Origin of the sequence: Pseudomonas sp. AU11447 (assembly GCF_001672555.2) — a bacterium.
Classification (GTDB): Bacteria; Pseudomonadota; Gammaproteobacteria; order Pseudomonadales; family Pseudomonadaceae; genus Pseudomonas; species Pseudomonas nitroreducens.
This window is the reverse complement of record NZ_LZDG02000057.1, coordinates 57,672-114,756: the sequence shown is the minus strand read 5'-3', so window position 1 is coordinate 114,756 and position 57,085 is coordinate 57,672. Positions and strand designations below refer to the sequence as shown.

Annotated in this window: 49 protein-coding genes (2 of these 49 only partly in view); 30 read left to right on the top strand and 19 right to left on the bottom strand. The window is 66.1% G+C overall.

Annotation, left to right across the window (positions count from 1 at the left end):
• Window positions 1–615 carry the 3' portion of a helicase HerA-like domain-containing protein gene (locus A6723_RS21885; RefSeq protein ID WP_037018801.1) on the top strand. 864 nt of this gene lie to the left of the window's left edge, so 615 of the gene's 1,479 nt are visible here — the last part of the coding sequence; the start codon falls outside the window, past its left edge; it ends in the stop codon at window positions 613–615.
• A gap of 192 nt (window positions 616–807) precedes the next feature.
• Here A6723_RS21885 and A6723_RS21880 read toward each other — a convergent pair whose 3' ends face one another.
• The 3 genes from A6723_RS21880 to A6723_RS21870 all read right to left on the bottom strand — a co-directional run bounded on the left by A6723_RS21880 (window position 808) and on the right by A6723_RS21870 (window position 3,312).
• Complete coding sequence (locus A6723_RS21880) at window positions 808–2,703, bottom strand: methyl-accepting chemotaxis protein (RefSeq protein WP_054906565.1); 1,896 nt, start codon at window positions 2,701–2,703, stop codon at window positions 808–810.
• A gap of 124 nt (window positions 2,704–2,827) precedes the next feature.
• Window positions 2,828–3,025: a Flp family type IVb pilin gene (locus A6723_RS21875; RefSeq protein ID WP_054906564.1), complete on the bottom strand. Its 198-nt coding sequence runs from the start codon at window positions 3,023–3,025 to the stop codon at window positions 2,828–2,830.
• 80 nt (window positions 3,026–3,105) lie between these two features.
• Window positions 3,106–3,312: a Flp family type IVb pilin gene (locus A6723_RS21870; protein ID WP_054906563.1), complete on the bottom strand. Its 207-nt coding sequence runs from the start codon at window positions 3,310–3,312 to the stop codon at window positions 3,106–3,108.
• A 358-nt stretch (window positions 3,313–3,670) separates the two neighbouring features.
• Between A6723_RS21870 and cpaB the strand changes: the two genes are divergently transcribed.
• From cpaB to A6723_RS21825, 9 genes are all read left to right on the top strand, one after another.
• The gene (gene cpaB, locus A6723_RS21865; protein ID WP_054906562.1) at window positions 3,671–4,591 is read left to right on the top strand and encodes a Flp pilus assembly protein CpaB; all 921 of its coding nucleotides are present in this window, start codon (window positions 3,671–3,673) and stop codon (window positions 4,589–4,591) included.
• Window positions 4,592–4,606: 15 nt separating this feature from the next.
• Window positions 4,607–5,839, top strand: a complete 1,233-nt coding sequence (locus tag A6723_RS21860; protein WP_054906561.1) for a type II and III secretion system protein family protein — start codon at window positions 4,607–4,609, stop codon at window positions 5,837–5,839.
• 65 nt (window positions 5,840–5,904) lie between these two features.
• Window positions 5,905–7,089, top strand: coding sequence for a type 4b pilus Flp biogenesis protein TadZ (tadZ, locus tag A6723_RS21855; protein WP_054906690.1), 1,185 nt, complete (start codon window positions 5,905–5,907; stop codon window positions 7,087–7,089).
• Complete coding sequence (gene tadA, locus A6723_RS21850; RefSeq protein ID WP_054906560.1) at window positions 7,086–8,339, top strand: type 4b pilus Flp biogenesis ATPase TadA; 1,254 nt, start codon at window positions 7,086–7,088, stop codon at window positions 8,337–8,339. The genes tadZ and tadA overlap by 4 nt, the downstream gene beginning before the upstream one ends.
• The gene (locus A6723_RS21845) at window positions 8,336–9,220 is read left to right on the top strand and encodes a type II secretion system F family protein (RefSeq protein WP_054906559.1); all 885 of its coding nucleotides are present in this window, start codon (window positions 8,336–8,338) and stop codon (window positions 9,218–9,220) included. The genes tadA and A6723_RS21845 overlap by 4 nt, the downstream gene beginning before the upstream one ends.
• Before the next feature lie 10 nt (window positions 9,221–9,230).
• Window positions 9,231–10,136: a type II secretion system F family protein gene (locus A6723_RS21840; protein ID WP_054906558.1), complete on the top strand. Its 906-nt coding sequence runs from the start codon at window positions 9,231–9,233 to the stop codon at window positions 10,134–10,136.
• Window positions 10,133–10,921, top strand: coding sequence for a tetratricopeptide repeat protein (locus A6723_RS21835; RefSeq protein ID WP_054906557.1), 789 nt, complete (start codon window positions 10,133–10,135; stop codon window positions 10,919–10,921). Before A6723_RS21840 ends, A6723_RS21835 begins: the two co-directional genes overlap by 4 nt.
• Before the next feature lie 19 nt (window positions 10,922–10,940).
• Window positions 10,941–11,225: a DUF3613 domain-containing protein gene (locus A6723_RS21830; protein WP_054906556.1), complete on the top strand. Its 285-nt coding sequence runs from the start codon at window positions 10,941–10,943 to the stop codon at window positions 11,223–11,225.
• A 17-nt stretch (window positions 11,226–11,242) separates the two neighbouring features.
• Window positions 11,243–13,009, top strand: a complete 1,767-nt coding sequence (locus A6723_RS21825) for a pilus assembly protein TadG-related protein (protein ID WP_082450422.1) — start codon at window positions 11,243–11,245, stop codon at window positions 13,007–13,009.
• Between the two features lie 25 nt (window positions 13,010–13,034).
• Here A6723_RS21825 and A6723_RS21820 read toward each other — a convergent pair whose 3' ends face one another.
• Together A6723_RS21820 and A6723_RS21815 are read right to left on the bottom strand one after the other, a co-directional pair.
• A complete protein-coding gene (locus A6723_RS21820) occupies window positions 13,035–13,865 on the bottom strand; it encodes a response regulator transcription factor (protein WP_054906554.1) in 831 nt (276 codons plus the stop codon).
• A gap of 149 nt (window positions 13,866–14,014) precedes the next feature.
• Window positions 14,015–14,494 (bottom strand): prepilin peptidase, encoded by a 480-nt coding sequence (locus A6723_RS21815; RefSeq protein WP_082450421.1) that lies wholly within the window; start codon window positions 14,492–14,494, stop codon window positions 14,015–14,017.
• Between the two features lie 274 nt (window positions 14,495–14,768).
• Between A6723_RS21815 and A6723_RS21810 the strand changes: the two genes are divergently transcribed.
• A complete protein-coding gene (locus tag A6723_RS21810) occupies window positions 14,769–15,239 on the top strand; it encodes a TadE/TadG family type IV pilus assembly protein (protein WP_024764108.1) in 471 nt (156 codons plus the stop codon).
• Window positions 15,240–15,247: 8 nt separating this feature from the next.
• Entirely contained in the window at window positions 15,248–18,028 is a 2,781-nt protein-coding gene (locus A6723_RS21805) for a PAS domain-containing sensor histidine kinase (protein WP_082450420.1), read from the top strand.
• Window positions 18,029–18,088: 60 nt separating this feature from the next.
• On the opposite strand, the gene A6723_RS21800 is transcribed toward A6723_RS21805, so the two are convergent.
• The 3 genes from A6723_RS21800 to A6723_RS21790 form a co-directional block, all read right to left on the bottom strand.
• A complete protein-coding gene (locus A6723_RS21800) occupies window positions 18,089–19,561 on the bottom strand; it encodes an inorganic phosphate transporter (RefSeq protein ID WP_054906553.1) in 1,473 nt (490 codons plus the stop codon).
• Window positions 19,562–19,846: 285 nt separating this feature from the next.
• On the bottom strand, window positions 19,847–20,062 hold the full coding sequence (locus tag A6723_RS21795; RefSeq protein WP_024764111.1) for a hypothetical protein: 216 nt from the start codon (window positions 20,060–20,062) through the stop codon (window positions 19,847–19,849).
• 222 nt (window positions 20,063–20,284) lie between these two features.
• On the bottom strand, window positions 20,285–21,361 hold the full coding sequence (locus A6723_RS21790) for a sigma-54-dependent Fis family transcriptional regulator (RefSeq protein ID WP_024764112.1): 1,077 nt from the start codon (window positions 21,359–21,361) through the stop codon (window positions 20,285–20,287).
• A gap of 223 nt (window positions 21,362–21,584) precedes the next feature.
• Here A6723_RS21790 and A6723_RS21785 point away from each other — a divergent pair, with 223 nt between their 5' ends.
• A complete protein-coding gene (locus A6723_RS21785) occupies window positions 21,585–21,893 on the top strand; it encodes a PsiF family protein (protein WP_054906552.1) in 309 nt (102 codons plus the stop codon).
• A 265-nt stretch (window positions 21,894–22,158) separates the two neighbouring features.
• Here A6723_RS21785 and A6723_RS32480 read toward each other — a convergent pair whose 3' ends face one another.
• The 3 genes from A6723_RS32480 to dmeF all read right to left on the bottom strand — a co-directional run bounded on the left by A6723_RS32480 (window position 22,159) and on the right by dmeF (window position 24,355).
• Window positions 22,159–22,293 carry a hypothetical protein gene (locus A6723_RS32480; protein WP_017519380.1) on the bottom strand — a complete coding sequence of 45 codons (135 nt, stop codon included), beginning with the start codon at window positions 22,291–22,293 and terminating at the stop codon, window positions 22,159–22,161.
• A 78-nt stretch (window positions 22,294–22,371) separates the two neighbouring features.
• The gene (locus A6723_RS21780) at window positions 22,372–23,301 is read right to left on the bottom strand and encodes a pseudouridine synthase (protein ID WP_054906551.1); all 930 of its coding nucleotides are present in this window, start codon (window positions 23,299–23,301) and stop codon (window positions 22,372–22,374) included.
• An 85-nt stretch (window positions 23,302–23,386) separates the two neighbouring features.
• A complete protein-coding gene (gene dmeF / locus A6723_RS21775) occupies window positions 23,387–24,355 on the bottom strand; it encodes a CDF family Co(II)/Ni(II) efflux transporter DmeF (RefSeq protein ID WP_054906550.1) in 969 nt (322 codons plus the stop codon).
• A 61-nt stretch (window positions 24,356–24,416) separates the two neighbouring features.
• On the opposite strand from dmeF, the gene A6723_RS21770 reads away from it, so the two are divergent.
• Entirely contained in the window at window positions 24,417–24,692 is a 276-nt protein-coding gene (locus tag A6723_RS21770) for a metal/formaldehyde-sensitive transcriptional repressor (protein WP_024764116.1), read from the top strand.
• Between the two features lie 12 nt (window positions 24,693–24,704).
• Here A6723_RS21770 and A6723_RS21765 read toward each other — a convergent pair whose 3' ends face one another.
• Window positions 24,705–24,935: a DUF2789 domain-containing protein gene (locus A6723_RS21765; RefSeq protein ID WP_024764117.1), complete on the bottom strand. Its 231-nt coding sequence runs from the start codon at window positions 24,933–24,935 to the stop codon at window positions 24,705–24,707.
• 169 nt (window positions 24,936–25,104) lie between these two features.
• On the opposite strand from A6723_RS21765, the gene A6723_RS21760 reads away from it, so the two are divergent.
• A complete protein-coding gene (locus A6723_RS21760; protein ID WP_054906549.1) occupies window positions 25,105–26,307 on the top strand; it encodes an MFS transporter in 1,203 nt (400 codons plus the stop codon).
• A gap of 96 nt (window positions 26,308–26,403) precedes the next feature.
• Here A6723_RS21760 and A6723_RS21755 read toward each other — a convergent pair whose 3' ends face one another.
• Window positions 26,404–27,021, bottom strand: a complete 618-nt coding sequence (locus A6723_RS21755) for a glutathione S-transferase family protein (RefSeq protein ID WP_054906548.1) — start codon at window positions 27,019–27,021, stop codon at window positions 26,404–26,406.
• Between the two features lie 128 nt (window positions 27,022–27,149).
• Between A6723_RS21755 and A6723_RS21750 the strand changes: the two genes are divergently transcribed.
• The gene (locus tag A6723_RS21750) at window positions 27,150–28,040 is read left to right on the top strand and encodes a LysR substrate-binding domain-containing protein (protein ID WP_054906547.1); all 891 of its coding nucleotides are present in this window, start codon (window positions 27,150–27,152) and stop codon (window positions 28,038–28,040) included.
• A gap of 71 nt (window positions 28,041–28,111) precedes the next feature.
• Here A6723_RS21750 and ppk2 read toward each other — a convergent pair whose 3' ends face one another.
• On the bottom strand, window positions 28,112–28,933 hold the full coding sequence (gene ppk2 / locus A6723_RS21745; protein ID WP_054906546.1) for a polyphosphate kinase 2: 822 nt from the start codon (window positions 28,931–28,933) through the stop codon (window positions 28,112–28,114).
• A 277-nt stretch (window positions 28,934–29,210) separates the two neighbouring features.
• On the opposite strand from ppk2, the gene A6723_RS21740 reads away from it, so the two are divergent.
• The 8 genes from A6723_RS21740 (at window position 29,211) to A6723_RS21705 (ending at window position 47,518) form a co-directional block, all read left to right on the top strand.
• Window positions 29,211–30,002: a DUF535 family protein gene (locus A6723_RS21740; protein WP_175405572.1), complete on the top strand. Its 792-nt coding sequence runs from the start codon at window positions 29,211–29,213 to the stop codon at window positions 30,000–30,002.
• Window positions 30,003–30,106: 104 nt separating this feature from the next.
• Entirely contained in the window at window positions 30,107–33,574 is a 3,468-nt protein-coding gene (recC, locus tag A6723_RS21735) for an exodeoxyribonuclease V subunit gamma (RefSeq protein WP_082450419.1), read from the top strand.
• Entirely contained in the window at window positions 33,571–37,245 is a 3,675-nt protein-coding gene (gene recB, locus A6723_RS21730; RefSeq protein ID WP_054906544.1) for an exodeoxyribonuclease V subunit beta, read from the top strand. Before recC ends, recB begins: the two co-directional genes overlap by 4 nt.
• Window positions 37,242–39,281, top strand: coding sequence for an exodeoxyribonuclease V subunit alpha (recD, locus tag A6723_RS21725; protein WP_054906543.1), 2,040 nt, complete (start codon window positions 37,242–37,244; stop codon window positions 39,279–39,281). Before recB ends, recD begins: the two co-directional genes overlap by 4 nt.
• 97 nt (window positions 39,282–39,378) lie before the next feature.
• Window positions 39,379–42,225 carry an ATP-binding protein gene (locus tag A6723_RS21720; protein ID WP_054906542.1) on the top strand — a complete coding sequence of 949 codons (2,847 nt, stop codon included), beginning with the start codon at window positions 39,379–39,381 and terminating at the stop codon, window positions 42,223–42,225.
• On the top strand, window positions 42,204–43,400 hold the full coding sequence (locus A6723_RS21715) for an EAL domain-containing protein (RefSeq protein WP_054906541.1): 1,197 nt from the start codon (window positions 42,204–42,206) through the stop codon (window positions 43,398–43,400). The genes A6723_RS21720 and A6723_RS21715 overlap by 22 nt, the downstream gene beginning before the upstream one ends.
• Window positions 43,401–43,544: 144 nt before the next feature.
• Window positions 43,545–46,778 (top strand): hybrid sensor histidine kinase/response regulator, encoded by a 3,234-nt coding sequence (locus tag A6723_RS21710; RefSeq protein WP_054906540.1) that lies wholly within the window; start codon window positions 43,545–43,547, stop codon window positions 46,776–46,778.
• Between the two features lie 89 nt (window positions 46,779–46,867).
• Window positions 46,868–47,518: a response regulator gene (locus A6723_RS21705; RefSeq protein ID WP_054906539.1), complete on the top strand. Its 651-nt coding sequence runs from the start codon at window positions 46,868–46,870 to the stop codon at window positions 47,516–47,518.
• Window positions 47,519–47,728: 210 nt separating this feature from the next.
• Here the strand turns inward: A6723_RS21705 and A6723_RS21700 are convergent, their stop codons facing one another.
• The 5 genes from A6723_RS21700 to A6723_RS21680 form a co-directional block, all read right to left on the bottom strand.
• Window positions 47,729–48,448 carry a molecular chaperone gene (locus A6723_RS21700; RefSeq protein ID WP_054906538.1) on the bottom strand — a complete coding sequence of 240 codons (720 nt, stop codon included), beginning with the start codon at window positions 48,446–48,448 and terminating at the stop codon, window positions 47,729–47,731.
• Window positions 48,438–49,811, bottom strand: a complete 1,374-nt coding sequence (locus A6723_RS21695; RefSeq protein ID WP_054906537.1) for a fimbrial protein — start codon at window positions 49,809–49,811, stop codon at window positions 48,438–48,440. Before A6723_RS21695 ends, A6723_RS21700 begins: the two co-directional genes overlap by 11 nt.
• Window positions 49,808–52,399, bottom strand: a complete 2,592-nt coding sequence (locus A6723_RS21690; RefSeq protein ID WP_082450418.1) for a fimbria/pilus outer membrane usher protein — start codon at window positions 52,397–52,399, stop codon at window positions 49,808–49,810. The genes A6723_RS21695 and A6723_RS21690 overlap by 4 nt, the downstream gene beginning before the upstream one ends.
• The gene (locus A6723_RS21685) at window positions 52,383–53,135 is read right to left on the bottom strand and encodes a molecular chaperone (protein ID WP_054906536.1); all 753 of its coding nucleotides are present in this window, start codon (window positions 53,133–53,135) and stop codon (window positions 52,383–52,385) included. The genes A6723_RS21690 and A6723_RS21685 overlap by 17 nt, the downstream gene beginning before the upstream one ends.
• An 80-nt stretch (window positions 53,136–53,215) precedes the next feature.
• Complete coding sequence (locus A6723_RS21680; RefSeq protein ID WP_054906535.1) at window positions 53,216–53,761, bottom strand: fimbrial protein; 546 nt, start codon at window positions 53,759–53,761, stop codon at window positions 53,216–53,218.
• 264 nt (window positions 53,762–54,025) lie between these two features.
• Between A6723_RS21680 and A6723_RS21675 the strand changes: the two genes are divergently transcribed.
• The 6 genes from A6723_RS21675 to A6723_RS21655 form a co-directional block, all read left to right on the top strand.
• A complete protein-coding gene (locus A6723_RS21675) occupies window positions 54,026–54,394 on the top strand; it encodes a YciI family protein (protein WP_054906534.1) in 369 nt (122 codons plus the stop codon).
• Window positions 54,395–54,434: 40 nt separating this feature from the next.
• On the top strand, window positions 54,435–54,965 hold the full coding sequence (locus A6723_RS21670; RefSeq protein WP_054906533.1) for an SRPBCC family protein: 531 nt from the start codon (window positions 54,435–54,437) through the stop codon (window positions 54,963–54,965).
• 29 nt (window positions 54,966–54,994) lie between these two features.
• The gene (locus A6723_RS32190) at window positions 54,995–55,159 is read left to right on the top strand and encodes a hypothetical protein (protein ID WP_156356583.1); all 165 of its coding nucleotides are present in this window, start codon (window positions 54,995–54,997) and stop codon (window positions 55,157–55,159) included.
• Entirely contained in the window at window positions 55,156–55,938 is a 783-nt protein-coding gene (locus tag A6723_RS21665; protein WP_054906532.1) for a DUF899 domain-containing protein, read from the top strand. The genes A6723_RS32190 and A6723_RS21665 overlap by 4 nt, the downstream gene beginning before the upstream one ends.
• Window positions 55,939–55,959: 21 nt before the next feature.
• Window positions 55,960–56,400, top strand: a complete 441-nt coding sequence (locus A6723_RS21660; RefSeq protein ID WP_054906531.1) for a nuclear transport factor 2 family protein — start codon at window positions 55,960–55,962, stop codon at window positions 56,398–56,400.
• A 236-nt stretch (window positions 56,401–56,636) separates the two neighbouring features.
• Window positions 56,637–57,085: the 5' portion of an RNA polymerase sigma factor gene (locus A6723_RS21655; protein WP_082450417.1), read on the top strand. The gene runs 805 nt beyond the window's last position; only the first 449 of its 1,254 coding nucleotides appear in the window; its start codon is at window positions 56,637–56,639; the stop codon falls past the right edge of the window.

The following is a 57,085-nucleotide window of genomic DNA, read 5'->3' as shown; positions in this document are numbered from 1 at the left end:
CAGGTGGTGCGGCTGATCCGTTCCAAGGGCGTGGGCGTGTACTTTGTCACCCAGTCGCCCAGCGACCTGCCGGACGACGTGCTGGCGCAACTGGGCCTGCGCATCCAGCACGGCCTGCGTGCCTTCACGGCCAAGGAGCAGAAATCCCTGCGCGCGGTGGCCGATGGCTTCCGCCCGAACCCGGCGTTCGACACCCTGAAGGTGCTCACGGAACTTGGCATCGGCGAGGCGCTGGTTGGCACGCTGGAAGAGAAGGGCACTCCTGCAATGGTCGAGCGCGTGGCCGTGGCGCCGCCGCAGTCGCGCATCGGCCCGCTGACCGATGCCGAGCGTGCGGACGTCATCCGTCGCTCGCCGCTGGCCGGGCGTTATGACCAGCCGATCGACCGCGAGTCTGCCTACGAAAAGCTCACCGGCCGCGCCGACGACAAAATGGCGCCGACCCAGGGGAAGGAAGAGAAGGGCACCGACTTCGGCGGTATGGCCGGCGAGATCCTCGGTTCCCTGGCCAGCCAGGTCAGCAAGACTGTGGTGCGCCAGGCGGCGAACCAGATCGGCCGGCAACTGGTGCGAGGGCTGATGGGCGCGCTGTTGGGCGGTAGCAAGCGGCGGTAATTGCAGAGCCGTCTGTGGCGAATCAGATCGGTACCGGCGAAAGCGGATTCACCGGCGGGTTCGTCTCGGGGCGGTTCGCGAGCAAGGGCCAGGCGCCCCCTCGGTCCTGCACGGAGCGAGGTTTTTTGTAGGAGCGAGCTTGCGCGCGAACAAGAAAGGCGCCTGAAGGCGCCTTTTTCGTTTCCGCCGAAATCAGATGCGGAARCTGTCCACCAGGTGGCGCAGGCGRCCGGCCTGGTTCTCCAGGTCGGCRCAGGCGCGCAGGGTRGCCTGGAGGTTTTCCACGCCCTCCTGGTTGAGGGTGTTGATCTCGGTGATGTCCATGTTCARCGAGTCGACCACGGCGGTCTGTTCYTCGGTGGCGGTGGCGACCGACTGGTTCATCGAGTCGATCTCGCCGATGCGGTGGGTCACGCTGGCCAGRCGTTCGCCKGCRCGGTTGGCGATCTCCACGCTTTCCAGGCTGTAGCGCTGGCTCTCGGTCATGGTGTGCACGGCCTCGCGGGCGCCGATCTGCAACTCTTCGATCATCTTCTGGATTTCCTGCGCGGACTCCTGGGCGCGGTGCGCCAGGTTGCGTACCTCGTCCGCCACTACAGCGAAACCGCGCCCGGCTTCCCCGGCGCGGGCGGCCTCGATGGCGGCGTTCAGTGCCAGCAGGTTGGTTTGCTCGGAAATGCCTTTGATCACCTCCAGAATCTGCCCGATGTTCACCGTGCGGCTGTTCAGCGCCTCGATGTTGGCGCAGGCSGARCTGATCTTGTCMGACAGCTGRTTCATCGCGCTGATGGTCTGCTCSACCACCTGGCGCCCGTCGCCGGCCTGGTGCGAGGCATCGGTGGCGTGGTGCGAGGCRTCGGCGGCGTTGCGGGCGATTTCCTGGGCGGCGGCGCCCAGTTCGTTGATCGCYGCGGCGACGCTGTTGGTCCGGTTGGACTGCTCRTCGGAGTTGCTCATSGAYGAGTTGGAGGCGTTCACCACCAAYTGCGAGACGTCRTGCAGGCTGCGTGCGGTGGAAGCCACTTCGCGGATCGATTCGTGGATTCGCTCGACGAAACGGTTGAAGGCATTGGCCAGTACGCCGAACTCGTCGTTGCTGGCGACCTGGAGGCGCTTGGTCAGGTCGCCTTCGCCCTGGGCGATGTCCTGCATGGCGCGGCCCATGTCGGTCAACGGCGCCATCAGCACGCGGATGAGCATGCCCAGCAGGAAGAGGATGGCGACGATGGCGATCACGGTGGCGATGATCGCGGTGTTGCGGAAGTCGCTCAGCATTGCGTAGGCGGAGTCCTTGTTGAGCACCAGGGCGACGTACCAGGTGACTCCCGGCAGGCCTTTCACCGGCGTCATCGAGACCAGTTGCTCTTCACCGTTGATGCTGACTTCCTGCACGCCCGGCTGCACTTTCGGCGCGCCTTGCTGGTAGACCTCGCCGAGGGATTTGAAGATCAGGCTGCTGTCCGGGTGCAGGAGGATCTTGCCGGCATCGCTGACGAGGAAGGCATAGCCGTCGCCGTCGAATTTCAGCGAGTTGATGATCGCGGTGATGGTCTCCAGCTTCATGTCGCCGGCGGCCACACCGACCAGTTGGCCGTTGCGCATGACCGGCATCGACATGGCGAGGATCTGCTCGTTGGTGCCAGCATCCAGGAAGGGCTCGGTGACGATCAGCCGGCCGGCGGCCACGGCGTCCTTGTACCAGCCGCGGGTACGCGGGTCGTAGCCATCGGGCATCGGCGCATAGGGGCGCATGGTGAACACGCCGCTGGCGGCTTCACCCAGGTAGACCGACTCGAAGTTCTTCTGGAACACCGCCTGCTCCAGCACATGCTGGATGCGCTCGGGCGTTGGTTCGCCATCGGCCAGCTGCGCGGCTTCGGCCTCGACCAGCTGGATGCGACCGTCCAGCCAGCTCTGGATGTTGCTGGCGGTCAGGCTGCCCACCTCGGTGAGATAGGACTCGGTGTCGGAGTGGATCGCCTCGCGCTGGCGGAAGTCGTTGAAGAGAATGAAACAGGCGAAGGCGAAGGTGACGACGAGGGAGGCTGCCAGGAGGATCTTCCTGGAGAAGGACAGCGAGCGAAGCATGGGGAAAGCATCCTGCAGGTGGAACAAGGGTTAGGCAGGATGTATCGGCTGTCTAGGACGGGACTTTAGAGACTGAATGCGAAAACGGGCGCGGTGTTGCACCGCGCCCATCGCCGCATGGACCTCAGGGGCCCAGCGCGTTCTGCACCAGCGTCATCAACGAGCTGATCTTGGTGCCGATGGGGGTAGCTGCGGCGACGATGGCAATGGAGATGAGACCGGCGATCACCGCGTACTCGATGGCCGTTGCCCCTTCTCGATCGGAAAGGAAAGTGCGCAGGCGGGAGTAGAGGCGTTTTACTGAGTCGATCGTGCGTTCCATGTACGAGCCCTCCGGGCAGGAGACAGCGGCGCCGGCGGAGCCGTTTCCGGCTCCGCGAACGCTTCGAATCAGGAAGTGGATCAGGCGCCGATGGCGGTCTTGATCGCCGTCATGAGTGCGCCGATTCGCGTACCGATCGGAGTTGCCGCCGTTAATACCGCAATGGAAATAAGCCCGGCAATGACCGCGTATTCAATCGCGGTGGCCCCTTCGCGGTCACGTATGAAGGACTTGGCTTTGCTGAGGATATTCTTCGAAAGTTGTTTTGCTGAGGTTTTGTTTTTCATGGCCGTCGCTCCGTGCACGCCCGACTGCAAACAGGGCGGTTGCCCTGACTTCACCGTCAGGCTAGGCGCAGTGTGGCCGAATGCAATTGATCAAATAGCGCTAATACCAAAGTTATAGTCACGGGGAAGTATAACTAACTGGAGATTGGAAATTTGCAGTTAGCATTTGACGCTATTACCGCAGCTACTAAATTCTGCTTTGGAACAAGTAGAGTCTGATTATCAGGAAAGGTTCTTATCGAACTTTCCTGTTCAGCCGAAATAACAATAAAGGTCTGAAGGACGTACTCCGGCAGGCATTTGTTTCGCGGAGTCGGGCCAGCGGCACGACTTCCCACTTGTGCACAAGGATGGGTTCATGAATAGCAAGGTGCTGATGGTATTCGCCGGGCTGTTGTTGGTGTGCGCAGGGGTAGTGGGTTACCTCGGGCTTCAGATCGGCAAGCCGGCTCAGCCGGCAGTGGGTGTGGTCCAGGACATGGCGCCCGCGGCAGTGGCCGAGGCCGACAAGCTGCAACGCACGCCGGTGGTCGTCGCCGCACGGGATCTGCCGGCGCTGGCGGTGATCGGCAAGGAAGACCTGGCCGTCGAGCAGCTGCGCACCGCGCCCAGTGGAAGTTTCCCCAAGCCTGAAGCGCTGATCGGCCAGCGCGTCTGGGTCGCGGTGCCGGCCGGCAGCATCATTTCCTCTTCGATCACCGAACCGGGCGGGCCGCTGGCGCGGACTATCCGCCCTGACGAGCGTGCGATGGCCATCGCGGTGGATGAAGTCATCGGCGGCGGAGGTTTTGTCCTGCCCGGCGACTATGTCGATGTGATGCTCTTCGTCCAGGACCAGCAGACCGGCGAGCGCAGCGTCAGCGCCCAGGTGGTGCTGCCCGGCGTGCGCGTGCTCACCTACGGCGAGCAGATTGCCGTGGCGAAGGACGGCCAGGCGCGCAACGCCGGCGATCCCAAGGACCAGACTCCGCGCCCGCCGCGCACTGCCGTGCTGGCCGTGCCGGCCGAGGCCACCTCGCGATTGATGCTGGCCAGCCAGGCCGGGTCATTGCGCCTGGCAGTGCGCAGCAAGGATGAAAAGCTCTACGAGAAGGAGCAGGAGGGCCGCTACCTTGAGGCCTCCCTGGGGGCGGGCAGCAGCCAGCCGATCACCCTCGAACAACTGATCGGCAAGCCGCGGCCGACCACAGTGCCTGCCTCTCGCCAGGTTTCCGCGCCGGCGGTGAGCCAGGGCGTGGTGGTCTATCGCGGTACCGAAGTCACCCGTGAAGCACATTGAGCAAGGAGTGCATCGATGTCCAAGCGCTTCATTCTGTCCCTCGCCGCCCTGCTGGTCTGCGCCGCTCACTCCACTGCGCAGGCCGTACCCAGTGCCTGTGCCGGGCTTGCCGGCCAGCAGCTGAATCTCGATGTGGAGCAGGGCGCCCAGCGCGACCAGCAGCTTCCGGTGCCGATCAAGCGCCTGGCCATCGGCGACCCGAACATCGCCGACGTGCAGGTGCTGGACAAGCGTGACTTCCTCATCACCGGCAAGGCCGAAGGCCTGACCAGCCTGCTGATCTGGACTACCTGCGGCGATCAGCCGCTGCGCAGCGTGGTGTGCGTGGGCGGCCGTGCCGTCGGCGATGTCGCCGGTGCAGCGGGCATGGCCGCCGGCGGCCTGCCCAACCAGGTGCAGACCGACATCCGCTTCGTCGAAGTCAGCCGCAGCAAGCTCAAGCAGGCGAGCACGTCGCTGGTGCGGCGCGGTTCCAACACCTTTGTGCTCGGTGCTCCGGGCAGCCTGGGGAATCTTGAGGTCGGCGTCGACGGCGGCCTGGGCGGCAACTTCGGCACCAACCAGAGCGGCTTCAACATCATCTGGGGTGGTGGCAGCAGCAAGTGGCTGGGCTTCATCAATGCCCTGGAAGGCAGCGGCTTCGCCTACACCCTGGCGCGCCCCAGCCTGGTCGCCACCAGCGGACAGAGCGCATCGTTCCTGGCCGGTGGCGAGTTCCCGATCCCGGTGCCCAATGGCGATAACAACAACATCACCATCGAGTACAAGGAATTCGGCGTGCGCCTGACGCTGACGCCAACGGTGATGAACGACAAGCGCATCGCCCTGAAGGTCGCCCCCGAGGTCAGCGAGCTGGACTTCTCCAACGGCATCCGCACCGCCGACATCACCGTGCCGGCACTCAACGTCCGCCGCACCGACACCAGCGTGATGCTCGCCGACGGCGAGAGCTTCGTGATCAGCGGGCTGATCAGCAGCAACACCATCAGCAACATCGACAAGTTCCCGTTCCTGGGCAGCATCCCGGTGATCGGTGCGCTGTTCCGTTCCTCGAACCTGGACAAGGACGACCGCGAACTGCTGATGATCGTCACCCCGCACCTGGTCCAGCCGCTGGCCGCCAATGCTGCACTGCCGACCCTGCCAGGCGAGGGCCTGCGCAACTATGACCCGGGCTTCGCCGAGTTCTACTTCCTCGAAGACGGCCGGTTCGACCGGCGCAAGGCCAACAGCGGGATGTCGCGCTGATGGATACCTACGAAGCGCTGACCCGCCACAGAGCGGGAGGCAAGGCAAAGGAAGGGAGCATGGGCATGAGTCAGACTTTCGTGGCACTGATCCAGCATCCTGGGGAGCAGGAGTGGTTGCAGAGCAGCCTGGCCGGATGCGGGCAGGTGGTTCTGGCCAACAGTGGGACCCTGGAAGAGTTGTTGTCGCTGCTGGACGTCACCGGCGCGACGGTGCTCTTCACCAGCCTGAACAAGGCCAATCTGGTTGCCCAGGGTTCGTTGATCGAGGGGCTGGTTTCCGCGCGTCCGCTGCTCTCGGTCGTGGCCGTCGGCGATGGCCTGGACAACCAGTTGGTGCTCGCCGCCATGCGCGCTGGCGCAAGGGATTTCGTCACCTACGGTGCCCGCGCCAGCGAGCTGAGCGGGCTGGTCCGGCGTCTTGGCGGGCGGTTGCCCACGGTACCGGTGAGCGCTGCCCAGCAGGGTGAGCTGATCAGCCTGGTCAGCGCCCGGCCTGACGCCGACGGGGCCTTCGTCGCCCTGCACCTGGCCCTGGCGCTGCAACGTCAGCCCGAGCACCGCGTGCTGCTGGTGGATATCGGCCAGCCCAGCGGCGAAGCGCTTGCCATCCTCGGCATGGAGCCGGCCTTCACCTTCGCCGATGCCATGCGCAATCTGCGGCGCCTCGACCAGACGCTGATCGACAGCGCCTTCACCCGCCACGAATCCGGGCTGCGGGTGCTCAGCCTGTCCGACGAGCCCGGCGTGCTCGAGCGCGTCACCACGGCCGAGCTGTACCTGCTGCTGGGCAACTTGCGCAGCGCGTTCAGCCACATCCTGGTCAACCTGACGGGCGTTGCCGAAGGCGAGTTGAGCTCGCAGTTGCTTGGCCAGGCCAACCGCGTGCTGTGGTTGGTGGACCAGAGCGTGCCGTCCTGCAAGAAGGGGCTGGAGCGCCTGCGTCGCCTGCGTGAGCGCAGCCCGATGCTGCCGCGCATGGAACTGCTGATCGAACGCTATTGGCCATCGGTGCCGCCGGATGCGCCGGCCCTGGGCAAGATGTTCGGGCTGGAACTGTTTGGTGTGCTGCCGGCGTCCCCCGAAGCGCGGCTGCGTTCGAAGAATGTCGGCCAGAGCCTGTTCGAGCTGTCGCCGCGCGATCCGTTGACGGTCAAGCTGCGTGACCTCGCCGAGGGACTGGGCGCCGGCGTCGTGGAGAAACGCGGCCTGTTCGGCTGGATCGGTCGCGCCAGGGCCGTGCGCCCATGACCCAGCATTACGGCGGTAGCGGCCACGGCGCAAACCACGACCGGGATCTGCAGGCGCTGAAGATGCGCCTGCACCGTTACATCATCGACGAGATCGACGAAGACGGCATGAACCTGCTGGAGGGCGCGCGGCCGGCGGTGGCGCAGTACGTCTCCGAGAAGGTCAGCGAATATGCTGCGCGCCGCCAACTGGCGATCTCCCGCTATGAACTGGACCGCCTCGCCGAAGAGGTGGTGGACGAGTTGACCGGCTTCGGCCCGCTGGAAATCCTCCTGCGCGATCCGGGCATCTCGGAAATTCTGGTCAACGGCCCCGACCGCGTGTTCATCGAGCACGAAGGCCGGCTGTACCAGAGCGACCTGCGCTTCATCGACGACCACCACGTGCAGCGCGTGATCCAGCGCATCCTCGCGCCGCTGGGCCGGCGCCTGGACGAGTCCAGCCCGATGGTGGACGCGCGCCTGCCCGATGGCAGCCGGGTCAACGCCATCATCCCGCCGGTGGCGCTGGACGGGCCGTGCCTGTCGATCCGCAAGTTCAGCCAGGACCTGCTCAAGAGCGCTGACCTGCTGGGCTACCAGAGCGTCAACGAGGAGATGCTGGCGTTCCTCCGCCAGGCCGTGGCGAGCCGTTGCAACATCCTCATCAGCGGCGGTACCGGCACCGGCAAGACCACGCTGCTCAACGTCATGAGCAGCTTCATCGACGAGCGCGAACGCATCGTCACCATCGAAGACACCGCCGAGCTGCAACTGGGCCACGACCACGTGGTACGCCTGGAAACGCGCCCGCCGAATGCCGAGGGTTTCGGCGAAGTCACCGCCCGCGACCTCATCCGCAACGCCCTGCGGATGCGCCCGGACCGCATCATCCTCGGCGAAATCCGCGGCGTGGAAGTACTCGACGTGCTGCAGGCGATGAACACCGGTCACGACGGTTCGATGAGTACGGTGCACGCCAACTCGGCCATGGATTCGCTGCTGCGCCTGGAAATGCTCGTCGGCCTCACTGGCCAGCGCGTGCCGGAGCAGACCCTGCGGCAGATGCTCTGCTCGGCGCTGGATGTCGTCGTGCAGATCACCCGCCTGTCCAACGGCCGTCGCTGCATCAGCGAGATACTCGAAGTGCTGGAGGTGCGCGACGGCGTCTACGTCACCAACTCGCTGTTCAGCCTGGATCGGCGCGGCACCGGGCAGTTCGTCCGCACCGCCCAGCCGAGCGGGCTGAAATTCCGCCAGGTGCTGTTGTGAACGGCGCGCTCTGGCTGATTCTCGCCAGCCTGGCGCTGGCGGCGGTTGGCGTCGTGCTCAGCGGCATGAGCTGGCGCGCGCGGCATAACGAGCAGGTGATGCGCCGCCTGAGTGGCGAGCCCATCGTGCAGAGCGGTCGTGGCCGCAGCAGCCACTGGCTGGCGCGACGCATGCGCCGCGCGGGCATCGCCGACATGCGTATCTGGCTGCTGGGCACGGCCCTGGCGGCGTTCCTGCTGGGGTTGCTGTGCGAGCGCATCGTCGGGCCCGTCGGCTTCCTGTGCGGCGTCGGCCTGGCCCTGGCAGGTTTCCACATCCTGCTTAACGTGCTCTACCAGCGCCGGTTGCAGAAGATGATCCGGCAGATGCCCAATTTTCTCGACCAGGTGGTGCGCAGCCTGCACTCCGGCCGCACGCTGGGCGATGCCATCTCCCAGGCGGTCAGTGCCGCCGACGATCCGCTGCGGGAAATCTTCTCGCTGGTCACCCACCACGTTCAGTTGGGCATCAGCCTGCCCGAGGCGCTGCAGGAAGTCGCCGAGCTCTACGACGTGGAGGAGTTGCACGTGTTTTCCCTGGGCGTCGCGGTGAATCACCGCTACGGCGGCAACACCACCGACCTGCTGGAAAACATCATCAAGGTCATCCACGAGCGCGAAAAGCTCAGTCGTCAGCTGCGCGCCATGACCGGCGAGACGCGCCTGAGCGCGTTCGTGCTGGCGGTGCTGCCGATCAGTCTGGGGGGGTACATCCTGTTCACCAACCCGGGCTATCTGATGAACATGTGGCTCGACAGCGGCGGCCGCTGGATGCTGCTGACGTCCCTCGGGCTGCAGGTGCTGGGCGTCTACACGCTCTGGCGCATGCTCAAGAGCATATGAGGAGTTCGCCATGCCACTGATGTACGGCCTGATGGCGCTGATCCTGCTGCTGGCGGCGATCCTGCTGATGCTCTCGCAGAGCCGCGCGGCGGGGCGCGAACAACGACTGATCGAGCAACGCCTGGGCGGCCAGCCGCTGCCGCGCTCCGGCAATCGCGTGGCGGACCTGTTCGACCGCCTCGGCAGCAGCGGGCTGGGCAAGCGCCTGCACCTGCGCGACGACGAAGTCCGCGTGCTGCTGCACCAGGCCGGCTGGAGCGGCAACACGCCGCGCAGCGTCTACCTGATGACCCTGATCGCCTGCCCGTTCGTGCTGATGGGGATCACCATCGTCTACCTCGCCATGCAGGGCCACGCCGCTACCTCGCCGGTGGTGCCGCTGCTGTTCGCCGCGGGCATCGGCTTCCTGCTGCCCAAGCGAGTGCTGGCCTATCTTGCCGAGAAGCGCCGGACGCGCCTGGCTGGCGAAGTGATCCTGTTCATCCAGCTGATCCGCATCCTCTTCGACTCCGGCCTGACCGTCGAGCAGAGCCTGCGGGTGGTCTGCCGCGAGGGCAGGAACATCGTCCCGGTGCTGGCCTCGGAGCTGGAGACCGTGCTGGCTCACACCGACAGCGGTCTGGAGCTGGCCGAGGAGCTGGAGCAATTGAGCCGCCGCCTGATGGTCGGTGAGCTGACCGACTGCTGCAACGTGCTGCGGCAGATGGTGCGCCAGGGTGGCAGCGCGCGCAGCTCGTTGCTCACGCTCAAGCAATTGTTCGAGGACCGCCGTCTGACTGCCCTGCAGGAAAAGGTCAGCAAGCTGTCGGCGAAGATGAGCCTGGTGATGATGGTGCTGTTGTTCCCGGCACTGTTGATCATCCTCGCCGGGCCCGGGTTCCTCGCCATTACCAAGGCCATGGGGGGTATGGGATGAGAAACGCCTGCGCGATCGGACTGCTGAGCCTGGCGCTCGGCGGTTGCGCCAACTTCGACACGCTGGGCGGCCCGACCGTCGGCCAGCATTGCGACGAGAACCTGGGCCAGTCGGTGGAACTGCAGCTCAATCTGGCTCGCGAAATGCTCGACAACGGCCGCGCCCACGCTGCGCTGGCCAACCTCGAAACCCTGCCGCCGAACTCGCTGGAAGTGCGCGAAAGCAAGGCCCTGGCCCTGCGCCGTATCGGCGACCCCAAGGCGCGGATTGTCTACGAAGGCCTGCTCGGCACCTGCAAAACAGCCGAGGCCCACCATGGCCTGGGGCAGATCGCCATGCGTGCCGGCAATACCGTGGAGGCCGAACGCGAGTTGCGCGAAGCGGCACGCCTGCAGCCTACCGACAGCGCCCTGCGCAATGACCTGGGCTTCGTCCTGCTGCGCCGTGGTGAGCTGGAGAAGGCGCGTTTCGAATTCATCACCGCCATGGAACTGGACGAGCACGACAAGCTGCCGGCGACCAACCTGCTGAGCCTGATGTTCATGCAGGGCGAGACCCCCGAGGCTACTCGCCTGATCCAGAGCGTCGGTCTGTCGGCCGAGCAGGTGCGTGCAGCGCAGGATCAGGCGCACGACCTGGGACATGGCAGCCCGGCAAGCCAACCCAAGGTGGAGGCGGACACCGTCAGCTACGTGGACGAGCCCGTCGTCGATGCACATCCGGCGCTGGCCGATTCGACGCCCGCCGTGGCGCACGATGCGAAGTTGCTGTTCAAGGCTCGCTGAGGCGAGCAGGGAGGATGCGATGAAGGCATGGATTCTGGTCGGCGCCCTGCTGGCTGCGCCGATGATGACGCTGGCCGCCGAACGCGCGGCGGTGCCCACCAAGGCGGGCACCACGGCCCGCGATCAGCAGGAAGTTCTCAGCTGGCTGGAGTTGCAGTCCAGTGGGCGCGCTGCCTCGGCCAACCACCAGAGTGCGACGCCAGCCGAGCGTGACCGCGCCTACCAGCGCTACCTGAAGAGCTATACCCGCGAAATCCCCGAGTATCTGCTCGACGACAACAGCTTCAGCACCGACAAGAAGTAATCCTTCGGGAGCGTGCCATGGGACGCGAACGGCAGCGGGGTGCGATTGGAGTCATGGCGGCTGGCACGTTGTTGCTGGCGCTGATCTGCCTGGCGCTGGTGATCGACACCGGGCGTTTGTACTACGAACAGCGCAAGTTGCAGCGGGTCGTCGACATGGCGGCTCTGGAGGCGGCGTCCCTCAGCGGATTGTGTGGGCTGCCGTCGGGTGTGCAGGGTTACGTCACGACCAGCGCGGCCCGCAACGGGTTCGTCCCGGCCACCGGCGACTCCCTGCTGGCGACGCTGGGCAGTGTGACCTTCGATGGCGGATATGGCTCGGCGTCGTCGCGGCGGACGTTCACCGCCGGTGGCGACCCAGCGGACTCCGTCCGCGTGCAGGCGACCCACACGGTGCCTTCCAGCTTGCTGCTCAATGTTGCCAGCCTGTTCAGCGGCGCGAGCAGCAACACCATACTCAGCGCCCAGGCTGTAGCCCGGCGCACGGCGATGGCGGGGATTTCCGCCGGTAGCGGCGTACTGAGCCTGGACTCGACCAACTCGCCCTTGCTCAACGCGCTGCTCGGCGGTTTGCTGGGCACCAGCATCAACCTGGACCTGGTCACCTACCAGGGGATTGCGGGGGCGAACGTCTCGCTGCTCGCCCTCAGCCAGCAGCTCAAGGCGGCCGGTGTGAACCTGGAACTGGGCAAGGTCGACAGCCTGCTGGGCGCCAACGTCACCGCCGCGCAGTTGCTCCAGGCGATGGTCAATGCGGCGGATGCCTCGCAGTTGGCCAACGTGAATACCTCCCTGCTGCGCACCGCGCTGGCGACCATCAACGTGCCGACGGCCAACCTGACCCTCGGGCAGATCCTCAGCGTGGTGGCGCCTGACAGCGTGCGCGATACGGCGCTCAACGCGGGGGTCAATCTGCTGGACCTGCTGATGGCGACGGCACTGGTGGCGAACAAGAACAATGCCGTCGACCTCGATCTGAAGGGAAAGAACATTGCCGGCGTGGTGCCCACGGTCAAGCTGCAGGTCATCTCTCCGCCCACCATCGCAATCGGTTATCCGGGCAAGGACAGCGCCGGTAATTGGCGAACCGTGGCGAAGAATGCCCAAGTACAACTGGTCGTGGGCGCCAATGCCAATTTGCTGGGGTTGAATCTAGTGAAGCTGGCGTTGAGCCTGAAAGTCGGCGTGGCGGAAGGTTACGCCGCGCTGGACAGTATCCAGTGCGGCGGAGTGGGGCAGTCGGCGATCGTCAACGTGAAGGCGCGGCCGGGGGTGGCGAGCGCCAATATTGATGCCAACGTCAGCCTGCTGTCCGGCGCCAGTGGCAGTTTGCTGGGGGTGACGATCACCAATACCGCGACCGGGGCGAGCGGCAGCAGCGCCTCGGCCGGCACGCAGTTCGCCATTCCTGGCGAGCAGTCACTGAGCTTTACGGTGAACGGTCCGTCGGATCTGCCCAGCGCGGTGACGCGGGTGCAGAGTCCGTTGGGCTCTTCGCTTGGGGCGGGGCTGGCCAGTCTTGGAAACTCGCTGAGCATCAAGGTCACTGCGGGTGGTAATTGCAATGCCATTATTCTCGTCAGCTGGTTGCTCTGTGCGCTGAGCAGTATCGTCAACTCGCTCGCTGACCTGATGCTCAACCTGACATCGGGGTTGGGAACTCTCGTCAGTGCCCTCGGCCAGCAACTCATCGATCCACTTCTGTCGCTGCTCGGCATCCAGACTGGCATCCTCGATGTGCGCCTGATCGACCTCCAGACCGGCGGTGCCGAGCTGCTGATCTGAAGGTCGTCAGGAGGGAGCGCGGTGCTCAGTGCACCGCGCTGCTCTGGGAGGCGGTGGGGGAGATGGCGAGGGCGAGCTGCGTGCGGTTGTGCATGTGCATCAGCCGCAGCACCTGCGAGACGTAAAGCTTCACGGTGTTCTCGGTGATCCCCAGGTCGTAGGCGATCTGGTAGTTGGTCAGCCCCTTGCTCACCAGGCGCGCTACCGCCTGCTGGCGCGGCGAGAGCTTGTTGAACAGCGGGTTGTTGACCACCGGTGCGATCTGCTCGGCGTTGCTCGGCGTGGTGCTGGCCGGCGCTTCCTGCTCCTGTTTCAGGGCACTGTTGCTGACGGGCTGGCCACCGCCATGCACCTCGTACTTGATCTTGTGGATATCCCGCGAAATTGAATTGAGCGATTCGGCCAGGTATTCCAGGCGCTGGTTCACATGGCTCAGGCTGAGCTGGCTGCGAATGCGCTCGTGCAGGCGCGCTTCCAGGCGCTCCAGGCCCTTGAGCAGGTCCATCGGCGCGACCGGCTTCTGATAGTAGTCGGCAACGCCCACGCGCATGGCCTCGATTACTTCCTGGCTGCCCTGCTGGCCGGTGAGGATGATGGTTTCAAAGAACCGCGCCGTGCCGGCCGCCTCCTTCAGCGCCTCGACCACGCGAATGCCGTTGTCGCGCCCCAGGCCCAGGTCGCAGATCACCAGGCCGATCGAGGGATCGTCGCGGAATCTCTGCAAGGCGCTGTCCTTGCTGTCGCTGACCACGCAGTGGTAGCCGCTGTTTTCCAGCAACTCGGAAAGCTCGGAAGTGACCTGCGGCTCGTCGTCGATGACCAGCACGCTGAAACGGCGATTGGCCGTTTTGTCCATGACTGCACGCTCCTTGAAAATACATATCCATTATTTTTATCGTCCGGTTGTTCAATAACCGCAGCCGGATCGTTCCATCAGGCGATGGGTGGTATTAACCCTTAGCATATAGTCGTTAAGTTTGCATCGCGCCAATAAAATAAGCGGCATCAGTAAGGCAGAGAAAAGGCCGTCAGAAGACCGGCGAATAGCGTGAATATGAAAGGAAATGACTTGAACTTTGACGGTTGCAGTCTGGCTAATTTCTTTTTGCAATTAATCGCCACTCTGTCCGAATCAATCAAAAGTTTGCTGGCGAGCATCAGGAGTACGCAGAACAGGCTGGCCAGGGCCAGGGTGTAGAGCACCGTCAATGGGTCACTGGCCAGGCCCAGAGCGACCAGCAGCTTCACGTCGGCTGCGCCCAGCTTCCCCAGCCAGTAGCCCGGCACGGTGAGCGCTGCCGCCAGCAACGCCGCCAGTGCCGCGGCCTGCGGGGTATATCCGGTCAGCGTGTGACCGGTCGCCAGCAGGAACAGCAGGGCGAGCAGGGCGCCGCCCAGGGTCAGCCAGTTGCTGACCCGCAGCCGGGTGAGATCCTGGTAGGCACAGACCGCGAACCAGGCCAGAAGGCAGAGTTTGAACAGCATCGAGAATATCCTTATCCCGGTGGCGGCGATGTCGAAGCAGATGCGAGGATTCTTAAGGTATTTGCTATTGCAGCGCTATATTGCAATTCAAGCCAGATAAATTCGAATTTGGCTCGCAACGTTATTCCGACAGGACATCCGACGAATCCCGGAAGACCGCCTAGTATTGCTGGGTAGCGGTAATTATCCGACGGCGCGTATCTTCAGCAAAGTTTCGCCGTGCCGATAAGTTGAACGATCATTCAAGTTGCATGTTGGTCCGGGAGTATTGCGCATGAACGGAGTCGGCGGTCGCAGCACGCAGCGGGGCGCGGTAGCTATCGAGTTCGCCGCGGTCTTCGTTCTGTTCTTTGCGGTTCTTTACGGGCTGCTGGGTTATTGCGTACCCCTGCTGATGCTGCAGTCCTTCAACGATGCGGCGGCGGCCGGCGCGCGGGTGGCCGTTTCGGTGAATCCACAAGCGGCGGGCGGTTATAACGCCGCGCTCAAGGCTGCCGTGGACAGCGCCGTGACCCAGCGCCTGAGCTGGATGCCGACGAGCTGGCGCAATGGCTGTTACGGCGGGCAGTTCATGGATACCCCGGTGACGCAAACGGTGTCGGGCCGCCAGTACACCCGTGTGCAGGTTTGCATCAGCTATCCCTATGCCACCTCGCCCATCGTGCCGCTGCTGACCCTGCCAGGGATCGGCACCGTGCCGCGCTTGCCGGACGTGCTCAGCGGCACGGCCAGCGTCCTGCTCTGAGGCACTGGATGTTCGATTTCTGGCGCTCCAGGCCCCGTGGCCAGCATGAGATGAACGAAAACCCGCTGCCAAGCCGGCCCCTGGCCGCACGGCGGCGCCCGGCTCTGCCGGTGGAGGAGTTGGCCGAGCCCGTGGTGACCGGCCACTGCGACCTGTGGCTGGAGCTGGACAGTCGTGACCGCGTCATCGCCCGTGGCGGCAGCCAGGCCCACAGGTTGCTGCCGCCGCTGCCGGGCAATGGGGATCTGCCGGGGCTCGGCGATTATCTGGATCGCCGAATTCCCGGCGGCATGCAGGTGTCCAGCCTGCGCGGCGGCGAGCGCCTCGACCTGGTGCTGCGCAGCACCGGTGACCTGCCGCTGGTCTGCCGCTTCCGCGCCGTCCTGCAGCCCAACGAGCATTGCCTGTTGCTGGGCACGGACATCTCCGACCTGAACTGGCAATCCGACAACCAGCAGCACAAGTTGCAGTGCCTGAACCTCAGCAAACTCCTGCTGGCGCGCCTGCGCCATAGCTCCCAGCGCCGCCTCGGCGAGGCGGTAAGCGAAGTGCTGGAGGCCTTCTGCAGCAACTTCCACATGCGCAGCATGGCGCTCTTGCTGGAGGCTCCGGACCAGAGCCTGCGGGTTTTCGCCTGCTATGTGCAGCCCGGATTCGACAGCCTGCTGCGGGAAAACCTCGCGCTGCCCGGCGACGAGCTGCGCGCGGCCAGCGGTGCCTGCCTGCTGGGGGCGGATGACAGGCCGTCGGAGCTGCTGCGTACCCTGTGCTGCGCCCAGCTCTACCTGATTCCGGCGCCTGTGCGGGGCGGGCGCCTCGCCGGGCTGCTGGCCGAACCCATGGAGCACGGCGGCACCTGGCCAGGGCTGGCCCCGAGCGATTGGCAGTACCTAGCGGAAATCCTCACCAACCTCGTGCACGAGCGCACCGAACTGCACAGCCTGCGCGATAGCAGCCGGCGCCTGAGCCTGTTGCAGGACATGGTCGGCGGTGGCTGGTGGCGCTTGCGGGTCGACGAGAACCTGTTCGAACTGTCGCCGGCCGTCGCGGCCAGTCTCGGCCTGGCGGAAGGGCAATTGCAGTTGGCCCTGGCCGACCTGTTGGCCCTGTTGCACCCGGCTGATGCCGACGAGCTCGGCCTGCGCCTTCGCAACCTGCAACCGGGCGGGCGGCTGGTCCAGGACCTGCGCCTGCGCAGTGCAGCGTCGACCCAGACGCGCCGCTGGCTGCGCCTGCAGGGACGACGGCAGGCCCGCGCCGGCGACCAGTTGATGGACGGCGTGCTGCTGGATATCAGCGAGGGCAAGCTGCAGGAAGAGCAGGCGCTGGCCGCCCATGCCCGGCTGCGCAACCTGATCGACAGTGCGCCGGTGGTGATCTACGTGCAGCGCGTCGAAGAGGGACACCTGATCCCGGAGTTCTACAGCGAGAGCGCGGGCAATATTCTCGGCCTGGACCTGCAGGGGCAGAGTTGGCAGGCACTGGCCGAACGGGTGCATCCCGAGGATCTGGAGGCCTTCCTCGACCGTGGCCGCGAATTGCTGCGCGAGGGCCGCGTGCGCACCGAGTACCGCCTCTGCGACAGTAGCGGCGAATGGCACTGGCTGTATGACGAGGCCAAGCTGCTGCGGGATATCCAGGGCATTCCGCAGGAGGCTGTCGGCCTCTGGCTGGATGTCACCGAGCAGCGTCTTGCGGCATTGCAGATCGCTGAAAGCGAGGAGCGCTACCGCGTACTGGTGGAAGACTCGCCGGCGCTGATCTGCCGCTACGACCCGGACCTGAGGCTGACCTTCATCAACCGCACGTTCGCCCAGGTGCTGGGCGAACCGGTGGAGGCGCTGCTGGGTCGACGGTTGGACGAATGGCTGTCGCAACAGGATTGCAGTGCCTTGCGAGCGCGCCTGGTAGGCGGTGGCCAGGGCGCGGCGGATGACTCCTGGGAGCTGCGTTTCTGCCTGCCCGGCCAGCGCAACCTCTGGCTGATCTGGTCGGACAGACCGCTGCTGGATGCCGAGGGCCGGCTGGTGGAAGTCCAGGCGGTGGGCCGCGACAACACCGCCGTGCGCCATGCACAGCAGCAGTTGGCGCAGGGCGCGAAGATGGCCAGCCTGGGCGAGATGGTCAGCGGCATGGCCCACGAGATGAAGCAGCCGCTGCACGTCATGCGCATGTCCCTCTACAACGCCCGGCAGAAGCTGGGCGAACCGGAATACCTGAAGGAAAAGCTGGAGCGCGCCGACGCGCAGATCGATCGTCTATCACGGGTGATCAGCCACATGGGCGTGTTCAGCCGTAAATCGGAGCTGGAAGCTGCGCCCTTCGATCCTTACGACGCCTGCGAAGGCGCCATTGCGCTGCTGGGCGAAAGCCTGACGCAGCAGGGCATCAGCCTGGAGTGCCGGCCACCGGCGCAGCGGGTGGTGGTGCGCGGCTACTCCGACCAGCTCGAGCAGGTGCTGATCAATCTGCTGGCCAACGCGCGCGACGCGCTGCTCGGGCGGGGCGAGGAGGGCGCCCGCTGGGTCGGCGTGGCGCAGGAGCCGTGCACCGACACCGATTGGGTGGAGCTGCACGTGCGCGACAACGCCGGCGGTATCGACCCGGCTGTGATGGAGCGCATCTTCGAGGCCTTCTTCACCACCAAGCCCATCGGCAAGGGCACCGGGCTGGGGTTGTCGGTGAGCCACGATCTGATCCGCAACATGGGCGGCAGCCTGTCTGTGGATAACTACAAGGGCGGCGCGCGTTTCGTCATCCGCCTGCCGCGACAGGCCGTGAGTCTCTGAGGACTCGGAAATGAAAAACGCCTGCGGATGCAGGCGTTTTTCGTGGTGCGTGACGCGGGCTCAGCCGATGAAGCGCGAGGACAGCCAGAACAGGCCGGCAGCCAGCGCGATCGACACGGGCAGGGTCAGTACCCAGGCCATGAGGATGTTGCGGATCGTGCTGCCTTGCAGGCCACTGCGGTTCGCCACCATGGTGCCCGCCACGCCCGAGGACAGGACGTGCGTCGTTGAGACCGGCAGGCTGTAGATGTTGGCCATGCCGATGGCGGCGGTCGCGGTGAGCTGGGCGGCGATGCCCTGGGCATAGGTCATGCCCTGCTTGCCGATCTTCTCGCCGACGGTGAGCACCACGCGCTTCCAGCCGACCATGGTGCCAATGCCCAGGGCCAGGGCCACCGCGATGATCACCCAGAAGGGGGCGTATTCGGTGGTGCTGGTCAGGTCCTTGCGCAGCTTCTCCAGGTCCGCCTTCTCGCGCGACGGCAGCTCGGACAGCTTGCCGACCTTCTTCGCGGTGTCGTCCAGGCACAGCAGGTAGCGGCGTACCTGCACGCGCTCATCGTCGTTCAGCTCGGTGTAGCTGGAAACGCCGTGCAGGTCGCTCAGCAGGCCCTTGAGGGTCGCCTCGGTCTGTTTCGGCTCGCAGCGGTACAGGTCCGGCAGGTCCGCTTCGTTGGCCTTGCCCAGGGCGAGCATCTCGCCGAGGGTGTCGGAGTGGCGGTTGTAGAACTGCTGCAGGTGGATGGCGGCGTCGCGGGTGCGCTCGATCTGGTAGGTGGTGCTGTTCAGGTCGAGGACGAACTTCGCCGGGACGATGCCGATCAGCACCAGCATGATCAGGCCGATGCCCTTCTGGCCGTCGTTGGAGCCGTGCACGAAGCTCACGGTCATGGCCGAGATCACCAGCACCAGGCGGTTCCAGAACGGTGGGTGCTTCTTCTCGTCGACGTCGCGGCGGGTTTCCGGCGTCTTGTGCATCTTCGACAGCGGATACAGCCACTTCAGGCCGATCAGCAGGGCGCCGGCGACGAGGAAGCCGGCCAGCGGCGAGAAGATCAGCGACAGGCCGATGTCGATGGCCTTGCCCCAGTTGATCCCGTCGGCCACCGGCACGCCGTTGATCAGTGCATTCGCCAGGCCCACGCCGAGGATCGAGCCGATCAGGGTGTGCGAGCTGGAGGCCGGGATGCCGAAGTACCAGGTACCCAGGTTCCAGGTGATGGCGGCGGCGAGCAGCGAGAACACCATCGCCAGGCCGTGGCCGGTGTTCACGTTGATCAGCAGTTCCACCGGCAGCAGGTGGACGATTGCGTAGGCGACGCCAACGCCGCCAAGCAATACGCCGAGGAAGTTGAAGATGCCGGAGAGGATCACCGCGCGGTACGGCGACATGGCCTTGGTATAGATGACCGTGGCCACCGCGTTGGCGGTGTCGTGGAAGCCATTGATGAACTCGAAGGCAAGGACGAACGTGAGTGCCAGCACCAGGCTGATACCCACCCAGAGATCGAGTCCGCTGAAGAGATCGAACATGAAAATTCTATGACCGGTCGGAGACGGGGCGGCGATTATGCCAGAAGCTTGGAGCACCGTATTCAGCCTGAAACGGTTTCTCCAATTTGCGCGACGCCTCGTCGCACGGCGCTTTCAGGCAGGGTGGAAAAAGTTTGCAATGCTTCCACGCGGGCCGCCGGCCCATCGGATGAGTGTTTGCAGGCCAACTGGCGGGCTCCCCCACGGAGCACTGCTCGCCCATCGCCTCAAGATTTTCCCCGGCAGATTCCGGGGGAGTCTTTCGGCCTGGGGCCGTACCTGCGATTAAAGGGACGGGGCTTCCAGATCCTTTTTCAGTCGTTCTTCTTCGATTCTTTCCAGCTCCCGGTCGAAGGCCTTGTCCTGCACGCTGGGTCGCTTTCGCCAGGGCTTCTTGCCGGGTTCGGGCTGGGCGGCATAAAGGGTCACTTCGCCGCCCTGTTCATCCTTGAAACGTTGCTCCTGGCGCTCCAGTTCCGCGCGCAGTTCGTCTTTGGTCACGATCATTCCTGATGAATAGCTGATGACTTGAAGCTTTGAAGATGGGCCTCGCACGGGCAATCCACACCGCGCCGGGATGTCGTTCTGGCAGTGTAGACGTTCAGTGGGCGCTGGCGTGCCGGCCGGAAAAACGGCGCGGATTATAACCTTTGCCGGGGGGCGGCCGGGCGATGAGCGCCGACGGACGGTTTCAGCCCAGCGCTGACGGGGGCTGAAACCACCTCAGCCGGTGCGGCTGAGGTTCAGTTCGCCGATCTTCTCCAGGCGCGCCCGGACGATGTTGCGGCTGATGCCCAGCAGACGGCCAGTCTGTAGCTGGTTGCCGTGGCAGAAGTGGTAGGCGGTGCGGAACAGGACTTCCTCGACATGCTCGTAGAGGTCGGGCTTGTTGCTTTCGAACAACTCCAGCAGCGCCTGCTCCAGCGTCGCCTCGACTCGCGGGGCGAGGGCGTGGGGGAGGTGGTCCTGGCGCAGCAGGTCGTGGCGCGGAGCGGAGGGCAGCTCGGCCAGTTGCAGATCGCCCGGCTGCACCTGCTGGTTGCGGCACACCAGCAGGGCGTGGTGGATGGCATTCTCCAGCTCGCGGATGTTGCCCGGCCAGGTGTGGCCCAGCAGCTTGCGTTCGGCCTCCGGGCTCAGCGACGCACGGTTGTAGCCCAGGCGCTGGCAGTGTTCCTCGAGGAAGAACTCGGCCAGCGGCAGGATGTCGCCGGGGCGCTCGCGCAGTGGCGGCAGGCGAATGGTGGCGACGTGCAGGCGGTAGAACAGGTCTTCGCGGAAATGCCCGGCCACCACGGCGTCGGCCAGGTTGACGTTGGTCGCGGCAACCACCCGTACATTGATCGGTACCGGCGTGCGCGAACCCAGGCGCACGACTTCGCGCTCCTGCAGGACGCGCAGCAACTTCACCTGCATGTTCAGCGGCAGGTCGCCGATTTCGTCGAGGAACAGGGTGCCGCCGTTGGCCGACTCGAACCAGCCGGCCTTGCTGCTGGTAGCGCCGGTGTAGGCGCCTTTCTCGTGGCCGAACAGCTCGCTCTCCACCAGTGTCTCGGAAAAGGCCCCGCAGTTCACCGCCACGAAGGGGGCGGTGCTGCGTCGGCTGAGCTTGTGGATATGCCGGGCGACCAGTTCCTTGCCGGTGCCGGTCTCGCCGATGATCAGCGCGTTGGCCTCGCTGGGCGCCAGGCGCTCGATGCGGTTGAGCAGCTCCTGCGAGCGCGGGTCCTTGAACACCAGCACCGTGGCGCGGACCGACTTGGTTTGCTCGCGGGCATTGGGAAGGGTCAACAGCGACATGGCAGGTTCCTGGCGTACCGGATGGGTGGCAGCGCCATACTGCGGCATTTTTGTTATTTCAAAAAATTATCAATTAGAATTTATATATAACCAATTGTCTTCTTAGGCCGTGGAAACGATCACGGGGCTGGCGACGCCAACCGCTGCATCGCGTTGCAAGCCTCGCGAATGCTGGGCTGCGAGCTACGCTCAGAGTGGCAATTCCATCCTGGGAGACCACTCCATGACCACCGTTCGGATTCCGCTGCTCGTCCTGGCCCTGCTGTTTTCGGCGCAAGGCTTTGCTGCCACCGCCGCGCAGACCGCGCAGCAGGAGAAGATGAAGTCCTGTAACGCCGATGCCACCGCCAAGACGCTGAAAGGCGATGAGCGCAAGGCGTACATGAGCACTTGCCTGAAGGCTGGCGGCGGCGACGCCAAGAAAATGACCCCGCAGCAGGAGAAGATGAAGACCTGCAACGCCGATGCGACCACCAAGGCGCTCAAGGGCGACGAACGCAAGGCGTTCATGAGCACCTGTCTGAAGAAGTGAGGATGGGCGCGGCAGGGCCGCGTGGGATACGAAAAGGGCAGCCGTGGCTGCCCTTTTTCGTTTGTGACGGGTTCGCGAGCAAGCTCGCTCCTGCAGTCGGATTCCACTTCGGCGTGTTCTTCGCAGGATCGAGGGGGACGCCTGGTCCTCGCTCGCGAACCTGACCAGGCCTACAACCCGGAAAAAACCAGCCAGGCCGCAGCCAGTGCGTAGAGGACGATCACCGCATCCATGCGCAGCGCAGGCGGGAGTCGCCGCACCAGATTCATTTCTTCGCCACCGCGGACCAGAAGCCCTGGGCATTGCGGAAGGGCTGGCGGGCCATCTGTTCGGGACGGGTGATGCCGTCGGCACGCAGGGCGTTGACGAGGGCGGAAAAGGACTTGGCGCTGTAGCTCATGTTCGGCTCCCGATGCTTTCTCTCCTTGGGGTGGAGCTATGAAAACACCGGGGCCACTATCGACGGAAATGGATCGTCTTAAGGGTGACCATCGATGAAATTGATGGAAGGCCAGGAGAGTTCCAGCTGGCTCCTGAAATGCCGCGCCTCGCCGGTGACCGGGTCGATGAACTCCAGTTGCCGGGCCAGCAGCTTCAGCGGCTTGTCGAAGTCTTCCGGCGGACGTTCGCCGCGCGGTGGCAGCGTCGGGTAGAGCGGATCGAAGCACAGCGCCGCGCCCAGGCCCGACATGTGCACGCGCAGCTGGTGACGTTTGCCGGAGACCGGGTGCAATCCATAGCGCCACAGGGCGCCGCGCTGTTCGAGCACCTCGATGCGGGTTTCGCTGTTGGGCGTGCCGTCCACTTCCTGCATGCGGATGAAGGGATCGCCCTCGACCATTCGCGAACGGTGCACAAGGGGAAACTCCCGCTCCGGCAGCGCTGGCGCGATGGCTTCGTACATCTTGTGGATGCGCCGCTCGCGGAACAGCGCCTGGTAGGCATCGCGGTTGTCCGGGTTGGTAGAGAACAGCACCAGCCCGGCGGTGAGCCGGTCGATGCGGTGCAGCGGTACCAGCAGCGGGTTGTCCAGGCGCCTGGTGAGACGGGCGAGGAGGGTTTCCTCGACGTATTGACCGGCTGGCGTCACCGGCAGGAAGTGCGGCTTGTCCGCCACCACCAGGTGTTCGTCGGCATACAGGATGCTTTCCTGGAAGGGGATCGGCGTTTCCTGCGGCACCTCGCGGAAGTAGTGGATGCGCAGCGCTTCGCGGTAGGGATGCTCGGGGCCGATGGGCTGGCCGTCGTTGTCCAGCACCTTGCCGCGCGCCATGCGGTCCAGCCAGGTGTCGCGGCTTATCGCCGGGAAGCGCGCACACAGGCAATCCAGCACCGTCGTCCAGGGGCCGGCAGGCAGGTGCAGGATGCTGGCGCGTTGCTGGGCGGTGGAGAAGCGGGAGCTGGACATGCGGGCAGGCGACCGGGGTTCGACAGGCTGCGCATTAGGCCGTAGCGGCGTGGCGGTCGTCAAAGCCGCCACGACTTCCGGTCGTTCACGCGGGGAGAGGGTTGATCTCCACCGTGATGTGCGCCAGTTCCTCGTGGATCTGCAGGCGCTGGCGCACCAGCTCCGGCGTCAGGTTCCCGCTGCTGGCGAGGCTGAGGATGCAGGCATAGCGCGACTTGCCCACGCGCCACAGGTGCAGGTCGGTGATCCGCGCCGGTTGCGGCAAGCCGGCGACCACCACGCGGATTTCCTCCACTACCGGGTCGTTCATTTCGGCATCCAGCAGCACCCGGCCGCTCTGCTTGAGCAGGCCGATCGACCAGACGGCCACCAGTACGGCGCCGACCATGCCCATCAGCGGGTCGAGCCAGGCGGCGCCCCAGATCAGGCCGCCGATCAGCGCGATGATCGCCGCTACCGAGGTGGCGGCGTCGGCGAGCACGTGCAGGTAGGCGGCGCGCAGGTTCAGGTCGTGGTCATGGCCGTGATGATGGTCATGATCGTGCCCGTGCCCGTGCCCGTGCCCGTGCCCGTGCCCGTGATCATGGCCATGGTGATGGTCGCCGCGCAGCAGCCAGGCGCAGGCCAGGTTCACCAGCAGGCCAATGACCGCGATGGCGATGGCCTGCTGGTAATGGATCGGCGAAGGGGAGAGCAATCGGGCGACGGACTCGAACATCATCAGCGCCGCCACGCCCAGCAGCAGGATGGCGCTGGTATAGCTGGCGAGGATCTCGATCTTGAAGGTGCCGAAGGCGAAGCGTGCGTCGCCCTTGAAGCGCCGCGCCGCCACGTAGGCGAAGAACGCCAGGCCCAGCGCCAGGGCGTGGGAGCTCATGTGCCAGCCGTCGGCGAGCAGCGCCATGGAGTTGAACACCCAGCCGCCGGCGATCTCCACCACCATCATCACGACGGTCAGCAGTGCGGCACGCAGGGTGTTGCGCTCGGCCAGGGGATTGCCTTCGTGGAACTGGTGGTCGTGGCGACCGTCTTGCGAGGGGGCGGCATGCTGCATGATGATGGTCCGTAGGATCAGTCTGGATACTATACCCCAGTATACCTTTGGAGCTTTTGACGTGGGACATACCATCAAGGACCAGAAGAAGCTGTTGACCCGGGTGCGCCGCATCAAGGGCCAGAGCGAGGCGCTGGAACGGGCGCTGGAGGCGGGCAGCGAATGTGCGGCGATCCTGCAGCAGATCGCCGCCATCCGCGGCGCGGTGAATGGCCTGATGGCCGAGGTGCTCGAAGGCCACCTGCGCGACCATCTGGGCGCCGAGGACCGTACGGCGGCGCAGCGCCACGAAGACCTGGAACAGGTCATGGGCGTGCTGCGCTCCTATCTCAAATGAGGTAGCGGCGGATCAGTTGGACAGTCGAACCGCCAGCTCGTCGGCTTCCTCGGTCCAATCCGAATCCTGTTGCAGCGCCTCGCGCAGGAACTGCGACTGGGCCTCGTTCCAGAACGGCGCGTCCGGCAGTTTCTGGCCTTCGGCGAGGCGGTGGCTGCCGAGGAAGGCATCGATCTCCTTGCGCCCGTCGGGCAGGCCCAGTTGCTTGAACAGGGCGCCCAGGCTGTGCTGGCTGGTATCCATGACGATCTCCTTGCTGCAGGTGGAGCGCACCGCTGCGGCGCGCGGCAATGGAACAACTATAGGAGCATCGAACGGCGCGCGAGGTTCGGATTGGCAATCGGGGCGGAAATAGATAGCCTGCTTTCAATCGTCCCCGCACACGCTCCGCCACCCACCGTCAGGCCCGTCCATGAGCTCGTCCGAGCAGCGAACCGCCTCCGTCACCCTGCGCATCCTCGCGACCGTCGTCTTCACCTTCGTCCTGTTCCTGAGCATCGGACTGCTGCTGCCGGTGCTGCCCGGCTTCGTCCATGAAGGCCTGGGCTACTCGACGGTGATCGCCGGCGCGGTCATCGGCCTGCAGTACATCGCCACCCTGGTATCCCGGCCGTTGGCGGGCCACATCGCGGACACCCACGGTGCCAAGCGCGCCGTGCTCTATGGCCTGGGTGTGCTGGGCATCGGCGGGGCGCTGGTGCTGGCTTCCACCAGCCTCGAATCGGTGACCTGGCTGAGCCTGACGCTGCTGCTCGGTAGCCGCCTGCTGTTCGGCCTGGCGCAGGGGTTGCTGGGGATAGGGACGGCGAGCTGGGGCATTGCGCTGGTGGGGACGCAGAACACCGCCAAGGTGATTTCCTGGAACGGCATCGTCAGCTATGGCGGCATTGCCATCGGTGCGCCACTGGGGGTGACCATGTCGGCTTCGCTGGGCCTGTGGAGCCTGGGTGTGAGCATCCTGGTGCTCACCGCGCTGGGCTGGCTGGCGGCCCGCAACCGCGCGGAGGTGCCGACCATCCCCGGTACGCGCATGGCCTTCCACGCGGTGCTGGGCCGCGTGCTGCCCTATGGGATGTGCGTGATGCTCGGCTCCATTGGCTTTGGCACCCTGGCGACCTTCATTACCCTCTATTACGGCAGCCAGGGTTGGGCCAATCCGGCCTGGTGCCTGACCGCCTTTGGCGTCTGTTTCGTCGGCGCGCGGCTGATCTTCTCGGGCATGGTCAACCGCTTCGGCGGCTTTGCCGTCGCTGTGGTCTGCCTCGGCGTGGAAGTCTTCGGCCTGCTGCTGCTCTGGCAGGCGCCGGGGCCGGGCTTCGCGCTGCTGGGAGCAGCGCTCACCGGCTGTGGCCTGTCGCTGGTCTATCCGTCACTGGGTGTGGAGGCGGTGCTGCGCATCCCGGCCAGCAGCCGCAGCGCGGGGCTGGGCGCTTACGCACTGTTCTTCGACCTGGCGATGGGCGTCGCCGGCCCGCTGATGGGGCTGGTCGCCGCCCGTCACGGCTATGCGTCGATCTTCCTTGTCGCCGCCGGGCTGGCGCTCTGCGGCTTCTTCATCTGCTTCGTGCTGCTGCGCTTCACTCGCCAGCAGCATGAGGAACTGCCGAAGGACTAGGTCTCAGGGGCGCACGGGCGGACTCTGTCCGCGATAGATCACCGTCGCTCAGAGAACCCATTGCGGACGGAGCCCGCTCCTGCGCTCAGCGAGAGATCACACCGGCGGGAAGGCCTTGAACACGTCCAGTGCCTCGGCCTGTTGCGCCCAGTCACCTACCGCCGGATAGCTGTCCGCCGGGATGTCTTCCGAGTGCAGCAGCTGCACGAACGTCCAGGCCACCGCGATGCTCAGGCCGGCCTGGTCCAGCGGCGCGGCAGCATCCAGCGACATTTCGCGCAGCTCGCTCTCCAGTTGTGCCAGGGCGGCATGCAGTTGCTGGTCGACCCGCTCCTGCCAACTGGCCAGCTGCTTGTCATCCGGCCGCTGTTGCTCGTAGTAGCGTTGCACCGCCTTCTCCATGACTGCCAGCGCGAGGCCCAGCAGACGCGTGGCGCGCACCCGTGCGGCCGGTTCGGCGGGCATCAGGCTGCGCCCGGCCAGGTGTTCGAGGCAGTCGATGATCAGGGTCGAGTCCATCAGCACCTGGCCATCGCCCAGTACCAGGGTCGGTGCCTTGACTACCGGGTTGATGCCGCGGAATTCCTCGTAGGTGCGGAATACCGACAGCGACTGGTGGCTGAACTCGATGCCGAGCAGGCGCAGGGTGATGGCGACACGGCGCACGTAGGGCGAGTCGAGCATGCCGATCAGGTGCGGAAGCTTCTGTTGCATGGGCACATCCTGTTAGTGGAAATTGCATGGTGGCTGGCGCAGTCCTCCGCGCGCTGGCCATGAATCTAGCGGCTTTGACCCCTGGGTAATAGCGACGATTAGTGACCGATTCGGTTAGGAAAACTTACATGAGCGCATTGCCACCGCTCTCCGCCCTGCGCAGCTTCGAAGCCGTCGCCAGGCTTGGCAGCGTGACCCTCGCCGCCAGTGAGCTGCACGTCACCCACTCGGCCATCAGCCAGCAGGTGCGCCAGCTGGAGAGCCTGCTGGGCATCACCCTGCTGCAGCGCGAAGGCCGAGGGCTGCGGCTGAGCGAGGAGGGCCGCCTGTATGCCCTGCAGATTCGTGGCGCGCTACGCGATATAGCCGAGGCGACTCGGCTGGCGAAGGCCCGCCCGGGGGAGGACGAACTGGTGGTGGCGCTCACGCCGTCTTTTGGCCAGAAATGGCTGTTGCCACGTCTGCCCGGATTCCGTGCGGCTTATCCGCAGTACCGCCTGCGCCTGCTGGCCAGCCTGGAAGTGATGGACCTGCGCCAGGGGTTGGCCGATGTGGCAATTCGCATCGGCCAGGGACACTGGGAAGGGCTGGCCCGGCAGCGCCTGTTCGAGGACGAAGTGGTGGTTGTCGCTTCGCCGGAGTTCAACGGAGGGCACCTGCCGACAACGCCGGAAGCGATTCTTCGATGCCCGCGCGTCACGGGGTTCGAGTCCTGGCTGGGCTGGTGCCAGGCGGCGGGAGTGGCAGTGCCCCAGGAGCCTGCGGAGTTCGTGGTGAACGATTCCAACCTGAGCATCGAGGCGGTACGCATGGGCCAGGGCATCGGCCTCGAGCGTCGCAGCCTGGTGGCCGCTGCGCTGCAAAGCGGCGAGCTGGTGGCGCTGAGCGACCTGCGCGTGCCCTACGGCTTTCCGTACTGGCTGGTGTGGCCCGAGCGCGACGCGGCCCGGGCCAAGGTGGCGGCATTCGCCGGGTGGCTTTCCGGCGAAGTGGAGGCCTATCTCCAAAGCATTGCGTAAACCACTCCCGAGCAACTACAGCTTCCGTGGACAGATGATCCAGGGCCGGCGTGTGCCGACCCCGGTCGGCCTCAGAATTTCTCTTCGATGTAGTGGATCGGATAGTCGGGGCTCTTGTACTTGCCGATCTTGCCGCGCTTGGGCAGCTTCACTTCCTCACGCGGGATTTCCTTGTACGGCACGTGCTTGAGGACGTGGCTGATGACGTTCAGGCGCACGCGCTTCTTGTCCTCGGAAGGGGCCACGATCCAGGGCGCCCAGGGCGAGTCGGTAGCGGCGAACATCAGGTCGCGGGCGCGGGTGTATTCGTCCCAGCGGGTGAAGGACTTCACGTCCATGGGCGAGAGCTTCCAGATCTTGCGACCGTCGGTGATGCGGTCCTTGAGGCGGCGCTCCTGCTCCTCGGGGCTGACCTCCAGCCAGAACTTCAGCAGGATGATCCCCGACTCGGTGAGCATGCGCTCGAACAGCGGGGTCACGGCCAGGAACTTGTCCGCCTGTTCTTCAGTGCAGAAGCCCATCACCCGCTCGACGCCGGCGCGGTTGTACCAGCTGCGGTCGAAGATCACCACTTCACCGGCCGACGGCAGGTGGCGGATGTAGCGCTGGGCGTAGAGCTGGGATTTCTCCCTTTCAGTGGGCGTGGGCAGCGCCACCACGCGGAACACCCGCGGGCTGACGCGCTCGGTGAGCGCCTTGATGGTGCCGCCTTTGCCGGCGCCGTCGCGGCCCTCGAAAATGATGCAGACCTTCAGGCCCTTCTGCACCACCCATTGCTGCAGCTTGACCAGCTCCACCGACAGCTTGCGCAGGTGCTCTTCGTAATCCTTGTTCTTCATCTTTCCGGTTGTTTCGGGGATTGGGGTATTCGCCTTGCTCTTCTTCTTGCCCATCACGTCCTCCTTGGGGGGGAAACACACAGTGTGCGAATGAGCATAGCGGGTGGTGCGGCTCGAATCGGTGCGATTGAGCAAACGACACGATCGGATTGTTCGCCGGGTGCTTGTCGCCAGCTCCTACAGATTCGATCGGGGGTGATCGGCACAGTGCGCGGGCCCGAGTTTCTTAAGCGTTCCCAAAGCCGGTACGCATACCGTTGGTCCACCTTCCTGCTGATTTTCCTGTATGTCATTGCGCTCGCTTCGTAAATCCGGCCAGAACCTGCTGGCCATGATCGTTGCCCCCCACCTGCACTGGCGCTGGACTCGCCAGCGCCGGCAGCACCCGCAGCTGGACGTGTCCTACAACGATCAGCTGGTGGCCGCCCGGCGTTACCGCAAGAAGTATCTCTGCCGGTACTGGGGCATCCCTCGTCGTCTGCGTGCCCTGATCGAACACTACGCGTGCCTGGGGCGGTTGCCTGGTTCCTGGAAGGAGCGCTTGCTCGGCTATCAGCGCGTTGCCCTGTGCGAGATAGCGCTCAAGGGCGGCGAACGGCTTCATCTGTCCCTGGAGCCCTCGGTATTTGCCAAGGAAGGTGAGGTCGGCCTGTTCCTGCGCGATGCCACTGGCCAGCGGCTGTACTCCCTGAGTTTCTGCCTGGGCAGCCAGGCCATCATGATCGGCGGCCTGCAAGGCCCGCGTTCCGACCTGGGAGAAGGGCTGGTCAAGTGGCTGGGCAAGGAAATGCACGGGATGCGTCCGAAGAGCCTGCTGATCAGTGCCCTTTACGCGCTGGCGGACTGCATCGGCGGTCTGCCCATTCAGGGGATCGGCGACGCCGCGCATACCTGCTCGCACAAGCTGAGGTCCAGCTATGATGCCTTCTGGCTGGAGCTGCACGGCGTGCGCCACGAGCGCCACTGGTACCGCTTGCCCGAGCGTGAGCCAGCACGTGATATCGCCGAGGTGAAAAGCCACCATCGAAGCGAATTCCGCCGTCGCGAGGCGCTTCGCGCGGCGATGGTCAACGACGTGCGCCAGACCTGGGCGCTGGCCGCCGGGCCCGAAACTGGCAGCTGAGGCTTCGGGTCCACCCGTAAAAAGCTATCCCGTTGTGTTCGCTTTTGGTGAAATGCCTGTCGCAAGACGTGGGCAATGGCTGCCCGTCCGACCCAGGAGATCCGATGAGCGAGCAGCGACTGACCCCCGGCCTGATGGTGATCCACGGCAACCATCCGGAAGCGCTGCGCGACCTGCTGGTGCAGTGGATGAGCCTGCATCCGCTGGCGCCGCTGGAGAACGAAGTCATCCTGGTGCAGAGCAACGGCATCGCCCAGTGGCTGAAGCTGGCGCTGGGGCGTGATGTGGAGGAGGGCGGTTGTGGCGTCACCGCCGCGCTCGACGTGCAACTGCCGGCGCAGTTCCTCTGGCGCGCCTATCGCGGAGCGCTGGGCCGCGACGAAATCCCCGAGGTTTCGGTACTCGACAAGGGCCCGCTGACCTGGCGCCTGATGCGCCTGCTGCCGACGCTGCTGGAGCAGGGCGAGTTCGCCACCCTGCAGCGCTTCCTCGCCGACGATGCCGACCTGCGCAAGCGCCACCAGTTGGCCGAGCGCCTGGCCGACCTGTTCGACCAGTACCAGGTGTACCGCGCCGACTGGCTGGAGGACTGGAGCCGCGGTGTCGACCAGCTGCGCCTGGCCAACGGCACCGTGAAGGAACTGGACGCTGACAACCGCTGGCAGGCCGCCCTGTGGCGCGCGCTGCTCGACGACGTCGGCGCCGAGGGCCTGGCCACCAGCCGTGCGGGCGTGCATGGCCGCTTCATCCAGAAGCTCAAGTCCGCCGAGAACCCGCTGCCGGGATTGCCGCGCCGGGTGGTGGTGTTCGGTATCTCCGCGATGCCCGCGCAGACCGTCGAGGCGCTTGCCGTGCTGGCGCGCCACGCCCAGGTACTGCTCTGCGTGCACAACCCCTGCCGCCACCACTGGGCCGACATCGTCGCCGACAAGGACCTGCTGCGCCACGAGTACCGCCGCCAGCGCCGCCGCGCCGGCACCCCGGAACTGCTCTCCGACGACCAGCAGCACCAGTACGCCCAGCCGTTGCTGGCCGCCTGGGGCAAGCAGGGGCGCGACTACATCAACCTGCTCGACCAGTACGACGACCCGGAAACCTACCGCGCGCGCCTGGGCGCCGTGAGCAATGGGCGCATCGACCTGTTCAGCGAGGTCGAGCCGACGAACCTGCTCGGCCAGCTGCAGGACGACATCCTCGAACTGCGGCCGATCAACGAAACCCGCGAGCACTGGCCGGCGGTCGACCCGCAGGCCGACGACTCGGTGCGCTTCCACGTCGCCCACAGCGCCCAGCGCGAAGTGGAAATCCTCCACGACCAACTGCTCGCCCGCTTCGACGCCGACCCGACATTGCGCCCGCGCGACGTGATCGTCATGGTCCCGGACATCAACCCCTACGCGCCGCACATCGAAGCGGTGTTCGGCCAGTTGCCGCGCGACGACAGGCGCTTCATCCCCTACACCCTGGCTGACCAGGGCCAGCGCGGCCGCGAGCCGCTGCTGGTGGCGCTGGAGCATCTGCTGCGGCTGCCGGACAGCCGCTTTGCCGTGAGTGAAATCCTCGACCTGCTGGACGTCGCCGCCGTACGCGCGCGCTTCGGCCTGGCCGACGCCGACCTGCCGCTGCTGCGCCGCTGGATCGACGGCGCCGGGGTGCGCTGGGGCCTCGACGGCCAGCAGCGCGAACGCCTTGGCCTGCCCTCCGCCGCCGAGGCCAACAGCTGGCGTTTCGGCCTGCGGCGCATGCTGCTGGGCTTTGCGGTGGGCGAGGGCGAGGCCTTCCAGGGCATCCAGCCCTACGCGGAAATCGGCGGGCTCGACGCCGCCGCGCTCGGTCCCTTGGCCGGGTTGCTCGGCGCGCTGGAAAAGGCCTGCGACCTGCTCGCCGAGGAAGCGGCCCCCACTATCTGGGTACAGCGCCTGCGCACCCTGCTGGAAGACTTCTTCCAGGTCACCGATGACCACGATGAACTGCTGCGCCAGCAACTCCTGCAACTGCTTGAGGGCTGGCTGGAAACCTGCGGCCACGCTGGCTTCAGCGATCCGCTGCCGCTTTCGGTGGTGCGCGAGGCCTGGCTCGGTGGCCTGGACGCAGGCGGCCTGAACCAGCGCTTCCTCGCCGGTGCGGTGAGCTTCTGCACCCTGATGCCGATGCGCGCGATTCCCTTCCAGCTGGTCTGCCTGCTCGGCATGAACGACGGCGACTACCCGCGCCCGCAGTCGCCGCTGGATTTCGACCTGATGCGCAACGACTACCGCCCCGGCGACCGCTCGCGCCGCGAGGACGACCGTTACCTGCTGCTCGAAGCGCTGCTCTCGGCACGCCGCCAGCTCTACGTCAGCTGGGTCGGCCGAAGCATCCGTGACAACAGCGAACGGCCGCCGTCGGTGCTGGTCGGCCAGTTGCGCGACCACCTCGCCGCGGGCTGGCACAACGCCGACGGCGGCGACCTGCTGCACGGCCTGACCCTGGAGCATCCACTGCAGCCTTTCAGCCGCGCCTATTTCGATGCGCCATCCGCGCACGGTGTCGATGGCCTCTACACCTACGCCCGCGAGTGGCGTGACGTGCACCGCGAACATCACGGCGAAACCGATGCAGCGCCGCTGCCGCCGCTCGCGCTGGATGCGCCCATCGGCCTGCGTGTGCTTGCCGATTTCCTCGCCAACCCGGTCGGCGCCTTCTTCCTGCAGCGCCTCAAGGTGCGCTTTGCCGAGGAGCAACTGACCGGCCAGGACGAAGAGCCCTTCGAGCTGAACGGGCTGGACGTCTGGCAGCTGCAATTCGAACTCTGCGAGCGCCTGCGCCCGTGGGTCGAGCAGCACTGGCAGGCCGATCAACTGGCCGCGCAACTCAACGGCCAGGTCGAACGCCTGCGCCGCGAAGGACGGCTGCCGCTGGCGGCCTTCGGCGACTTCTCCGCCCAGGCGCTGGTGGCGCCGCTGCATGACCTGCTGGCCCGCTACCGCGAACAGCTGGAGCACTGGTCGCAGGTGGAAGAGGAACAGCGCGAGCTCAACCACGAGCATGCCGGCATCGAACTGGCCGACTGGCTCGGTGGCCTGCGTCGCAACACCGATGGCCAGCTCGCCAGCCTGCAACTGGTCAGCGGCAAGCTTCACGAGGGCAAAGGCTACAAATGGCACGGGCTGGTGCGCCCCTGGGTGCGCCATCTCGCGCTGCAGCTGTGCGGCGAGCCGGTGAGCAGCGTGCTGGTCGGCCTGACCGGCACCCTGGAGTTCCCGCCGCTGCCGGCGCAGGAAGCGCGCGCCGAGCTGGACGCGCTGCTGGACGCGTGGTTCCTGGGCATGAGCCGCCCGCTGCCGGTGGCATGCAAGGCCGCCTTCGCCTGGCTGGCCGCCGGAGAAGATGAGGAACGTGCCGCCCGCGAAGCCGCCAAACGCTATGACGGCGGCTTCAACCTGAGTGGCGAGGCTGCTTCGTCGGCGGCGCTGGCGCGGGTCTACCCGGATTTCGCCACGCTCAATGCGAGCGAGGAGTTCGCCGCCTGGGCCGAAGCCTTGTACGGGCCGTTGTTCGCGATTCTGCAGCGCAAGGAGGCGGAAGCATGAGCGCAGTCGAGCTCAACCCGCTCGAATTCCCGCTGCATGGCAGCCGGCTGATCGAGGCCAGCGCCGGCACCGGCAAGACCTTCACCATTGCGCTGCTCTATGTGCGCCTGGTCCTCGACCATGGCGGCGAACAGGCTGCCTTTGGCCGGCCATTGAGCCCACCGGAAATCCTCGTGGTGACCTTCACCGAAGCCGCGACCCAGGAATTGCGTGAACGCATCCGTGCGCGCCTGGGCGAGGCCGCACGCTGCTTCGCCGAGCCCGAGCAGAAGCATGACGGCCTGCTGGTGAAGCTGCGCGACAGCTATGCGCCTGAGCGCTGGCCCGGCTGCGCACGCCTGCTGCGCCTGGCTGCCGAATGGATGGACGAGGCTGCCGTTTCGACCATCCACAGCTGGTGCTACCGCATGCTGCGCGAGCACGCTTTCGACAGCGGCAGCCTGTTCACCCAGGACCTCGCTGCCGACCAGAGCGAACTGCTCGCCGAAGCGGTGCGTGACTATTGGCGGCGCAATTTCTACCCGCTGGATGTGGCGGCGGCCAACGCCGTGCGCCATTGCTACGCCGGCCCCGAAGCGCTGGCCCGTGCCCTGCAACCGCTGCTGGCGGCGCAGGAAGCCGGGTTCCGCTATGCCGATCAACCGTTGACCGCCCCGGCCTCCCTCAGCGAGCTGCTGGAGACCACCGGCCAGTTCTACGACGAACTCGATGCCGCCGAAACACGCGCCCGCGAAGCCTGGGCGGCGGACCGTGCCGGCGTCGCCGAACTGCTGCGCAACCTGCGTGGCGACCTCAACGGCAACAGTTATCGCGGCAAGGATGACGACAGCGTCTTTGCCGGCTGGATCGAAGCGCTCGATGCCTGGAGCGAGGGCGCCGATGCGCCGGACAATCTGGCCAAGTTCGGCCAGACGCGGATCAAGGTGAAGGCCAAGGCCGTGGTGCCGGAACACCCTGCGTTGCTGGCCATCGACGCCTGGGTCGAGCGCGCCGAGCAACGCCCGGAGATCGCCCCGCAACTGCTGCTGCATGCGCTGAATGAAGTGCGGCAGAACCTCGAAGCGGAAAAGCAGAAACGCGCCGAGCTGGGCTTCGACGACCTGCTGGTTCGCCTCGACCGTGCCCTCGCCGGCAGTGGCGGCGAGCGCCTGGCCGAGCGTATCCGCGAGCAGTTCCCGGTGGCGCTGATCGACGAATTCCAGGACACCGACCCGCTGCAGTATCGCATCTTCGAGCGCGTCTACCGCATCGCCGAGAACCCTCGGAACCTCGGTCTGTTCATGATCGGCGACCCCAAGCAGGCGATCTATGCCTTCCGTGGCGCCGATATCCACACCTACCTGCGCGCCCGCGCCGCTACCGCCGGGCGCCACTACACGCTGGGCACCAACTACCGCTCCACGCTGGCGATGGTCGAAGCGGCCAACCGCTGTTTCCTCTTCGCCGAAAGTCATCCGCGCGCGGCGTTCCGCTTCGCGGTGGAAGGGCAGGAAAACCCCGTGCCCTTCCTCGAAGTCGGCGCGCGCGGGCGTGACGAGACGCTGCTGCTCGAGGGGGCCGAAGCATCGGCCATGACCTTCTGGCAGTTGGACAACGACGGCCAGGTCTGTGGCTCCACGCTGTATCGCCAGGAGATGGCCGCGCGCAGCGCCAGCGCCATCCAGCGCTGGCTGAGCTCCGCACAGAGCGGCTTCCGCGATGCCGAGGGGCAATGGCGCGCGCTGCGCCCGGCGGACATCGCCATCCTCGTGCGCGGTCGCAGCGAGGCCGAGGCCATCCGCGGCGAACTGGCCAGGCGCCGGCTCGCCAGTGTCTACCTGTCCGACCGCGATTCGGTGTTCGACAGCCCCGAGGCCGTCGACCTGCTGCACTGGCTGCGCGCCTGCGCCGACCCCGGCGACGACGGTGCCCTGCGCATCGCCCTGGCCACCCGCAGCCTGGCGCTGGACTGGGCGACCCTGGAGCGGCTGAACCAGGACGAGCGCTTCTGGGAAGCCATGGTGCTGCGCTTCCGTGACTATCGCCTGCTCTGGCAACAGCAGGGCGTACTGCCGATGCTGCGCCGCCTGCTCGCCGATTTCGCCCTGCCGGCGCGACTGCTGCGCGAGACCGATGGCGAGCGCAGCCTGACCAACCTGCTGCACCTGGCCGAATGGCTGCAGCGCGAGGCCGTGGAAGTGGACGGCGAACATGCGCTGCTGCGGGTGCTCGCCGAACAGCTGGAGAGCCCGACGAGCGAAGAAATCCTGCGCCTGGAAAGCGACGCCGACCTGATCAAGGTGGTGACCATCCACAAGTCCAAGGGCCTGGAATACCCGCTGGTGCTGCTGCCCTTCATCTGCACCTGGCGCGAGCTGGACGGCAAGAGCGGCACGCCGCCGAGCTTCCAGTCCGGCGAATCGCGGGTTGTCGAGTTGTCCCGCGACAAGGAGCAGGCCAAGGCGGCCTTCCAGCAGGCCAACGACGAGCGCCTGAGCGAGGACATGCGCCTGCTCTACGTGGCACTGACCCGCGCACGCCACGCCGTATGGCTGGGCATGGCGCCGCTGGTGATGAGCAACAGCAAGAGCCCGGAGCTGCACAAGGGCGCCATGGGCTACCTGCTCGGTGGCGGCAACGCGCTGAGCGTCGAGGAGGTGACCGCGCGCCTGGCCGAGTTGCAGGCAGGAGCGCTGGAGATCGCCCTGGAGCCGGCGCCGGAGATCGGCACCGAGCTCTTCGTCGGCGTTCAGGCCGGTGAGCTGGGCGCCGCCCGTGAGCCGCGCCGCCGGGTGGCGGAGAAATGGTGGATCGCCAGCTACTCCGCCCTGGCGACGATGGCCACCGAGGACGACAGCGACATTGCACCCGCGCCGGCTGCCGATGAGCCGATCAGCGCCAGTGAAGACCTGTTGCGCGAAAGCAGCCTGGAAGACCTGCGCGAGGTGGAAGTCGTGCCGGCACCTTTCAGCCTGCACGCCTTCCCCCGCGGCGCGAACCCCGGCAGCTTCCTCCATGGCCTGCTGGAATGGGCCGCCGACGAAAACTTCGACGTCGATGAAGAACCGCTGCGTGACCAGATCGCCCGGCGCTGCGCCCTGCGCGGCTGGGAGGAGTGGATCGAACCGCTCACCGGCTGGCTCGGGCAATACCTGCGCACGGCTTTCCGGGTGCCCGATGCCACGCCGGTCAGCCTCGCCGGCCTGGCGACGTTCCAGAAGGAAATGGAGTTCTGGTTCGCCACCCGCAACGTCGACAGCCAGCGCCTGGATGCCGCTGTGATCCGCCATACCCTTGGCGGCGTGGCGCGGCCGACGCTGCAGGCGAACCTGCTCAACGGCATGCTCAAGGGCTTCATCGACCTGGTGTTCGAACACGAAGGCCGCTACTACGTGGCCGACTACAAATCCAACTGGCTGGGCGCCGACGATGAGGCCTACACGCAGGAGGCGTTGCGCGAAGCCTTGCTGGAGCATCGTTACGACCTGCAGTACGCGCTCTACCTGTTCGCCCTGCACCGACTGCTGCAGGCGCGCCTGCCCGACTACGACTACGACCGCCACATCGGAGGCGCGATGTACCTGTTCCTGCGCGGCAGTTCCTCGGCGACCCAGGGCATGTACCTGGAACGCCCGCCGAAGGCGCTGATGGATGAGCTGGACCGCCTGTTCCGCGCGGAGGTGCCGGCATGAAGAGCACCACTGAAATGCTCGAACTGATCGGCCGCTGGGCTGAGCGCGGCTGGCTGCGCGAGCTGGACCGTGCCTTCGCGACCTTCCTCGTCGAGCGCGCGCCGGATGCCCACCCGCTGCTGATTCTCGCCGCCGCCCTGGCCAGCCACCAGCTCGGCCGTGGGCACGTCTGCCTCGACCTGGATGCGACCCTGGCCGACAGCCGCTTCGCCCTGTCACTACCGCCCGAAGGCGACTCCGCCAAGGACGCGCCGGAGCTGCCCGGTGTGCTGCTCGATGGCTTCGATCTCGATGCCTGGCGCGCCGTATTGAACGATCCGCGCCTGGTCGGCGATGGCCCTGGTGAAACGCCGCTGGTGTTGTTCGGGCGCCGCTTGTATCTGCGCCGCTACTGGCAGTACGAACGGGAAGTGCGTGCTGGTATCGACCAGCGCCTGAAGCAGGGTGAGGCGCTGTGGGCCGCCTTGCCCGCCGCCCAGCTGCGCCGGGCGCTGGATGCGTTGTTCCCGAAGAAGCCCGGCAATGTTCAGACGAGCCAGGGGGCGGACTGGCAGAAACTTGCCTGCGCACTGGTTGCCGGCAACGCCTTCGGCATCGTCACCGGCGGCCCCGGCACCGGCAAGACGACCACCGTGGTGAAGCTGCTCGCCCTGCTGCAAAGCCTGGCGCTGGAGGAGGGCGGAAGAGCGCTGCGCATTCGCCTCGCCGCGCCCACCGGCAAGGCCGCTGCGCGCCTGAACGAATCCATCGCTGGCGCCGTGCAGCGCCTCGACCTCTCCGGCCTGGCCAATGGTGAAGCGGCGCGTGAGGCGATCCCCACCGAAGTCACCACGCTGCATCGCCTGCTCGGCAGCCGCCCGGACAGCCGCCAGTTCCGCCACCACGCCGGCAACCCGCTGGCGCTGGAGCTGCTGGTGGTGGACGAAGCGTCGATGGTCGACCTGGAAATGATGGCCTCGCTGCTTGCCGCTCTGCCGCCGCGCGCACGATTGATCCTGCTGGGCGACAAGGACCAGTTGGCCTCGGTGGAAGCCGGCGCGGTGCTGGGCGAGTTGTGCAGCCGCGCCCGTGAGGGCCATTACCGCCCGGCCACCCGCGACTGGCTGCAAGCCGTGACCGGCGAAGCCATCGACGACATGCTGATCGACAGCGCCGGCAGCGACCTCGACCAGGCCGTGGCCATGCTCCGTCACAGCCACCGCTTCAGCGCCGACAGTGGCATCGGCCAGTTGGCCGAAGCGGTCAATGCCGGCGATATCCCGGCGTTGCGCCAGGTGTGGAAAGCACAGCACGAAGACCTCGCCCGTATCGCCGTGGATGCCCAGGAAACCCGCAGCCTGCGCGATCTGGTGATCGACGGCGGGCGAGGCGGCGACCTCTTCGGCCCGGTCGGCTACGCCCACTACCTGCGCGTGGTCAGCGGCTCGCGCCCGGCGGACAACGCCACTCAGGACGCACTGGATGCCTGGGCAAGGAAGGTGCTGGAAGCCCACGGCCAGTTCCAGCTGCTCTGCGCATTGCGTCGCGGGCCCTGGGGCGTGGAAGGATTGAACACGCTGATCGGCGAGCTGCTGCAACGCGAAGGGCTGGTTCCTTCGGCGAACGGCTGGTTCGCCGGTCGGCCGGTGCTGGTTACTCGCAACGACTACGGCCTGGGCCTGATGAACGGCGATATCGGCATCACCCTGGCGTTGCCGCAGACGGCCGAGGATGGTTCGGTGCGCTGGGTGGCACGCGTGGCTTTCCCGGCGGGCGATGGCACCGACGCCATCCGCTGGATCCTGCCTAGCCGCCTGCAGGCGGTGGAAACGGTGTTCGCCATGACGGTGCACAAGTCCCAGGGCTCGGAATTCACCCACGCCGCGCTGCTGCTGCCCGACAGCCTCAACCCCATCCTCACCCGCGAGCTGGTCTACACCGGCATTACCCGCGCGCGGAAGTGGTTCACCCTGGCCAGCGCCGGGCGCGGCTGGCAGGTGCTGGAGGCGGCCACGGAGCGTCGGGTGCAGCGGGCCAGTGGGTTGCTGGGCGGCTGACGGGCGCAGACACGGGTTCTGAGTGGTCGCTCCCGATTCGATGCTTTTTAGATTTGTCTGATGTCCGCCTGGCCCGCTTTTCGCCAGGCTGGCGGGCATGAAACTCAAGCAGTTCCTTCGCCCCCAGGATTCGTCCTTTTCTACCCCGAAGGCGGCCCGAAAGCTCCTTCGTCTGTTGGCCTGGGTGGTGATCGCCTGCCTGTTCTTCACCCTCAGCCTGTTTATCGCGGCGAGCTTCAACACCGAGGTCTCGCAGCTGCGCCGGCAGATGAATGCGGCCATGTACGAGGCCCAGGACTACCTTGGCCAGCGCGAGTCGCTGCTGGAGCACATCAGTCGGGGGGTAACCTGGAAGGCCCGCGAGCCCGTGGTCCAGTGGCGCCAGCTGAACGTACCGGTGTCACCCCATGAGCAGGTGTTCGTTACGCTGGGCGAGCCGCGCTCCGACTGGAGCCTGGCACTGTCCGGCCGCGACTTGTCGGAGATGGAAGCCAAGCGGCTGAACCTGATCTATGTCTCTCCGGGGCCGGAGCGGGCCGTCACTCGCCTGTACGGTGCGCCTGCGCTCAATGCCGTGGTGCCGCCCTCGGTGCTGGAGGCGCTGGGCCAGTCCGGCACCCCGAAGGAGGAGCTGCAGGTGCGCTGGCTCGCCGATCCGACCGATCCGCAGTCCCGGCAGTACCTGTTCACCCGCGTGACCAGCGAAAGCGATAACGGCTGGCTGGGGCTGGAACTGTTCGGTGCTGACCTCGCCGCCGCGTTCGGTGTGCCCGAGGCCGGGCGCTTCCTGCTGCTGGACCGCGATCACCGGGCGATCCTCGGTAGCGCCGTGACGCCACAGCTCGGCCTGCAGTTCAGCGACCTCTGGGTTGGGGATAACTTCGCTTTCAGCGGGTCCGGGCTGATTCCCAGCCACCTGGCGCTGCTCAAGCACCTGGGCAGTTCCGACTGGTCGCTGGTCTACTACTTCAACCTCTCCGACCTGCTGATGCCGCTCTGGCCGCGCCTGTTCGGCGCGCTGGCTTTCCTGCTGGGTTGCTCGCTGCTGGTCTGGGGTATGTGCCGGCGTATCAACCGGCGCCTGATCGACCCGGCGCAGCACCGTCTCAATGCCCTGGTGGAGAACGAAGGCTTCTCCCGCGCGATGATCCAGACTGCGCCGGTGGCGCTCTGCGTGCTGCGCCGCAACGACGCCGAGGTGGTGCTGGAGAACCGTCTTGCCCAGCAATGGCTCGGCAGTGGCGACGAGCGCCGCTACTGGAGCCACGGCTGGCTGGAGCGGGGTTTCAACAGCGGTGAAAAGGGTGGTTCTGAGGAGGTGGAAACCCACACCGGGCGCCATCTCTACCTGAGCTACACGCCGACCCGCTACAAGGGCGAGGAAGTGCTGTGCTGCGCCTTCAGCGACATCAGCGCGCGCAAGCAGACCGAAGCCGCGCTGGCCGAGGCCAAGCGTTTGTCCGACGCCGCCAACGAGGCCAAGACGCTGTTCCTGGCGACCATGAGCCATGAAATCCGCACACCGCTGTACGGCGTGCTCGGTACCCTGGAGCTGCTCGGCCGCACGGCGCTGGATCATCAGCAGTCCGGCTACCTGCGCGCGATCCAGCGCTCGTCGTCGACCTTGCTGCAACTGATCAGCGACGTGCTCGACGTATCGAAGATCGAGGTCGGTCAACTGGGCCTGGAACCGGTGGAATTCTCGCCGCTGGAGCTGACCCTGGACACGGTCCAGTCCTATGCCGCCACCGCCCGCGCCAAGGGCCTGCAGATCTATGCCTGCTGCGATTCGCAGATGCCCGAGCGGGTTCTGGGCGACGCTACGCGCATCCGTCAGATCCTCAACAACCTGCTGAGCAACGCGGTGAAGTTCACCGATAGCGGGCGCATCGTCCTGCGGGTGCGTTCGGAGCCGGGCGAGGGCTGGCAAGACACCCTGCACTGGCAGGTGGCAGATACCGGAATCGGCATCCCCGAGGACCAGCAGGCGCACCTCTTCGACGCCTTCTACCAGGTCTCCGGCCATGCGCGCGTGGCCGGTGGCACGGGCCTTGGCCTGTCGATCTGCAAGCGCCTCACCGAGCTGATGGGCGGGCACCTGCGAGTCGTCAGCGACGTCGGCCTGGGCAGCAGCTTCTCCCTCAGCCTGCCCCTGCAATGTGTGGACCGGCAGGCCAGCAACGAACCCCGTCTGTGCAATTCGATGGTGTGGGTACATGCGCCGACCCGCGAGCTGGCCGAGAGCCTTTGCGGCTGGGTCACGCGCTGGGGAGCGCGGGCACAGGTGGTGGCCTGCGACCAGCCTGTCGAGGAAGACGCCACCAGCGTACTGCTGGACCTGCGCTTCAACCCCCACGACCGCACGCCGCTGCCCACCTGGCGCGGCTGCCGGGTGCTGGTGACCGACCTGGGCGGCGAGCAGCCGCGCCAGGAAGGCTGCGACTGGCATGTGGGCCGCTACAACCTCGAGGGACTGCGCCGCGCCCTGGCGGCGGCGCAGGGGTGTGTCAGCGCAGACGCGGCGCGGCTGGCCGAGGCCCTGCCCGACATCGGCCTTGGCCTGCGCGTACTGCTGGTGGAGGACAACCCGATCAACCAATTGATCCTGCGTGACCAACTGGAAACCCTCGGCTGCATGGTCGAGCTCGCCGTCGACGGCCGGCAGGCGCTCACGCGTTGGCAGCCGGATGCCTTCGACGTGGTGCTCACCGACGTCAACATGCCCCATCTCAATGGCTATGAGCTGGCTCGCGCGTTGCGCCAGCGCGGCTATCGCGGGCCGATCATCGGCGCTACCGCCAACGCCATGCACGAGGAAAACGAACGTTGCCTCGCCGCTGGCATGAACCTCTGCCTGCTCAAGCCGGTGGACCTGCGCACTTTGCGCCAATGCCTGACCAGCCTGCCCGCGGAGGTGCCGCCATGCGACATCAGCGAATCCTGATCGTCGAAGACCAACCCTTCCAGCGCGAATACCTGCTCAACCTGTTCCGCGAACAGGGCGCCCTGGAACTGCGCGCTGCCGAGGACGGCGCCGAAGCGCTGCGCTGGCTGGAGCAGGAGCGCTTCGACCTGGTGGTCAGCGACCTGATGATGCCGGGTCTGGACGGCGTACAGCTGATCCAGCGGCTGTCCGCACTGAGCCATCCGCCGTTGCTGGCGATCATGAGTTCAGCGTCGCGCCCGCTGGTGGGCAGTGCCTGCATGGTGGCCCGCGCCCATGGCATCACCGTGCTGGAACAGATCGCCAAGCCTGTTCGCGCGCCGGTGGTTCGCCGTCTGCTGGAGAAGCTGGTCTCACGCCTGGAGCGCGCAGAGCTGCATCGCGCACCAGCGATCCCCGTGCCGACCCGCGAAGAGCTGGAGCTCGCGCTGGAGCAGCGGCAGTTCTGCGCCTGGTTCCAGCCCAAGGCTTCGCTGATCGACGGGCGCATCGTCGCGGCAGAGGCGCTGGTGCGCTGGGCGCATCCGCGCCACGGCGTGCTGCAACCGGGCAGCTTCATGGCCGCGTTGACCGCTGCCGGGCTGGACGAGGCGCTGCTCTGGACGGTGCTCGAACAGGCGCTGCAGGCCCAGGCCGACTGGGGCCAGTTGGGCTTCCATCTGTCGGTGGCGGTGAACCTGCCGACCCACCTGCTCGACGCCGCCGACCTGCCGGATCGCCTCGCGGCCTTCGTCGCAGCCCGTGGCGGGGTTCCGGCGCATATCGTCTTCGAGCTGCTCGAATGCAGCAGCACGGCGACCCCGGCCAACTACTACGCCGGCACCTGCCGCCTGCGCATGAAGGGCTTCGGCCTTGCCCAGGACGATTTCGGCCAGGGCTACAGCTCGCTGTACAACCTGGTTTCCACACCGTTCACCGAACTGAAGATCGACCGCGCCCTGGTGCATGGCTGCGTGGACGACGAAGGGCTGGCGGCGGCGCTGGAGAGTATCGTCAAGCTCGGCCGGCAGTTGGGCCTGGAGGTGATCGCCGAAGGCGTCGAGCACCCGGAAGAGCTGGCCCTGCTGCGCCGGCTGCGCTGTGATTGCGCCCAGGGCTTCCTGTTTTCCGAGGCGGTTCCGCAGGACGTATTCACCCGCCAGCTGCTCCAGGAGCGCACCGCCATGGCTCATTGACCCACGGCAGGCACATGGCAGATGCAAGGGCGATCATCGGCCTGTCCAGGGCTGTCGGGTCGCCTAATTCCATACTCACATCTACAGTCTGCTGGTATCCGGCGGGCCCTCCGCCGCCATTTTTTGCGACACCGGATGCTTTGCATGAAGGACCACGACAACGGCTCGATTCGTAAACTGGCGAGCACCTCGCTGCGCCTGAACGTTGTGCTGCTGTGCGCCGTTTCCCTCACCCTGATGCTGGTGGGGGCATGTTACTGGGCACTCGGCCGGGTGGTGCAGGAAGAGCGCGACAAGGTGTATTTCCACTTCAGCCGGTTGGTGGGCGACATCCACGAGCACGAGGCCTTCCTCAACCGCGTCGCCCAGCAGAGCGACGAGTCCACCCAACGCCAGGACCTGGATGTGGTCCCGCTGCAGCGACGCATGCTGATCCGTGAAAACGGCATGGAGATCCACGAAGGCCGGGAGTTCTCCTTCGCCATGTCCTTCACCCTGGCACAACTGATGCGCCCCAGCCCGCAGGAGCGGCCCGGCACCTTCTCCTTTGGCGTGATGCTGACGAATTTCTACAGCAGCTACTGGAGCACTTCGTCCTTTCCTTCGCCACAGGTACTGGTCGTCGACCTGCACGGAGCCACCAGCCTGGCGGTGCCTTCGATCGGCAACTTCCGTGGACAGCGGCCACTGACACGGGGCAATTACCTGCGGGTCATCGAACGGGTGCATGAAGCATTGGAAGAGCGTGCGCCCAAGCGCAGCGACACGCAGGTGCACTGGGCGCCGGCGCAGGCCTACACAGGTGGCACGACTCGCGAGCTGTTGGCCTACGTCAGTCTCGACCTGCCCGATGCGCTGTGGTGGGAATCCGACCTGGATCGTCGCGTCGTCGCGGTGTCGCTGCTCGACCTGGGGCGTATCAACGACCTGGAGCAGGTGCTCGATCGCCCGGTGTTCGACGAACTGGAACTGATCTCACCCACCGGCCAGGTACTGATCGATTTTTCCGGCGGTGAGAAAGACTATCAGGAGGGCCTGAACTTCAGCGTCGACGGCCTGGTGTTCAAGGTCCGCAGCGAGTTCACGGGCGGCTGGACCGCCCTCTATCGTCTGAGCTACGCCAGTTTCTTCCGCTACGCCAAATGGCAGTTCCTCGGCGGACTGGCGCTGATCCTCGGCAGCCTCGCTGGAGGCTGGTTCGCCATCAGCTGGTACTCGCGGCGGGTGATCAAGCCGGCACGTCATGCCCACCTGGAGATCGTCGAGAGTGACGCTTTCAGCCGCGCAGTGATCCAGACCGCGCCGGTGGCGCTGTGCGTGCTGCGCCATGACAGCCACCAGGTGGTCATGCAGAACCGCCTGGCCGAACAGTGGCTGGGCGATGCCGAGGCAATCACCCGCATCAGCCGGGACTGGGACCTGAGCGACAGGATCGGCGAGGGCGAGGGGGAGCTGGTATTCGAAGTGGACGGCCGCGCATTGCACGCCAGCTTCGCGCCGACCCGCTATCGCGGCGAGAACGTGGTGCTCTGTGCTTTCAACGACATCAGTGCGCACAAGCAGGCGCAGCAGATGCTGGCCGACGCCAAGCTCTCGGCAGATGCCGCGAGCGAAGCGAAATCGGTGTTCCTCGCCACCATGAGCCATGAGATCCGCACGCCGCTCTACGGCGTGCTGGGCACGCTGGAGTTGCTCGGGCTGACCGAACTGACCCACCAGCAGCGCGACTACCTCGCTACTATCCAGCGTTCTTCCTCGACCCTGCTGCAACTGATCAGCGACATTCTCGATGTGTCCAAGATCGAGGCCGGGCAGATGGCCCTGGAGGTCGTGGAGTTCAACCCGCTGGAGCTGGCCGAGGATGTGGTCGCCGGGTACGCCGGGGTGGCCGAGGGCAAGCAATTGCAGCTCTACGCCTGCATTGACGCGAACGTCCCCGGCCTGACGCGGGGCGATGCAGCGCGAATCCGGCAGATTCTCGCCAACCTGCTGAGCAATGCGCTGAAGTTCACCGACATCGGCCGCGTGGTATTGCGCTTGCGCACCGTGGTCGGCGAGACCGGCGAGGTTGCCCTGCAGTGGCAGGTGACGGATACCGGCATCGGCATGTCCGACGCCCAGCAGCAACGTCTTTTCGAGCCCTTCTACCAGGCCCACGGCCATGAGCACACGGTCAGTGGCACTGGCCTGGGGTTGTCGATCTGCGCCCGGCTGAGCCAGCTCATGGGTGGCCAGTTGCGAGTAGTCAGCGAAACTGGGTTGGGCAGCAGCTTCACCTTCACCCTGGCGCTGCCGGTGCTGGAACGCGCCCAGCCGCTGGCCGACAGTCAGTCGCTGTTGCCGCAACCGGTCTATGTGCGGTCGCCGGTGAAGGAACTGGCGCAGAACCTGGGTGTGTGGATTGATGCTTGGGGAGGCTCGGCGCTGGTGCAGGACGAACTGCCGACGGAGCCTCCACCCGGTGCGGTGCTACTGGACCTGCTCGAAGCCGGTGGCGATGAGCTACTGTGGGGCGGCTCCCGGGTCCATGCGCTGGCCGAGGCTGGCTTGCAGCCACAGGCCAGTGCGCGAGGCTGGGAGGTAAACCTCTACCACCTGGCCGGCATCGCCCAGGCCCTGCGCCTGGCTCAGCGGGGCGAGGCCAGCGACACCCGGCAGGCGCCCCGTGTTGCCCGGCTGGGCAAGCTCGGTCTGCGGGTGCTGGTGGCCGAGGACAACCCGGTCAACCAGGCACTGCTCAAGGAACAGCTGGAGGAACTGGGCTGCCGTGTCACGCTCACCAGCAATGGTCGCGAGGCATTGCAGCGTTGGGCGCCCGGCGCCTTCGACGCGCTGCTGACCGATGTGAACATGCCGGTGATGAACGGCTACGAACTGGTCGGTGAGCTGCGTCGGCACGACAGCTGGTTGCCGATCATCGGCGTCACCGCCAATGCCCTGCGCGAGGAAGGTGAGCGCTGCATGGCGGTGGGCATGAACGCCTGGCTGGTCAAGCCGATGAGCTTGCGCACGTTGCACGATGGCCTGCTCAAGGTTTGCGGGCATACCGTGGAGCATGGGCTGGCAGGTGAGGCGGAGCCCGAAGTGGCGGCCGAGGATGCCATCCAGGTGTCGGAGAAGATGCGCGACCTGTTCCTGCGCACCATGCGTCAGGATATGCAGGGCGTCACCGATGCCTTGCAGGCCGGCGACCTGGCCACCGTCCGTCAGCAGGTGCACCGCCTGCGCGGCGCGCTGGCGGTGGTCCAGGCCCATGGGCTCAGTGATGCCTGCGGTGCGGTGGAGGAGGCGCTGATCGCGCAGCCCGCCGGGCCGGAACTGTCCGCGGCGGTGACCATACTGCTGGGACGAATCGAGGCGGCCCTGGCCAGCCTCTGAGGGCCTGTCCGGTAACCGGGGCTACTCTGGAATAGTGGTCGTGCCCTGTGGCCGACCGACGATCGCAAACGTTGGGACTCAAGAAACTCATGGAAAAAGTCAGAGTGGCACTAGCGGACGACCATCCCATCGTCCTGATGGGCGTTCGCGAGGTGATCGAAAGGGACGATCGCTTCGAGGTGATCGGCGAGGCGCACAACTCCAGCGAGCTGGTGGGCCTCTACCGCGAGCAGCGCCCGGCCATCGTCATCACCGACTACAACATGCCGGGCGACCAGACCTATGGCGACGGCATCAAGCTGATCGAGTACCTGCTGCGCAACTTTCCCGACACGCGCATCCTGATCCTCACCATGCTGTCCAATCCGCTGATCCTCTCCAGCCTCTACGACCTGGGGGTGTCGGGGGTGATCCTGAAGAACGGTGACCTCAACGAGATCCTCGTGGCGCTCAAGGCGCTGTCGCAGGACCGCATCTACCGTGGGCCGGGGATGCAGTCCTCGAGCAGCGTGATGGCCAGCGGGGATGACGTGGAGGGGCGCATCGCCAGCCTGTCGGTGAAGGAGTACGAGGTGCTGCGCCATTTCGTATCGGGGATGAGCGTGCGCGACATCGCCCTGCTCCTGAACCGCAGCGTGAAGACCGTGAGTGCGCAGAAGATATCCGCCATGCGCAAGCTGGACGTGGATACCGACCAGGCACTGCTGACGTTCTGCGTGATGGCCAATCTGTTCCAGTAAGCCGGGCCCAGGATGCGCCTGTAGGAGCGAGCTTGCTCGCGAACTGCCCCGATGCCGAAGTCCATGGTAGGCCAGCTGTCCTCTTCCTGAGGCTCCGCACCTGCCAGATCAAGAGCCCCTCACCCTAACCCTCTCCCGCAAGCGGGAGAGGGGACTGTTCGGTGCAGAAACAAACGATGGCGTCAGCCGGCACGGACGGGTGCCTCTCTCTCAGCGCAGCTCGGCCTCGCCCTGCTGGCTGTTCCCGCCATCGTCGATCCACAGGTAACGCACCTCTCCAGCGTTCGCCGGCAAGCCTTGCCTGGGTGTCAGCGTGCGCTGCGAAAACGGCGGGAGCAGTTCGGCCGGCAGTGGCGAACCGGTGTTGCCCTGGCGTACTTCGGCGCCGGCGAGGGTGATGAAGTAGGCGGTTGGATTTTCCACCTGCACCGCATTGCCGGCCCGCCGGAAAACCAGCTGGCGCGGAGCCTCTTCAGCGTCTTTTGCCAGCGAGTGAGGCCGGTAGATGACCTTCATCTGGGTGCGCAGGGTGACGGTGAGGCGCGACTGCCCTTCGGCCAAGGGCTCGTTGGATTGTGGTGGAATCTCGTAGAGGTTGAGCCAGTACAGCGACTCACGGTCCGTTGGAAGGTTTTCCCCGGTATGCAGCAGGCGCAGGCTGCGCTGCTGGCCGGGGTTCAGGCGGAACACCGGCGGCAGCGGCATGATCGGTGCCTGGGCGGTCTGCGGTGCGCTGTCGAGGTCGCCATCGTCGATCCAGGTCTGCACGATGACCGGGTAGCTGTTCTGGTTTACCAGAGCCAGCGAGGCCTCGCGCTTGCCTTGCTCGAAGATCACCCGCGTGCGTTCGGCGGTGACGCCGGCATGGGCATTGGCGCCGACCAGCAGCGCGAGGCCGAGCAGGGCGGCGCGCAGCCAGTTACTGGACACGGATCACCACCTGCGCGGTGGCTTCCACGCGGCCAGGGGTGACGGTTGGCATGCTGCCGAGGCTGAGCTTTTCCAGGCGGGCGCGGAACGTCTCGCTGTACTGGGAGATGCCGCCCACTTCGCCGGTCTTGTTCGAGGCGTTGCCGATTACCGGGTACCAGCCACGCGCCTCGGCGTTGCTGCCGTTGGCGGAATCCTCGCTGGCCAGCAGGTTCATCGCACTGCCGTTGCGCAGCAGGCGGATGCCGACGCCCTGGGCCATGCCCGGTTCGCCGTAGCGATCGGAGACCAGGTAGGACAGTCCACCGCTGGCATTGACCAAGCCGAGCCCGGAGGAGGCGGCCAGCGCGCCGGCGGAGACCTTGATGCCCAGTGCGGTGCCACTGGTGCCCGATTGGCTGGTGCTGGGGGTGGTGCTGCTGAGCACGCCGCTCTGGCATTTGAAGTCGACCTGGAAGGGCATCTCGCGGTTGGCCCCGGCGTTGATCTCGCCGATGGAGATCGACGGGAACACCACGTGCGGCGTGACATTGGTGACCGCGCAGGTCGGGTAGCGCTTGAGTGTCACGTCACCGTACAGGCCGATGGCGCCCGGCCAGTTGTAATGCCAGCCGCTGTAGTTGGCGTAGTGGGTCTGGCCGACGGTGGGGTAGTTCAGACCCGGCCCCTTGATGGCGATGTAGCCGGCGGGCTGGGTGCGGCCATACAGCTGCGACTTCGTATTCGGCGAATAACCCTGGGTGGTCTCCAGCGGCGCCCTGAAGAGTTCGGCGCGCACTGCGCTGAGGTTCTTCGCCTTGACCAGCTGGAAACCGCGCGAGTCGATGTCCAGCCCGCTGAGCTGGCGCTCGCGCCAGACGTCGGTGAAGTACTGGCCGGTTTCGACGTGGGTCAGGCGCAGCAGCACATTGGGCCAGGCGGTGCGGTAGGCGGACTGCAGGCCGATGGAGTTGCCCACGCTGTCGCCGCCCTGGTACCAGCCGCTGTAGAGGTCGTCGGCGTTGGTGGAGAACATCTCGTAGACCGCGTCTCCCTGTGCGCAGCGGAAAAACACGCGCTCGGCGTCGTAGCCGGCGGAGTTTCCGTACTGGGTGATGGGTGACACGGCGCTGGCGATCAGGGTGCCGTCGGGCTGGAAACTGGCATCGCTGACGTTGATCACGCTGGGCAGGCCGAGTGAGCCATTGCAGGTGTCGCAGGCGCCATCGCCGGGCCAGGCCCCGGCCACGCCCTCGCCAGGGCGGATCGAGGTGTTGGACGTGGTAGTGGCGCTGCCGACAGCGGTGACCTTGTAGCAGGTGGCCCAGGCGCTCGGTGCAAGCAGCAGGGCGAGCAGCGGCAGGCTGCGCAGGATGGGGTTCATGAAGCCTCCGGTAGGCAGGTTGCCTGCAGGCGCACCAGCACCTGGTCGAGGTCGGCGCCTTTCAGGTCATACGGGAGCAGGCAGCTGTCTTCGGCCCGCTCGCCCCATTGCACGCGCAGGCGGCCTTGCTCACCTTCGGCGCGGGCATAGACCTGCCCGCCCTGGCCGACCATGCCGATGTTCACGCCGTTGCCGTCGAGCACATCGGCGCCCAGCGGCAGCGGCTGGCCATCGGGCAGCTTGGCCTGGATCAGCAGCGGGTGGCCGGTGAGGGTCTTGAACTCGACGCGCACGGCAGCGCCGGCGTAGGGCGCGATCTTGCGTTCGGTCTCCACCAGCTCGGCGTTCTCGTCGATGCCTTGCGGGTCGAGGCTGATGGGGTTGTAGCGGTAGGGCGAAAGCGACGGCACCACGGCGTAGCCATTGCTGTCGACCCGTGCGCCCTGGCCGCCGCGCACACCGGCACCGCTGGCGCCCTTGGCTTCCACCAGGGCGAAGGTATCGCCAACGTAGGGGCCCAGGGTCAGGCCGCCGCTGTGCAGCACCGCCGCGCCGCGCAGGCCGCCGTTGACCTGGCGGTAGCTGGCGCTTTCGGCATAGCCGGCGTTGAGCGTGGCGACCGAGGTCTGCTTCTGCAGGCTGCCGTTGAAGTCGGTGCCCTGGCCTTCGCTGTCGCGCCCGGCGGAGAGCGAATAGCTCAGGGTGCGGTCTTCGCCCAGTGTGCCGTTGAGGCCGGTCTGGTAGGTGCTGCCGCTGGTGTCGCCGGAGCGCCGCGAGGCCATGGCGCTGAGGTTCGGCGCGCGGCTGGTGGAGCCCAGCGGCATCGATACGCTCAGGGTCAGGGTGTTGTTGCGGTTGCTGCCGTGCTGCAGGTTGTACTGCGGCGGCTGCGACGGGTCGTAGTCGTCATTCACGTCGCGGTACCAGGTGGTCTGCTGGCGCGAATAGGAGAGGTTGTAGCTGAGCTGTCGCCAGGTGTTGGAGTAGCCGACCTGCAGCTGGCTGTCGCGGCTCTTGCCGTCGTAGTAGTCGGCGGTGGATCCGGACAGGTAGAGGTTGCCGTACTGCCCCAGGCCCTGGTTGACCAGCAGTGTGAACTGGTTGCGCTGCTTGTAGCTGCTCGAGTCCCAGGTGTCGCCATGGTCGCTGGCATCGCGTGCCGAGAGGGCATCGCCGAGGTCGCGGTAGCCTTCGGTGGAATAGCGGTAGCCGGCCAGGGTCAGGGTAGTCTGGGTGGGCTGGAAGGTCCGGCTGTAGTTCAGGCCGACGCGCCAGCCCTGTTTGCGCTGGTTGTTCTCCACGGTAGCGCTGGAGAAGGTGGTGTTCATGCCGAAGGCGCCGTAGGGCGTTGCCAGCACGCCGCCGCCGAGCAGCGCCAGGTAGTCCTCGGCGACGCGCGCGCCAAGGTTGGCGGTAAGGGCGTTGGTCAGGCCGCGCTGGTAGGTCAGGTCACCGAACAGGTCGTTGCCGTCGCCGTACTGGCGCGCCTGGCCGACCGTGGCGCTGTAGCGCGAGAGGCCGGGGCGCATGGATTCGGGAACGGCGGAGAAGGGCACGGAGAAGCGCGAGACGCTGCCGTCGGCCTCGATCACCTGTACGTCCAGGTCGCCGTCGTAGGCGGTGCCGTAGAGATCGTCGATGACGAAGGGGCCCGGCGCCACGGTGGTTTCGTGGATCTTCCGGCCGTTCTGGCTGATGACCACCCGCGCATTGGTGTTCGCGGTGCCGCGCACTTGCGGTGCGTACTGGCGTTGCGAGTCCGGCAGCATGCGATCGTCAGTGGCCACGCGCATGCCGCGGTAGCCCATGCTGCCAAACAGATTGCCCTCGGTGTAGCTGTCGCCCAGGGTCAGTTCGCTGCGCAGGCCGGGGAGCGCGCGCTGGGCGTAGGTGCGAATACTGTTCCAGTCGCTGCGGGTGTTCCCCGCATAGCTGGAGTAGGTGTAGTTGGACTGGTGGCGCAGGCGCCACAGGCCGAGGTTCACGCCGCCGTTCAGGCCGAGGTAGCCGTAATCCGAATCGCCGCCGCTGCTGGAGCCTTTGAAGCTCGAACGGTAGAGGTTGGCGTCGTAGTTGACGAAGCCCATGGTGCTGCCGGCGTCCCACTCGTCCGGGCTGACGTAGCCGCGCGGCTTGATGTCGAGCAGTGCCTGGGGCACCGAGAGGTCCAGGCGCAGGCGCGCGGTGTCGAGGTTCCAGGTCGAGTCGGGCAAGCGTTCGGAGAGCCAGTGGCAGATGCCCTGGTCGTCCTTGCCGGCCAGCGGGTCCGGGCGTGCACCCAGGCTCTGGCGCAGGAAACGCTCACTGAAGCAGGGCTCGGCGCGCTCGCCGCGCTGGCGCATTTCCACTTCGGCACGGGTGGCGTATTGGCCGTTGAGGTACAGGTCGACGTGATAGGTGCCGGGGTCTACCTGGTCGGCACGGTTGAAGCGCTCCAGGCTGCCGCCGGCCAGGCCGGAGCCCATCAGCAGGCTGTCGTCGAAGCGGTAGTCCGCGTCACCCTGGGCCAGGCCCGCAACCACCATGGCCAAGGTTCCGAGGGCGAAGGGCAGCAGCGGTCCATGGCTGAGGTCAACGCGGCAGATCATGGCGAAGTTCCACTCTTGCGCCGTAGTCGTTGATCAGCAGGGCGGAAAGACTCGCTGTGCCGGCGGGGAGTGCCGAGGCTTTCTCCGCCTGCCACTGCGCCTCGCCCATCGGCGTCACCATGGTCGGCTGGAGCGTCCACTGGCGATTGCCGACAGTGAGCGTCGCACCGCCGAAGGAGGCGTGATAACCGGTGGGGTTCTCCACCTTCACTCGCCAGGCGCTGCCGTTCTGCACCAGCGAAAAGCGCAGCTTCTCGGGCAGTTGCTCCGGGCTACCGGCGATGCTCGCCGGGCGGTAGAAGAGCTTCAGGCGGTTGCGCAGCATCAGCAGCATCTGGTTCTGGTCGGCCTTGGCGGCATTGCGCGGCGGAATCTGCAGCACATTGAGATGGAACAGCGATTCGCGGTCCTGGGGCAGGCCGGAGCCGGTATAGATGATTCGCAGGGTCTGGCCGCTGCCGGGTGCCAGGCGCGATACCGTCGGGTTGACCAGGAAGGGGGCCTTGGCGGTATCGGGCGTGGAGGCGGGATCGTTGACGTCGATCCAGGCCTGGATGACGTTGGGGAAGCCATCCTTGTTGGTCATCTGCACGGTCTTTTCCCGGGCGTCGCCGGGATAGATGACGCGGGTGCCAGTAATCACCACGCTGGCTTGTGCGAGCGTGGCGGTAACGGATGCCAGCAGGGCGAGCGCAAGCGTCGCCGCGCGAAGCGGGCGCAGTGGGAGGGCATTCATCCGATTCACCTTTGGTGCCACACCGCTCGTGCAGAGCCGTGTGGCGAAGTGGGAAGCGGCACCTGGCGGTGCCGCGGATATCACTCGTAACGCAGGGTGTAGGTCACCGAGCCGAGTACCGGGCCGGGAGTCACGGTGGTCGCTTCGGAGATGTACTGCACGGCGTAGTCGTAGCTGGCGCTGGTCTCGCCATCGGCCAGGACGATGTCACCGGCTGCCACGGCCGCGCCGCCAGCCAGGTTCACCGGGTTGCCGGCCGGGGCGTCGAGCAGTTGCAGGGCCACACCGGTGGCGCCGCCAGAGGCGGTGTTGGTGAGGTTGCCGGAGGCGGTGGCGTTGGTCGCCTGGAACAGCGTGCTGAAGTGCTCGTCGGCACCGCTGGGCGCGGCGCAACCGGTCAGCTGCAGGGTGAAGCTGGTTTCGCCGGTGGTCTGGCCGACGGTGCCGTTCAGGGCGCTGACCGGAACGCTGTCGAGGATCACGGTCGGGTCGGTGTTGCCGTCGACGACAGCCGAACAGGTCTGGTCGGTGACTTCACCGCTGAAGTTGATGGTGTTGGCGGCGAAAGCAAAGCCCGGCACAGCGAAGGTGGCTGCGACAGCCAGGGCGGTTGCGTGAAGTTTCATTCTCTTGAGCTCCATGGTCAGGGTTTTTCCCATGGCCATCTTCCCTTCGTGGCGCTCGAAACTCTCTGAGACGAATCTGAAAGCGCTTGAGCACGCCTGACAGGCCACCTGACGGGCGGCGCAACTGCCGTGGCAGAGCCTTGCGCTGGTGCATCCGACGTGCACCGTCCGGCATCGCGCAAAAAATTTCTGCCCGGCTGTCGAATCCAGCTCGCGCGCTTCGACTATGAGGTAACTGCAAGCGCATTGCCTGGGGAGACGACCATGAAGTACCTCTGCCTGATCTACGTGGATGACCAGCGACTCTCCAGCCTGTCCGACGGGCAATACCGCCGGCTGATGGACGAGTGTTTCGCCAACGACGAGTACCAGCGTCGCGCCGGCCGGGTGCTGGCCTCCGAGGCGCTGGAAACGGTGGAAACCGCCACTACGCTGCGTCACGGGCCGGCGGGGCTGTCGATCACCGACGGGCCCTTCGCCGAGACCCGCGAGTACCTGGGCGGCTTCGTGCTGATCGACGCCCGTGACCTCAACGAGGCGCTGCAGATCGCCCAGCGGATACCCAGCGGCCGCCTCGGTGCCGTGGAGGTCCGCCCGGTGCGCGATTGGGACCGATACTTCGCCGGGCGCTGAGGCCCGGTTCTTCAAGTGATGGCAACGTCAGGAGGATGTGATGCTGAAGTGGATTGCGTTGGTGGTGGTACTGGCTGTGGCGGTGGTCCTGGTGCTGGCGGCGAATCGACCGGGCACCTTCCGCGTGGAGCGCTCCCTGCGCATCCAGGCGCCGCCGGAGAGGGTGCAGGGCTATATCGAGGACTTCCATCAGTGGCGGCAGTGGTCTCCGTACGAAAAGCTCGATCCCGACATGCAGCGCACCTTCTCCGGCGCTGAAAAGGGCCGCGGCGCGGTGTACGCCTGGGCCGGCAACAGCAAGGCCGGGGCTGGGCGAATGGAGATCGTCGAGAACGATCCCGGCAGCCGCACCACCCTTGCCCTGGACTTCCTCAAGCCATTCAAGGCCAGCAACATCGCCGAGTTCACCCTGGTGCCGCGCGACGGCGGCACCGAAGTGACCTGGGCGATGTTCGGCCCGGTACCCTTCGTGGCGAAGATCATGCACCTGTTCATCGATGTGGACCGCATGGTCGGCAAGGACTTCGAGGCGGGCCTGGCCAACCTCAAAGTGCTGGCCGAGAAGGGCTGATGCAAGCCGCAACCTGAAGGAGGCGAGCCATGTGCCCTCTGTGCGTATCGACCCTGACGCTGGCCGTGACCAGTGTCCTTTCCGCCGGCGGCGTCAGCGTATTCGCCGTCACCCGCCTGCGCGGCAAGCGCCGCGGCCGGCCCAACGAGCAACGGGGGCTTTCTCAGGAGCGTCCCCAGGAGCGTGCAACATGAAACTGGCCAATCAGGAATTTCCCCGCGTTGTTTCCCAGGCTGCCTGGCGCCAGGCGCGGATTCGCCTGCTGGAACAGGAAAAGGCCGCCACCCACGCTCGCGACGCGCTCAACGCCCAGCGCCGCGAACTGCCGGTGGTGCAAATCGACAAGGACTACCGCTTCGAAGGCCCGCACGGCCCGTTGCGCCTGCTCGACCTGTTCGAAGGGCGGCCGCAGCTGATCGTCTACCACTTCATGTTCCACCGCGACACGGGGCTGGGCTGCGAGGGCTGCTCCTACCTGATCGACAATCTGGGCCGCCTGGAGCACCTGCACGCCCGCGGCACCACCTTCGCCATGGTGTCCCGCGCGCCGCTGGAAGAGATCGCGCCTTTCCGCGCCCGCATGGGCTGGCAGTTCCCCTGGTATTCGTCCTTTGGCAGCGACTTCAACTATGACTTCCACGTCAGCGTCGACGAGTCCGTCGCACCGGTCGAATACAACTACCGCGACAAGGCGGAACTGGAGAGCCTGGGCCAGGATTACCACGTGCGCGGCGAGCAGCCGGGCATGAGCGTGTTCCTGCGCGAAGGCGAGCAGATATTCCACAGTTACTCGACCTACGGCCGCGGGCTGGAAGCGCCGCTGTTCACCTACCACCTGCTCGACCTCACCCCGCTGGGGCGTGGCGAAGGCTGGGGCGGCATGCCCGACTACCAGGGCAAGGGCATGAACTGGACGCACTTCCACGACGAATACGCCGAAGCCCCGCAGCCGCACAGCTGCTGCGGGTCCTGATGCCTGAGCAGGAGACACCCCATGAATGCCGCTGAAAAGAACGCCGCCCACGCCGAACTTCACGCGCTGCTGGAGAGCTGGCTGAAAGCTGTCCGCGCCTCCGACGTGGAAGGCATCACCCGCCATTACACCCGTGACATCCTCGCCTTCGATGCGGTGAAGCAACTGCAATTCCAGGGCGTCGAGGCCTACGCCAGCCATTGGCGCGACTGCACGCAGATATGCAAGGAGCCCACTTTCGAGATTCACCAGCTGAGCTTCGAGAGTGGTGGCGAGACGGCCTTCGGGCACTACCTCGCCTACTGTGGCGGCACCGACGACAAGGGCCAGCACAACGCCTCCTGGGCGCGGGTGACGGTCGGCCTGCGCCGCGAGGCGGGGCAGTGGAAGATCGCCCACGAGCACTTCTCCATTCCCTTCGATCCGGCCACGGGGCAGTTGCTGTTCGATGCCAAGCCCTGATTCGGCCCTGCCCTTGCAGGAGCGAGCTTGCTCGCGAACCGCCTGATGCCATGCTTGCCCGGCGAGGTTCGCGAGCAAGCTCGCTCCTTCGATGCCCCCATCGGCCCGGTACGTGGCCGGCGACAAAGAAACACCCCGCAACGCTCTCCCACCGCACACCCGTCCGGTCACCTCCCACCCCGGCGAAAACCCGTGCAGGATAGGACGACTCAATTTCCGCCAAGGATCTTCGGCCCATGCACGAGTACGCTCCCCAGCCCCTGCGCGACGTGGTGGACGACATCTACCGTCGCGAGTCGCGTCGGGTGCTGGCCACGCTGATCCGCCTGCTGGGCGATTTCGACCTGGCCGAAGAAGCGCTGCATGAAGCCTTCGTCGCCGCCGTGGACCAGTGGCGGCGCGACGGCGTGCCGGCCAACCCGCGCGCCTGGCTGGTCTCCGCCGGGCGCTTCAAGGCCATCGACGGCCTGCGCCGCCGTTCGCGCTTCGATGCCTCCCTGGCGCAGATCGCGGAACAACTGGAAATCGACACGCAATCGGTAGAGGAACAGGCCGACGAAAGCGTCGAGGACGACCGCCTGCGGCTGATCTTCACCTGCTGCCACCCGGCGCTGCCGGCGGACTCGCAGGTACCGCTGACCCTGCGCGAGGTCTGCGACCTGAAGACCGAGGAAATCGCCCGCGC

Coding starts and splice junctions, on each gene's coding strand:
- A6723_RS21875 (WP_054906564.1), bottom strand. CDS start 3,025: ATGGAACGCACGATCGACTCAGTAAAACGCCTCTACTCCCGCCTGCGC.
- A6723_RS21870 (WP_054906563.1), bottom strand. CDS start 3,312: ATGAAAAACAAAACCTCAGCAAAACAACTTTCGAAGAATATCCTCAGC.
- cpaB (WP_054906562.1), top strand. CDS start 3,671: ATGAATAGCAAGGTGCTGATGGTATTCGCCGGGCTGTTGTTGGTGTGC.
- A6723_RS21860 (WP_054906561.1), top strand. CDS start 4,607: ATGTCCAAGCGCTTCATTCTGTCCCTCGCCGCCCTGCTGGTCTGCGCC.
- tadZ (WP_054906690.1), top strand. CDS start 5,905: ATGAGTCAGACTTTCGTGGCACTGATCCAGCATCCTGGGGAGCAGGAG.
- tadA (WP_054906560.1), top strand. CDS start 7,086: ATGACCCAGCATTACGGCGGTAGCGGCCACGGCGCAAACCACGACCGG.
- A6723_RS21840 (WP_054906558.1), top strand. CDS start 9,231: ATGCCACTGATGTACGGCCTGATGGCGCTGATCCTGCTGCTGGCGGCG.
- A6723_RS21835 (WP_054906557.1), top strand. CDS start 10,133: ATGAGAAACGCCTGCGCGATCGGACTGCTGAGCCTGGCGCTCGGCGGT.
- A6723_RS21830 (WP_054906556.1), top strand. CDS start 10,941: ATGAAGGCATGGATTCTGGTCGGCGCCCTGCTGGCTGCGCCGATGATG.
- A6723_RS21825 (WP_082450422.1), top strand. CDS start 11,243: ATGGGACGCGAACGGCAGCGGGGTGCGATTGGAGTCATGGCGGCTGGC.
- A6723_RS21820 (WP_054906554.1), bottom strand. CDS start 13,865: ATGGACAAAACGGCCAATCGCCGTTTCAGCGTGCTGGTCATCGACGAC.
- A6723_RS21815 (WP_082450421.1), bottom strand. CDS start 14,494: ATGCTGTTCAAACTCTGCCTTCTGGCCTGGTTCGCGGTCTGTGCCTAC.
- A6723_RS21810 (WP_024764108.1), top strand. CDS start 14,769: ATGAACGGAGTCGGCGGTCGCAGCACGCAGCGGGGCGCGGTAGCTATC.
- A6723_RS21805 (WP_082450420.1), top strand. CDS start 15,248: ATGTTCGATTTCTGGCGCTCCAGGCCCCGTGGCCAGCATGAGATGAAC.
- A6723_RS21800 (WP_054906553.1), bottom strand. CDS start 19,561: ATGTTCGATCTCTTCAGCGGACTCGATCTCTGGGTGGGTATCAGCCTG.
- A6723_RS21790 (WP_024764112.1), bottom strand. CDS start 21,361: ATGTCGCTGTTGACCCTTCCCAATGCCCGCGAGCAAACCAAGTCGGTC.
- A6723_RS21785 (WP_054906552.1), top strand. CDS start 21,585: ATGACCACCGTTCGGATTCCGCTGCTCGTCCTGGCCCTGCTGTTTTCG.
- A6723_RS32480 (WP_017519380.1), bottom strand. CDS start 22,293: ATGAGCTACAGCGCCAAGTCCTTTTCCGCCCTCGTCAACGCCCTGCGT.
- A6723_RS21780 (WP_054906551.1), bottom strand. CDS start 23,301: ATGTCCAGCTCCCGCTTCTCCACCGCCCAGCAACGCGCCAGCATCCTG.
- dmeF (WP_054906550.1), bottom strand. CDS start 24,355: ATGCAGCATGCCGCCCCCTCGCAAGACGGTCGCCACGACCACCAGTTC.
- A6723_RS21765 (WP_024764117.1), bottom strand. CDS start 24,935: ATGGATACCAGCCAGCACAGCCTGGGCGCCCTGTTCAAGCAACTGGGC.
- A6723_RS21760 (WP_054906549.1), top strand. CDS start 25,105: ATGAGCTCGTCCGAGCAGCGAACCGCCTCCGTCACCCTGCGCATCCTC.
- A6723_RS21755 (WP_054906548.1), bottom strand. CDS start 27,021: ATGCAACAGAAGCTTCCGCACCTGATCGGCATGCTCGACTCGCCCTAC.
- A6723_RS21750 (WP_054906547.1), top strand. CDS start 27,150: ATGAGCGCATTGCCACCGCTCTCCGCCCTGCGCAGCTTCGAAGCCGTC.
- ppk2 (WP_054906546.1), bottom strand. CDS start 28,933: ATGGGCAAGAAGAAGAGCAAGGCGAATACCCCAATCCCCGAAACAACC.
- A6723_RS21740 (WP_175405572.1), top strand. CDS start 29,211: ATGATCGTTGCCCCCCACCTGCACTGGCGCTGGACTCGCCAGCGCCGG.
- recC (WP_082450419.1), top strand. CDS start 30,107: ATGAGCGAGCAGCGACTGACCCCCGGCCTGATGGTGATCCACGGCAAC.
- recB (WP_054906544.1), top strand. CDS start 33,571: ATGAGCGCAGTCGAGCTCAACCCGCTCGAATTCCCGCTGCATGGCAGC.
- recD (WP_054906543.1), top strand. CDS start 37,242: ATGAAGAGCACCACTGAAATGCTCGAACTGATCGGCCGCTGGGCTGAG.
- A6723_RS21720 (WP_054906542.1), top strand. CDS start 39,379: ATGAAACTCAAGCAGTTCCTTCGCCCCCAGGATTCGTCCTTTTCTACC.
- A6723_RS21715 (WP_054906541.1), top strand. CDS start 42,204: ATGCGACATCAGCGAATCCTGATCGTCGAAGACCAACCCTTCCAGCGC.
- A6723_RS21710 (WP_054906540.1), top strand. CDS start 43,545: ATGAAGGACCACGACAACGGCTCGATTCGTAAACTGGCGAGCACCTCG.
- A6723_RS21705 (WP_054906539.1), top strand. CDS start 46,868: ATGGAAAAAGTCAGAGTGGCACTAGCGGACGACCATCCCATCGTCCTG.
- A6723_RS21695 (WP_054906537.1), bottom strand. CDS start 49,811: ATGAACCCCATCCTGCGCAGCCTGCCGCTGCTCGCCCTGCTGCTTGCA.
- A6723_RS21690 (WP_082450418.1), bottom strand. CDS start 52,399: ATGATCTGCCGCGTTGACCTCAGCCATGGACCGCTGCTGCCCTTCGCC.
- A6723_RS21685 (WP_054906536.1), bottom strand. CDS start 53,135: ATGAATGCCCTCCCACTGCGCCCGCTTCGCGCGGCGACGCTTGCGCTC.
- A6723_RS21680 (WP_054906535.1), bottom strand. CDS start 53,761: ATGAAACTTCACGCAACCGCCCTGGCTGTCGCAGCCACCTTCGCTGTG.
- A6723_RS21675 (WP_054906534.1), top strand. CDS start 54,026: ATGAAGTACCTCTGCCTGATCTACGTGGATGACCAGCGACTCTCCAGC.
- A6723_RS21670 (WP_054906533.1), top strand. CDS start 54,435: ATGCTGAAGTGGATTGCGTTGGTGGTGGTACTGGCTGTGGCGGTGGTC.
- A6723_RS32190 (WP_156356583.1), top strand. CDS start 54,995: ATGTGCCCTCTGTGCGTATCGACCCTGACGCTGGCCGTGACCAGTGTC.
- A6723_RS21665 (WP_054906532.1), top strand. CDS start 55,156: ATGAAACTGGCCAATCAGGAATTTCCCCGCGTTGTTTCCCAGGCTGCC.
- A6723_RS21660 (WP_054906531.1), top strand. CDS start 55,960: ATGAATGCCGCTGAAAAGAACGCCGCCCACGCCGAACTTCACGCGCTG.